Genomic DNA, 57671 nt, shown 5'->3' on the forward strand with positions numbered 1-57671 from the left:
CCACGTCCGTGACATTGACGGCCTTGCCGGCACCCGCATTCTTGTTGCCAAACGCCGCATTGCCTGCCACCGTCAGGGCATCGCCCTCGATGCGGTCGTCGCCAAGGCGCACTTGCGCGCCCGTCGTGCCGTCATACGTCTTGTTGACGCCACTAACACTCACGTTCAGGGTGCGCGCCGCGATGTCGGCCGTCGTACTGCCCGCGCTTCCATTGAGCACATAGTTGCCCGCATCGGCGCCCGTCAGCTGGCCCGTCGCCACCTGGTAATCGACCACTTTGCCAGTGCCCACATGCTTGTCGCGGAAACTGCCCAGCAAGCCCGCCATGCTCACCTGGTCGCCCGTCACCAGGCCTTCGAAGTAGCCGTTCAGAGCCGCTTGCAGGGTGCCGTCGTAGACGCGGCTTTGCGCGCCCGTGACGCCATAGTTCAGCACGCGCGCCGTGATGTCGGCCGTGCCGTCAGCCGTCGTCGCGGCCAGACTGTAGTTGCCCAGTTCGTTGCCGCCCAGGGCCAGGCCGCTGGCATGCACGGCCTTGCCGCTACCCACGTTCTTGTCGAGGAAAGCGGCGCTGCCACTGATGCTGATGTTGTCACCCGCCACCACATTGCCCAGCACAAAGCTGACGCCGTCGTAGCCCAGGGTGCCGTCATAGATCTTGCCATTGCCGCCGATGCTCACCGTCAGCGCGCGCGGCGTGATGGCAAAGGTCGTCGTGCCGCCCAAGGTGATGTCGTACTTGGTCGACCACAGGCCCGTCGCGGCATAACTGCCCACATTGCGCGCATTGCTGCCGTAACCGAGGCCGCCATTGACGCCAGTGTCGCCATCGATCAATCCCACATAGCCGATCACGCCGAGGAAGGCGGCCAGCTGGCCATCGTAGACCTTGCCCGCCGCATTTCCCGAGAGGTTCACTTGCAGCGGCTTCAGGAACGCCTTCAGCATCGGCGTCGTGTAGCCATCGTAGATGCGCCACACGCTGCTGAAATTGTAGTCGTTGAAACTGCCTTGCTGCTGCATCTGCGCCGTGCTGCGGCCGCTGGAGCCGCCGCCATCGGCTTGCACCAGCGACGTTTCAGAATTGAAAAAGCCATAGCTGAACGGGGAACCGGCGGACACGCGGCCGGCGACCGCGCCCACTGCCGCATAGCCGGCGCCAATCACGGCGCCGCTGCTGAAGACATGGCTGACGCTGCCCGTGCTTTCACCGACCAGTCCGCCCATGTTTTCCCAGGCCAGGATGGGATCGGCCGTGCCGGCCCGGCCCACGGCACCGCTGGCATACGCATCATCGATGCTGCCGCCGTTCAGGCCCACCAGGCCGCCGATGCTGCGCGCGCCACTCACATTGCCGGTGGCATAAGACTGGCGCAGCGCGCCCTGGTTATTGCCGACCAGGCCGCCGATCATCTCGCGCGCGCCCGTCACCACGCCGGTGGCGTACGAGGTCGCGATGCTGGCGCCGAACGCGTTCCATCCCGCCAGGCCGCCGATGGCGCCGCCGCCATCGGCATTGATGCCGGTGACGGCACCGCTGCTGGCCGACAGCGTGATGGCGCCGCCGTTGCTGCCCACCAGGCCGCCGACATTGCGCTGGCCGCTGACGGCCATGCTGCTGTTCACGCCATCGATGATGCCGCTGACGACCTCGCCCGCCAAGGCGCCCACGTTGGCCGTGCCGGTGACGCTGCCGCCGCTCAGAGTCAGGTTGCGCAAGGTGCCGCCCTGCACGCTGCCGAACAGGCCTGCCGCCGAGCCTGGCGCCAGGCTGCGGTCGATTTTCAAGTTGCTGAGCGTAAATCCGGCGCCATCAAACACGCCGGAAAAACCGCTGCCGCCGCCAATCGGCACAAAGCCCTGGCCATCGTTCCAGTTCACGGTGCCGCCGGCGTCGATATTGCCGGCCAGGCGGTAGTTGTTGCCGAGCCCCAGGCTGGCCATGCCTTGCACGCCATAGATATCGGCGAGCAGATAGGGTGAGGCGACACCGTCGCCGCCGGCTACGCGCAGGAAACTGGCGCCGCTGCCGATGGTGAAGTTCCTGGCGCTGAATCCTGGCAGGAGCGTCGCGTTCTGCACCCAGTTGCCGCCGTCCAGCACAAAGCTGCCATCGACCGTCACCGCACCGGTGGCCGTGATGCCGGAAGCTGCATTGAGGTGCAAGTCACCTGTCCTGGCGAGCGCATCCGAAATGTGGATGCCGCCCGTCTGCGTGCCGTCGCCGATGGTCAGCCTCGCGGCCGAGATGCCGTCCAGCTCAATCGCGTTCAGACTCAAGGCCGTGCCCGATTTGGTACCCAGGTCGATACTGCGCGAACTGCCCAAGGGCTTGATGATCACATTCGCGCCGCCCGCCGTGCCGCCGACATCGATGCCGCCGGCAAGGGTGATATTGTCGGCCTGCAGGGTCACCGTCTGGCCGACGATACCGCTGCCAGTGAGCTGGTTGGCGCCGCCCGACAGGCTGATGCCGCCCAGCGCGTCATTCGCGCGCAAGCTCAGATTGCCGTTGCCGACATTCACGGCAGCGGCCCCCGCCACGCCGGCACCGGATAGCGAAATGTTGCCGCCGTTGCTGGTGATAGGCGCGTTCAGGTTGACGTTCGATCCCGGGCCATAGTTGCCACCACTGCTGGCATCGTTCGCCGACAGGGTCACATTGCCGGCATTAGTGGTGATGGCAGCGTACACATTGATGGTTTCTCCCGCCGTCGCCGTCAAGCTGACGCCGGAATGGAGCATATTCACCGAACTGCTGAAATTGATGCGATGCAGGGCCTGCAAGGTGACATCGCTGGTGGCGCCCGAGATGGTGTCGGCGCCGATGCTGGTGCTGCCCGTCGTCGGCATGTCGCTGAACTGATCGACATTGGCCAGGTTGCCGCCCGCCCCCTGCACCACATCGATATCATACGGGTCGAGCAACCAGTTGCCGCGCTTGCCATGCGCAGCGCTGGTATTGACGCGGATGCCGTCGACGGCCAGGTAATGGCCGGACGTCTCCACGAAGCCGCCATCGCCACCTTGTACGCCGCCGCGCGCGGAAATGCTGCCGTGTACCTGGGCCGATTCGTTGCCCCAGGCGATGACCTTGCCGCCGTTGCCGCTGACTATGGCATCGGCAGTGACGCTGGCGTCCTTGCCGACGAGCACCTGCCGCGCATTCTGCACGGCCGCGTTCTTGCCCTGGTAGTCGCCGCCCAGCAAGACAGTGCCGCCGCCCGTGGCGCCGCTGGCGTCGACTCTCGCATTGCCCAGCAAGCCCACCTGCTCGCCCAGCACCTGAATCTGGCCACCCGTGCCGGCCGCGCCCGTGGCGCTGGTGACGCTGCCCGCTTCGAGCAGCGCCTTGCCGCCGGCCTTGAGGACGATCCTGCCGTTCTCGCCGACGACGGCGCTGTTCGCGTTGAGCACGCCGCGCTGGCTGACCAGCGCGCCGGCCATGCCGATACTGCCGCCCTGGGCGAGGATCTGGCCCAGGTTCAGGGCCTGGTCCGCTGGCGCCGAGACCAGCACGCGCAATTGCGGATTGCCGGGGTCGGCCAACTGCACGCTGCGTCCGGCCGCCAGGGTCACTTCGCCATTCGGCGCCGTGATGATGCCCGTGTTGTCCACGTTCGGCGCAATCAGCAGTACTTGCCCGCCCTTGCCCGCATTGATCAGGCCCGCATTGCTGACGCCGCCGGCCACGCTGCCGGCCGTAAACTGGCGCTTGCCGGCCAGGAAGTCCTCGTTCGTCATGCCCAGACTGGACGCCACCAGCCCGTTTACGTCCACCTTGGCGCCCTGGCCGAAGACGATGCCGTTCCGGTTGATCAGGAAGACCTTGCCGTTCGATTCGAGCGCGCCCAGGATCTTGCTGGGGTCTTGTCCCGTGATGCGGTTGAGCACGGCGCTACTGCCGTTTTGCTGGATGAAGCGCGTGATTTCACCCGCATGGATGGAAAAGCTCTGCCAGTTGATGATGGTGTTGGGCGTGTTCGTGATCGAGAAGATGTTGCCCTGCTGATTGAATGTCGCCTGTCCGTTGACCACCTGCGGCAAGGCGGGGTTGGCCTGCGCCGCGCCGAAACAGCCGGCCAGCAGCAGCGCCAGCGCCGTGCGGCGCAAGGGAGGCGCAAAGGGCGGCGCAAAGGGTGGCGTCAGGATGAAAACGGAGGCGTGCTGGACGTGGTTGTGCATGGTGTTCATCCTGATGCTAGTAGGCCAAGGCGAGGCGGAAATGCAGGCGGTTGGCGCCCCGCTGTCCCGTGTCGCCGCCATTGACGACATGGGCGTAATCGAGTTGCAGATTGGCGTAGCGGCTCAGCAGCAAACGCAGGCCGAGGCCGCCGCTGGCTATGCCTTGCGAGGCGCTTTCGCCAGGCAGCACATGGTTGCGGCGCAGCCAGGCCGTGTCATAGAAGACCAGCGCGCGGCACTGGTAGGCGAGCGCCTGGCCGCACCAGTTCGGCGTGTACAGTTCCAGGTTCAGGTTGGCGCCAGAATCATTGGCTACCTCGCGCTCGGCAAAGCCGCGCACGGACGCGGCGCCGCCGGCGCCGAACTGCTCGCCCGGCACCAGCGCATCCGGCGTGACTTGCGCGTTGAGCAGCGCGCGCCATTGCCAGTCGCCGGCCAGCACGCGGCCCGAACTGGCGCTCAGGCGCACCGTGTTGTAGGCCGCCTTGGCATGCGCGCGCACGCGGTCGAAATCGGCTTGCGCGCCGTGCTTGCCGCCAGGAATGTTATGCGCGAACGTGACCGCCACGCTGGTCTCGCCCGTGGGCAAGGTCCAGTTGCCGATGTAGCTGACGCTGAGCGGATGCACGGTAACGTCGGCGCCCAGTTCCATGCCGAACAATTGCACGCTGTTGCGGTAAGCCTTGTAATCGACGCCGTACACGAGCTTGGGTTCGAAATCGCCGCTGCGGGCAAAGTTCTGGTTGTAGCGGATGCCAGCCATGCTGCCCTGGCCGCTGACGGCCAGGTCGAAAATGCCGGCCGAGACGCTGCCCGAATCGACGTTCGAGTAGCTGGCAAAAAAATCCATCGAGTCGCCCAGCGCATACAGCGGCAAGTGGTAGCCGGCGCCATACACGCCCACCTTGTCCGGCTTTTCCAGGCTGCTCGTGTATTGCAGGCTGGCGACATGGTCGCGGCCAAACAAGTTGGCATGCTGCAACACCACGCCCACGTGCGTCTTGCCCGTTTGCCCGTTGCCCGTGTTGTCCACGTTGAGCATGGCTTTCCAGGGCTTTTCATCGGCCACCGTGACGATGGCATCGATGGCGCCGGCCGGCTCGTCGGCCTGCAGGCGCACTTCGATCTTGCGCGCCGGGTTTTCATTGGCCAGCTTCAGGCTTTGCGACAGGGCCGGCAAGTTCGGCGTCTCGCCTTCGCGCAGGGCCGGCAGGGCGCGCCGCACGTTGGCCTCGTCGACATGGGCGTTGCCGCTGATGGCAAGCTTGCCCAGCGGCGTTTGCAGCACGCTCAGGCGCACCACGCCCCGTTCCAGCTCCTGCTCGGGCAATTGCACCTGCACGGCGCTGTAACCGCGCTCGCGGTAGGCCGCTTCCAGCGCCTCGACGGCGCGGGCAATGTCGGAAAAATCGCGCTGCGCTCCCGTGTAGGGCGCAAGCAAGGCTTGCACCTGCGCGGACATGAGCAGGGTATTGCCCTGGACGTCGAAACGGCGGATCTCGAAGCGCGGCACGCCGTCCTCCTGCGCGGCAGGAACAGCTTCATCCATGGAAACGGCAGCGCCGGCGGCGCCGACGGCGAACAGCAGCGCGGAACCCGCAAGCAGGTGCACCAAACGATATGTCATGTGAAGGATTTCTTGTGTAACCGGACAAACGCGCGGCCCGCAGGCGCCAGCATGTCCGGCAATGGATTGAAGACAAATTTTAGACGGCTTTTAGTTTCCAGTCAGAAATTTCTAACATTTCGCCCTGATTTTCATCGCACTGCAGCAAACATTCTGCCAACAAGGCTGAAAAATGCCGCCATTGCCTGCATTTCCCCCTGCAAAGCAGTGGCTTACTTGCTATTCAAGACTGTCACGCCATCCCAGTCGGCAGGTGGCGGCGCATTGCGGTACCGCTCCAGGCGTGCCGCGTACAGCCGGTACAGGCCGTCGTCGGGAAAGTCCGCCTGCAAGCGCGCCAGTTGCGCGCCAGCCGCCGCCCAGTCGCGCGCGCGCAGCCGGGCCAGCACCGCATGCCAGCGCTCCAGTTGCGCCAGCTCGGCGGCAGCGGCAGCGGCCTGCAGGCCGCGCGGCTCGAAGATGGCCACCGCTTCCTGCCTGCCCAGCACCCTGACCAGATCGAGCTCGCGGTACAGGAAATCCGGGGCGGCGGCGCGCGTGGCCTCGCCCACCACGATGCCCGCGCCATATAGCTTGCTGGCGCCTTCCAGGCGCGCGGCCAGGTTGACGCTGTCGCCCATCACGGTATAGGCGCGGCGGATGCGCGAGCCCATGTCGCCCACATGCATGGGCCCCGTATTGAGGCCGATGCCGATGTGCAGCGGCGGCCAGCCGCGCGCGCAAAACTGCCGGTTCAGCCGCGCCGCGCTGTCCTGCATCAGCAGGGCGCTGGCCACGGCCCGGCTGGCGTGATCGCCAAAGGCGACGGGCGCGCCCCAGAACGCCATCACGGCGTCGCCGATGTATTTGTCCAGGGTGCCGCCATGGCTGTCGCGGATATCCTCCGACATGGCCGTCAGGTAGTCGTTGATGTATTCGCGCAGCGCGGCCGGCGCCAGCTGCTCGGAGATCGCCGTGAAACCGCGCACGTCGGCAAACAGCACCGTCAGTTCGCGGTTCTCGCCCTCCATGGTGTAGCGCTGCGGATCGTCGGCCATCTCGGCCACCAGCTCGGGTGCCACATATTCGCCGAAGCGGGCCACCAGCGCGCGTCCCTTGCGCACCTCGAAAAAGTAACCCCACGCCAGGTTGGCGATGAACAGCGCAAGGATCAGCAACAGCAGCACGGCGCCGCCCAGCACCATGTCGTGCACGGCGTACAGATACAGGTTGATGCCGATGGCGGCTGCCAGCGCGCCCAGCGTGGCCAGCATCACGCCGGCCGGCGGCAGCACGGCCAGGGCGCCCGCCAGCAGCAGGCCACACAGCACGATCTGCACCAGTTCGAGCGCCAGCGCATAGTCGGGCCGCACCTTGAAGCGGCCGTCGAGCATGGACTTGATTAGGTTGGCGTGCACTTCCACCCCCGGATACTCGGCATTCACGGGCGTGGCGCGGATATCGTTCAAGCCGGGCGCCGTGGTGCCCACCAGCACGATGGCCCCCTTCAGCAGCGCGGGCGGCACCGTGCCGGCCAGCACGTCGGACGCCGAGACATAGCGGAAGGCACCGCCATCGGGGCCGCCCGCGCCGCGGTACTGCACCGTGGTGCTCAAGGCTTCGCCCACGGGGATCGCCAGCGCGCCGCGCGGCGTGAACAGCATGACGTGTTCGAGGCCGCCGCTGGCCAGCTCGCGCGCCGACAGCGTATCGGCCGTGCCCGTGAAACGGGGGGCGATGGCGCGCGCCTGCAGGTAGACGGCAGCGGTGGCCAGCGACAGCGACGGGTAGTAGCCATCGCCGATGCGCTGCAACAGGGTCGAGGAACGCACGACGCCATCGGTATCGGTCAGCGCCGTGAAGATGCCGGCGCCTCGCGCGGCCGCCTGCAGGGGCGCGATATTGGCTTCGTAGCCGCGCGCCACGTAGGCCGTGACGGAACGCCCGTTCAAGTCGGCCACGGTGAAGGCGGGCTTGGGCAGCACGCCCTTTCTTTGCTGCTCCGAGACGCTGTAACCCAGCACCACGGGCTGGCCGCGCATGGCCTCGGCAAACAGGCCGTCGTAATCCATGGCCGGGCGCAGCTTTTCCAGCTGCGCCGGCAAGCCGGCCACGCCCGCCAGTTCGCCATGCGCCAGGTCTTGCAGCACGGCGTAGCCGGAACTGGTATCGGCTTCGGGAAACGAGATATCGAAGCCCAGCGCGGACACGGCGTAATGGCCCGTCAGCTGGCGCACCAGGCGCGCCTGGATGTCGCGGCTCCAGGGGAAGCGGCCCACCTTGGCCAGGCTTTGCTCGTCGATGTCGACGATGACGATGCGGCGGTCCAGCTGCGGCTTTTCCGCGCGCATGCGCCAGTCGCCCAGCATGGCGTCAAGCCGCGCGATGTTGTCGTTGCCGGCCAGGCACAGGACGGCCGCCGCCAAGGTCAGCAGCATGCCCAGCAGCGACCGCGCCCCATGCTTGCGCAAGGCCAGCGGCAGCTTCAAGGGGTATAGCCCGGAATGGCCGCCTCGTCGACGGCATCGATCTGGCTCGGATGCAAATGCTTTTCAGCGAAGGTCAGATAGACTTTGCTGCGGATGAAGACATCGAACAGCTCCGGGTCGATATGCCCGTTCAGGCTGAAGTTACCCAGGATGCGCAGGGATTCGGACAGCGACTTGCCCTTCTTGTAGGGCCGGTCGCGCGCCGTCAGCGCCTCGAAAATGTCGGCGATGGCCATCAGCCGCGCCGGCACCGACATCTGCTCCTTCGTCAGCCCGCGCGGATAGCCCTTGCCATCCATGCGCTCGTGGTGGCCGCCCGCATATTCCGGCACTTTTTGCAGGTGCTTGGGCCACGGCAGCGCTTCGAGCATGCGGATCGAGACGCTGATATGGTTGTTGACGATGGCCCGCTCGGCCGCCGTCAGGGTGCCGGCGCGGATGGTCAGGTTTTCCGTCTCGTCGGCGTCGAGAAATTCGCGCAGTTCGCCATCGGCCGCGCGCCAGCGGCGCCGGGCGATCTGCCGCACGCGCTCCTGGTCGGCCTGCGCCATGCTTTCGCCGCCGATGTTGACGCGCCGGATGAAGTCGCGCTCTTCGCGCAGCGCCGCCTGCTCCAGTTCCAGCGCGCGGGCGATGGCGTCTTGTTGCTGCGGCTGCGCCGCCTGCTGGCGCAGGGCCGCGATCTCGGCGTCGCGCAGCAGCACTTCGTAGCGCGTGTCGATCAGGGCGATGCGATCAAAAATGGTTTCCAGCTTGGTGGCCTTGTCAACCACGTGCACGGGCGTGGTGATCTTGCCGCAGTCGTGCAGCAAACCGGCCAGCCATAGCTGCTTGCGCTCGTTGTCGCTGAGCCGGAAATCGGCCAGCGGCCCGCTGTCCGTCGCATGCGCGGCGTCCGCCAGCAGCATCGTCAGCTCGGGCACGAACTGGCAGTGCCGCCCCGTGTACGGCGACTTTTCATCGATGCCGATATTGATCAGGGTAACCAGCGATTCGAGCAGTTCTTCCAGCTGCGCAATGAGCAATTGGTTCGTCAGCGCCACGCCCGCCTGCGCGGCCAGCGCCTCGATGAAGCGCTGGTCGGTGGAGGAAAAGGCGCGTACCTGGCCCGTCTCGCCATCCTTGGCATTGACCAGCTGCAGCACGCCGATCAGATCGCCCTCGTGGTCGCTCATGGGTACAGTCAGGATCGATTGCGTGTGGTAGCCGTGGTGGCGGTCGAACTCGCGCATGCCGGAAAAATTGAAGCCCTCGTCGCGGTAGACGTCGGCGATATTCACGCTGCGGCGCATATTCGCCGCATACGCGGCCACCGACGCCAGGTTCGGCTGGCCAGCAGCGTCGAACAGGGGCACGCCCGGCAAGCCCATGTCGACGCCCTGCGCGATGCCCAGGCTGTCGTTGACGCTGATGTCGAACGCCAGTTGGCGGCCCTCGGCCGTGGGCCGGTACAGGGTGGCGCCATCGGCGCCGCTCATGCTTTTTGCCAGCAGCACGATGCGTTGCAACAGCGCGCCGATATCGTGCCCCTCGCCGCCCAGGCCATGGCCGAGCGCGACACTGAGTTCGGTCAATTGCTCCAGTCTGTGGGCGATTTTCTCAGGGTGCAACTGAGGCATGTTGATGACAATCAGGTAATGGGCAAGCAAAAAAAGGGGAAGTCGGCAAGCGTCAGTGTAACGGCCACCCTGCGCACTGTACATTACTTAGTTACAACAAAATGAAATAACTTTCCGTATCGCAACACACATAAATGTTGCCGCCAATTTCATTAATTAGAATAGAATCAACAATAATTACACCGTAACAAGGTACTGAATGAAATTCACGTTCAGGGGCGTGCGCGGCTCCATCCCCTCTCCCGGCCCGCGCACGGCGCGCTATGGCGGCAACACCACATGCATCGAAGTGCGCACCGACAACGATAGCCTGATCATTCTCGACGCGGGCAGCGGCATCTTCTCGCTGGCGCAGCAACTGCCGCCAGGCGAGCCCGTCGACGCGCACGTCTTCATCACGCACAGCCACTGGGACCACATCCACGGCCTGCCCATGTTTTCGCCCCTGTTCGTGGCCGGCAACCGCATGCGCCTGCACGGCGCCCACGATGCCGCCGCCGGACGCGGCATTGAGCACGTGATGGCGGTGCAGCTGCAAAACAGCTATTTCCCCGTCAGCGAAGCGGCCATGGCGGCCTGTATCGAATACCGCACCCTGGCGCCCGGCGAAGCCGTCGAGGTGGGTGGCGCCCGCGTGCGCGGCGCGGAAATGAACCACCCCGTCGTCAACCTCGGCTACCGCATCGACTGCGGCGGCGCCGCGCTGTTTTTCAGCGGCGACCATGAGCCGTTCTACAACCTGCATCCGCCCGGCCATGCCGAGCACGCGGCCTGCGCGGCGCGCAATGCGCAGCGCCAGGCCGGCATCGACGCGCTGGTCGCCGGCGTCGATGCGCTGATCATGGATTGCTCGTACACGCGCGAGGAATACCCGGGCAAGCAGGGCTGGGGCCACGGCACCTTCGACGCCGCCTTCGACCTGGCCCTGCGCTGCGGCGCGCGGCGCCTGTACTGCACCCACCACGAACCGACCCGCAGCGACGAGCAGCTCGAAGCCGTGTTTGCCGACGTGATGGGCCGCTATGCGAGCCGCCTGGACGGCCTGCAGGTGTTCCTCGCCTGCGAGGGACTGACGGTGGAACTGGCCGGCGCATAAAAAAAGGAACCTCACGGTTCCTTTTTTATACAGGCGCCCAGTTGGCCCAAGGCCGCCTTACATGATGTGCTGGCCAATCCACCAGGCAACCGCGGCAACAAACGCGGAGGCGGGAATCGTGAAGATCCAGGCCCAGACGATATTGCCCGCCACGCCCCAGCGCACGGCCGACATTTTTTGCGACGAGCCGACGCCGACGATGGCGCCCGTGATGGTGTGCGTGGTCGACACGGGAATGCCCAGCGCCGTCGAGACAAACAGGGTGATCGCGCCGCCCGTTTCGGCGCAGAAGCCGCCCACCGGTTTGAGCTTGGTGATCTTCTGGCCCATGGTCTTGACGATGCGCCAGCCACCGAACAGGGTGCCGAAGCTGATCGCCGTATAGCACGAGATGATGACCCACATCGGCGGCATGGCATCGGCCGCGCTGGAGTAGCCGGCGGCGATCAAGAGCATCCAGATGATGCCGATGGTTTTTTGCGCATCGTTGCCGCCGTGGCCCAGGCTGTAGGCGGCCGCCGAGACCAGTTGCAAACGGCGGAACCACTTGTCGACCTTGCGCGGCGTCGAGCGCACGAAGATCCACGACACCATCAGCATCATGATCGAGCCGAACACAAAGCCCAGGACGGGTGCGATGACGATGAAGGCCACGGTTTTCCACAGGCCGGCCGCGACCAGCGCGCCGGTGCCGGACTTGGCGACGGCCGCGCCCACCAGGCCGCCGATCAGCGCGTGCGAGGACGACGAGGGAATCCCGTAGTACCAGGTAAACAAATTCCAGAAGATGGCGCCCATCAGCGCGCCGAAGATCACGTACTGGTCGATCACTGCCGGATCGATGGTGCCCTTGCCCACTGTGGCGGCCACAGTCAGCTGGTGGAACACGAAGATGGCGACGAAGTTGAACGTGGCGGCCATGGCAACCGCGGTCTGCGGTTTCAATACGCCCGTCGAGACCACCGTGGCGATCGCGTTGGCGGCATCGTGGAAGCCGTTCATGAAGTCAAACAGCAGCGCGAGGACGATCAACAGGCCTAGCACGTAGATGCTGATTTGTATGGTCATTATAGTTTCTTTTCTGATTCTGGTTCAGGACAGCCCAACGCTTACGCGTTTTCGACGATGATGCCTTCGATAATATTGGACACATCTTCGCAACGGTCGGTCACGGTTTCCAGAATTTCGTAGATCGCTTTCAGCTTGATCAGGTTGCGCACGTCCGGTTCGTCGCGGAACAGCTTGGACATGGCGGCGCGCATCACGTGGTCGGCGTCCGATTCCAGGCGGTCGATCTCTTCGCAGATGGCGACGATCTTGCGCGAGTTGTCCATGTTGTGCAGCATGGCGACGGCGTCGCGCACTTTTTCGGTACAGGCCAGCACCAGTTCGGCCAGGCGCTTGGCTTCCGGCGTGACGGCTTTCAGGTCGTACAGCGAGACGGTTTGCGCCGCATCTTCCAGCAGGTCGAGGATGTCGTCCTGGCGCGTGATCAGCTGATGGATGTCATCGCGGTCGATCGGCGTGATGAAGGTCTTGTGCAGCATTTCCACGGTGGCGTAGGTGACTTTGTCCGCCTGTTTCTCGATGCTTTCGATCGCATGTACGCGGTTTTCCAGGTCGTCGAAATTGGTCATCAGGCCGAGCATCTCTTTGGCGCCCTTGACGCACAATTCCGCGTGCTGGTTAAACAATTCAAAAAACTTGCCCTCAGTGGGCATCAAGCGTCCAAACATGTCATTCTCCGTTAAGCATTGAGTCGTGTTATTTACTACAGAAAGCCGCCCCGGTGGAGGGGGCGGCCAATGGAATAGCAGTGCTGCTGTGTTAGTCGCCTTGGTAAAGCGCCAGGCCACCACTGTAATTGCCAAATTTGGTGTACTGCCCCATGAAGGTGAGGCGGATGCTGCCGATTGGACCGTTACGTTGTTTACCGATGATGATTTCGGCCGTTCCCTTGTCTGGCGAGTCGGGGTTATACACCTCGTCGCGGTAAATGAACAGGATCACGTCGGCATCCTGCTCGATAGCGCCCGATTCGCGCAAGTCGGACATGACAGGACGTTTGTTCGGGCGTTGCTCCAGCGAGCGGTTCAGCTGGGACAGCGCGATCACGGGGCAACCGAGTTCTTTCGCCAGGCCTTTCAAGCCCCGTGAAATCTCGGAAATCTCCGTGGCGCGGTTGTCGCCCGGCGTATTGGCAGACATCAGCTGCAAGTAATCGACGATGATCAGGCCCAGCTTGCCGCATTGACGCGACAAGCGGCGCGAACGGGCACGCAATTCGATCGAGTTGAGCGCCGGCGTTTCATCGATGTACAACTGCGCGTCGTTCATCTTCTGGATCGCATTCGTCAGGCGCGGCCAGTCTTCGTCGTTCAGGCGGCCCGTGCGCAGGCGGTGCTGGTCGAGCTGTCCGACGGAGCCCAGCATACGCATGGCCAGCTGGGCGCCGCCCATCTCCATCGAGAACACGGCCACGGGCAAGCCGCTGTCGATGGCCACGTTTTCGCCGATGTTGACGGAAAACGCCGTCTTGCCCATCGAGGGGCGTCCTGCCACGATCACCAGGTCGCCCGGCTGCAGACCGGAGGTCATGCGGTCGAGGTCGATGAAACCGGTGGGCACGCCCGTGATTTCACTCTGGTTGTCGCGGCTGTACAGTTCGTCGATGCGCTCGACCACTTGCGTCAGCAGGGGCTGGATGGCAGTCCAGCCCTGGGCGCCGCGCGCGCCTTCTTCGGCGATGGCGAAAATCTTCGATTCGGCCTCGTCAAGCATCTGCTTGACTTCCTTGCCTTGCGGGCTGAAGGCCGTGCCGGAGATATCGTCAGCGACAGTGATGAGTTTGCGCAGCACGCCGCGGTCGCGCACGATCTCGGCGTAGCGCCGGATGTTCGCGGCCGATGGCGTGTTTTGCGCCATGGCGTTCAGGTAAGCGAGTCCGCCCACATCATCGGCCTTGCCGAGCTGGGTCAGGGTTTCAAAAACAGTAATGACATCGGCTGGCTTGGAAGCGTTAACCATCTTGACGATTTGCTCGAAGATGATGCGATGGTCATAGCGATAGAAATCCTCCGCATGCATGAAGTCGGCGATGCGGTCATACGCTGCATTGTCGCGCAGCAGACCACCAATGACGGATTGTTCTGCTTCGATCGAATGCGGCGGAATACGGAGGGAATCCAGTTGCGGATCAGAGGGGGCGTTCATGGCGCGAATTATACCCGCTTCGGCGTGCTGGCAAAAATAAAGGGCTGAAATTGAGCGAAAAAAAGGCCACAAAAAAGCCGGGCGAGCCCGGCTTTTCATAGTGCGGCAACGCTTGCGGGCCAGGCCCGCAGACGATTACGCGTTCGCGTCTGGAACGACAGCGATAACAACTTCCACAACCACGTCGGTGTGCAGAGCAACCGAAACGTTGTGCTCGCCAACGATCTTCAGCGGGCCGGTAGGCATGCGGATTTGTGCTTTTTCAACAGCAAAACCTTGCTTGCTCAGCGCTTCAGCGATGTCGAAGTTGGTGACGGAACCGAACAGACGGCCATCAACACCAGCTTTTTGAGCAACTTGAACGGTCAGGCCGCTCAGTTTTTCGCCCTGGGCTTGCGATGCGGCCAGTTTGGCGGCAGCAGCTTTTTCCAGTTCGGCGCGCTTGACTTCGAATTCAGCCACAGCGGTAGCCGTAGCACGACGTGCCAGGCGTTGCGGGATCAGGAAGTTACGTGCGTAACCGTCTTTGACTTTGACGACTTCGCCGAGGTTACCGACGTTAACAACTTTTTCTAACAGAATGATTTGCATAGTTCTTCTCCAGGAATATCTGACCGATTAAGCGTGGTGCAGATCGGTGTATGGCAGCAGCGCGAGGAAGCGAGCGCGCTTGATTGCGGTGTCGACTTGGCGCTGGTAGTGCGCTTTGGTACCGGTCAGGCGTGCTGGCATGATCTTGCCGTTTTCCTGGACGAAGTCTTTCAGCGTGTCGACGTCTTTGTAGTCGACTTGTTCAACGTGAGCTGCGGTGAAGCGGCAGAACTTCTTACGTTTGAACAATGGGTTTTGCTGTTTGCGTTTTTCTTTAAGCTTGAGCTTATTTTTGTCGAACTTTTTACCGAATGCCATGTCAGGCTCCTGTATCTAAAATGCGCTAGTCAGAATTGACTGCACTAAAATCAATGATGTGAAACACCAAACTCTTGCTGTTGCGGCTCTTCCTGGCCAGGAAACCCGTGAACTGATACACCCCGCCCAAGCTTGCCTGACTGAACCGGCCTGAGATCTCGCCAGCGGCTAGCGCGGCAACATCAAACTCGGTCAAACGGGCAATCCCTGCTTCCATCTGCTGCGAACTGTGTTGCAATACTGCATTCACAATCGGCAGCCCTGCCGGGGTATAGCGCAATATTTCGCGCTCGGCAATGATGGCGGTAACTTGTAGCTGGTTCAGCGCACGATCCTGGTCAAGAATTAAGCTGCTGCTGCGGCAGGAGCGGCTGCTGGTGCTTCGGTGCGGTGGCTTTTGGCCGCGTCTTCGCGTTGTACCGATTTCATCATCGGCGAAGGAGCTGTTTCAGCTTTCTTCATTTTAACGGTCAGGTGACGCAACACGGCATCATTGAATTTGAATGCTGTTTCCAACTCGACCAGGGTCTCGTTGTCGCATTCGATGTTCAGGCAGATGTAGTGTGCTTTAGGCAGCTTTTGGATCGAGTAAGCCATTTGACGGCGGCCCCAATCTTCCACGCGGTGAACCGAACCGCCGCGGGTGGTTACGCTGGCTTTGTAGCGTTCGATCATCGCGGGCACTTGCTCGCTTTGGTCCGGATGGACGATAAAGACTATTTCATAATGACGCATGCAAACTCCTTCAGGTCGGATTGATAATCGCCCACCCCGGCGTCAAGACGGGTGTGGGAAGGTCAGCCGAAGATTATAACCGCCTTTTGCAAACGTTTCAATCATTCCTTCCTCAAGCGTCCGAAAAGCGCGTACTCGCCCCTGCTTTCCGCCCGTGGACAAGTATTTCTTGCGAAATTCGCCGAAAACACGGAAATCCCCTTGCATAGTGGGCGATACTGTACAAAAATACAGACTGTTCATATAGACAGCATTTTAGTATGCACCCACCGCTCATGATCAAGCTGACAGCACGACAAGAACAAATCCTGAACCTGATCAAGGACGCGATTGAAAATACGGGCTTTCCTCCCACCCGTGCCGAAATCGCCAATGAACTGGGTTTCAAATCGGCCAATGCGGCCGAAGAGCATTTGCAAGCCCTGGCCCGCAAGGGCGCGATCGAGATTTCGCCCGGCACCTCGCGCGGCATCCGCCTGATCGGCGCGGCCGCCGAAGCGGCGCCGTCGAAAGTGCCGGCAGCGCTGCTGCTGTCGCTGCCGCTGATCGGCCGCGTGGCTGCCGGTTCGCCCATCCTGGCGCAGGAAAACCTGGAAGCGAGCTACAACGTGGACCCGGCCCTGTTCTCGGCCAAACCCGACTTCCTGCTGAAGGTGCGCGGCTGGTCCATGCGCGACGCCGGCATCATGGATGGCGATTTATTGGCCGTGAAAAAGGTCGACAGCGCCAAGAATGGCCAGATCGTCGTCGCCCGCATCGGCGACGAAGTCACCGTCAAGCGCTACAAGAAAACGGGCTCCGTCATCGAACTGCTGCCGGAAAACCCCGACTTCAAGGTCATTACCGTGTCGCCGGAAGACGAGTTTGCATTGGAAGGTCTGGCCGTCGGACTCATGCGCAGCTGGCATTAGACTGCCGCACGTAAAAAGGGCCGCAACAGCATGACTGTCGCGGCCCTTTTTCATTTGCGCGGCTTGTTATACGTCCAGCGCCTGGCGGAAATCCTCGAGCAAATCAACCTCGTCCTCGATGCCGACGGACACCCGGATCAGCGATTCGGCAATGCCCATGCTGGCGCGCCGCTCGGCACCCATCTCGTAGAAAATCGTGTGGGCGACGGGGATGACCAGGGTGCGCGTGTCACCCAGGTTACTGGCTGGAATCGCTAAATTCAGGCGGTTGAGGAAATCGAAGCAGTCGATGCCGTCCTTCAACTCAAAGCTGAACAGGGAACCATAGCTGCGGAACAAATCCGTCGCCAGCGCGTGCTGCGGGTGCGACGCCAAGCCCGGGTAATGCACGGCGGCCACGCGCGGGTCCGCGGCCAGCATGGTGGCCAGCGCCAGGGCGTTCGAGCAGGTGCGGTCCATGCGCAAGGCCATGGTTTCCGCGCCGACGGCGATATGGTGCGCCGCTTCCGGGCCCAGGGAGGCGCCGAAGTCGCGCAAGGCCTTGGCGCGGATTTGCGCGATGCCCCACTGCGCCGGCGCCGCCTTCTTGTAATTGTCGAAAATGTTCGGATACTGGGTCCAGTCGAACACGCCCGTGTCCGTCAAGCTGCCGCCCAGCGCATTGCCGTGACCGCCAATGGATTTCGTCAAGGCATTGACCACCAGGCCCGCGCCCACCGCTTTCGGGCGGAACAGGTATGGCGTCGTCATCGTGTTGTCGACGATGTACAAGATGCCCTTCTCGCGGCACAAGTCGCCGATTTTTTTCAGGTCGGCGATCTGCGTGCGCGGATTGGCGATGGTTTCGACAAACACGATGCGCGTTTGCGGCGTGATGGCGGCCGCCACGTTGGCGACAAGAGTGGCATCGACGAAGGACACGGCGATACCCTGCCCCGTCACCGTTTGCCACAGGCTGTTGGTGTTGCCAAACAAAAAGGCCGACGAGACGACATGATCGCCCGCGCGCAGCAAGGATTGCACTACGGCGCCGATGGCGCCCATGCCGGTGGCGAAGCACAGGGTGGCGACGCCGTCTTCCATCTTGTTGACCTTGTCTTCCAGCGCGGAGACCGTCGGGTTACCCTGGCGGCCATAGCGGAAGCCCGGCTCCTTGCCCTGGAACACGGAGGCGAGCTGGCGCGCATCGGCGTAACCGAAGGCAACAGAAGTATGTACGGGCTTGTGCAGGGAACCGTGTTCGATGCCCTTGCGGCGGTCGTTATGCAGGATGGTGGTGGTAAAGCCGTAGTTTTTATTGGTGGTCATGATCGCGGAGAAAAAAATGCCCGGCATCGGCCGGGCAGCTTACTTATGCTTCTGTCGTTGCCAGGTTCAGGTTCAACTGGGAACGCGGCGTATCTTCGGGCGCTGCCGCCTTCGGATGGTGGCGCGCATATTCCAGGCGGTCCAGGTACTCCTGCGACACGTCGCCCGTCACGTACACGCCATCGAAGCACGATGCCTCGAAGTTCGTCAGGGCCGGGTTGACGTCGGCGATCGCCTGCTTCAGCGCGCCGATATCCTGGTACACGAGGTAGTCGGCCGTGATTTCGCGGCACACTTCTTCCGTCGTGCGGCCGTAGGCGATCAGTTCGTCGCGCGTTGGCATGTCGATGCCATACACGTTCGGGTAGATGACCGGCGGCGCGGCCGAAGCGAAGATGACTTTCGTCGCGCCCGCTTCGCGCGCCATCTGCACGATTTCACGGCTGGTGGTGCCGCGCACGATGGAATCGTCGACCAGCAGCACGACCTTGTCCTTGAATTCGGACGGGATCGCGTTGAGCTTCTGGCGCACGGATTTCTTGCGCGCCGCCTGGCCCGGCATGATGAAGGTACGGCCGATATAGCGGTTCTTGATGAAGCCTTCGCGGTACTCGATGTTCAGCGCCATGGCCAGCTGGATGGCGGCCGGACGCGAGGAATCGGGAATCGGCATGACCACGTCGATATGCACGCCAGGCAACTCGGCGCGGATCTTCTCGGCCAGGTATTCGCCCATTTTCAGGCGCGTCGCGTACACGGAGGCGCCGTCGATAACGGAGTCGGGACGGGCCAAATAGACGAACTCGAACACGCATGGGTTCAGGCTGGCATTGTCGGCGCATTGGGCGCTGTGCAATTTCTTGTCGGCATCGATGAAGACGGCTTCGCCGGGACCGATGTCGCGCACGAAGCGGAAGCCCATACCTTCCAGGGCCACGGATTCGGAGGCGATCAGGTATTCGGGACCTTGCTCCGTTTCATTGATGCCCAGGCACAGCGGGCGGATGCCGTGCGGGTCGCGGAAGGCCAGCAAGCCCACGCCGGCGATTTGCGCGACGGCCGCGTAACCGCCCTTGACGCGGCGGTTCAGCACGGTAACGGCCTTGAAAATCGCTTCCGGATCCAGGTTCAGGCCCGTCGTCGCTTCCTGGATTTCATGCGCCAGCACGTTGAGCAGCACTTCCGAATCGGAATCGGTATTGATGTGGCGGCGGTCGTTCTTGAACATTTCCAGCTTCAACTGTTCCCAGTTGGTCAGGTTGCCATTGTGCGCCAGGGTGATGCCGAACGGCGCATTCACATAAAACGGCTGTGCTTCCTCTTCGCTCGACGAACCAGCCGTCGGGTAGCGGCAATGGCCGATGCCCGTCGTGCCTTGCAGCGAACGCATGTTGCGCGTACGGAAGACGTCACGCACGAGGCCATTGGCCTTGTGCATGGAAAACATACTGCTGTGATTGGTCGCAATCCCTGCCGCGTCCTGACCGCGATGTTGCAGGAGCAACAATGCATCATAGAGCAATTGATTGACAGGTTGATGGGAAACGACGCCGACGATGCCACACATGGTGTGCTCCTAAACTGTGCTACTGATTTTAAAAAAATTCAAAATTTCACATGCTGCGCGTAAGCGGCAGGCAGATAAGGCTTGATGGCGCGCGCGCCCTGCTCCGCGAGCGGGCTGAGCTGCGCGTTTTTCCAGAATGGCTGCTGCGGTATGGACGTCATGCCGCACAAGATGACGGCGGTCAGCACGATCACAAGGCCCCGCGCCACGCCGAACAGGCTGCCCAGGGTGCGGTCGGCCAGGCTCAGGCCCGTCACCTTGACCAGCGCGTCGACCGTCATGGACAGCAATCCCATCAGAATGCGCACGCCGATGAACAGCACCACGAAGGCCAGCAACAAACGGATGGCTTCGCCCGGCACGGCTTCCGGCAGGAATTTCGCCAGGGTGGCGCCATAGGCGTTGGCAATGACGAAAGCCACGATCCAGCTGACCAATGACAGTATTTCCTTGACCAGGCCACGCATCATGCTGATCAGCACGGACGTCACCAAGACGAACAGCACCAGGTAATCGAAGATCGTCACGCGCGTTCAGCCTTGCAACATCACGCCGGCACCAGCGAACCGCCCAGGCCCAGCTTTTGCAGCTTGGCGCGGGTCTTTTCGGCGTCTTCGCGGCTGCCGAACGGTCCCACGCGCACGCGGATGCGCTCGCCCGCCGGGCTGGAGACTTTCTGCGTGTACGACTTGATGCCCGCTTCGCGCAGCTTGTCCTGCAACTCATCGACCTTGTCCTGCGTCGCCAGCGCCGCCACCTGCACCACGAACTTGCCGCTGCCGCCGTCGTGCGCCTTGTCCTGCACCTTCTCTTGCGGCTTGTCCAGTGGCTTGCCTTCCAGGATAGCCAGCGCGCGCGCCGCATCGTCGGCCGATTGCGCCGGCTTGGCAGGCTTGGCCTCAGGCTTGGCTTCCGCTTTTACTTCATGCTTGGGCTCTGGCTTGGATTCGGGCTTGGACTCGTGTTTCGGCTCCGGCTTGGTGTCGTGCTTCGGCTCCACCTTGACAGGTTTCGGTTCAGGCTTGGGCTCGGGTTTCGGTTCCACATAGGTCGGCTTGAGCGGCGCAGGCTGCGCGGCGGCCAGCACGGGTGCCGGCGCAGGCGCAGGCGTGGGCTTGGCTGCAGGCGGCAGCGGCGCGTCGACGATTTCCTCGGACTGGTCCAGGCCATTTGCTGCGGCCTGGGCCGGAACGGCCGGCACGGGCGCCGGTGCTGGCGCGACGGCCTTTTCCTTCGACGGAATGTCGATGGCGATATCGTTGAACGGTGCCTTCGGCTCGGAATCGAGCAGCATCGGCAAGCCGACAGCGACGCCCAGGGCCAGGGCAATGGCCCCGACCAGGCGGCGGCGTGCGCGCTTTTTTTCAGGCAAGACCGGATCCGGCGCTTCCTTGCCGCCACGGCGCGATCCGCCGCCACCGGAGGTGTTGGCTGCGCGCTTGCGGGTCGGCGACTGTGCTTCGCCAGGGACATAAAAGCCGCTGTCTTCGCCAGACGATTCTTGCTTGTTTTTAAACAGTTTCGAGAACAAGCCCATGCGTGATTTTCAGTCGAGTGCGTTTCAGTGAAGTGAGGATTTTCGGGCCTTCATCACGCCGGCAACGGTGAGGAAAGAACCAAAGACCACAATTCTATCATTCTCACCGGCCCGGCTCATTGCATTTGCAAAAGCTTGTGCCGGATCATCGAAAATAGACACAGTATGCTCGCTGCTGTCGGGCTTATCTTCCAGCATGATCTGCACCTTGGCGGCCAGCTCGGACTTTGTCGCCGCGCGCGGCGACGGCAGGCCAGTCAGGCACCAGTGGTCGACGTGCTCGCTCATCGCGGCCAATACGCCATCGATATCCTTGTCCAGCATGGAGCCGAACACGGCATACGTGTACGGGTGGAAACCCATATTGCCCAGGTTCTGGTTCAGCGCCGAGGCCGCGTGCGGATTGTGCGCCACGTCGAGGATCACGCTGGGGCGGCCGGGCAAGACCTGGAAGCGGCCCGGCAATTCCACCGTCACGAGGCCCGTGCGCACTTCCTGCGCGCCCACGGGCAGCTTCAATTTCAGCACTTCCAGCGCGGCCAGCACGGCCGTCGCATTCAGGATCTGGTTGGCGCCGCGCAAGCTTGGATACGCGAGCGAATTGCGGCGCTGCTCGCGTCCGCCGTAGTTCCACTGCTGCTTGTCGCCCGAATAGTTGAAATCGCGGCCCATCAGCCACAGGTCGGCGCCGATGGCGGTCGCATGGTCGATCAGCGACTGCGGCGGCACGGGGTCGCTGCAGATGGCCGCCTTGCCTGGACGGAAGATACCGGCCTTCTCGAAGCCGATCGCTTCGCGCGTGTCGCCCAGGTAATCCGTGTGATCGATGTCGACGCTGGTGACGATGGCCACGTCGGCGTCGATCACGTTGACGGCGTCCAGGCGCCCGCCCAGGCCCACCTCCAGGATGGCCACGTCCAGCTTGGCCTGCGACAGCAAATGCACAATTGCCAGGGTGGTGAATTCGAAATACGTCAGCGGCGTATCGCCGCGCACGGCTTCGACAGCCTGGAAGCTGGCGACGAGCTGCTCGTCGCTGGCCATCTCGCCCAGCACGCGGGCGCGCTCATTGAAATCGAGAAAGTGCGGCTTGATGTACAGCCCCACTTTGTAGCCGGCACGCAACAGCACGGATTCCAGCATGGCGCAGGTGGACCCTTTGCCATTCGTGCCCGCCACCATGATCACGGGGCAAGTAAACGCCAGCTGCATGCGCGCCTTGACGGCTTGCACGCGGTCCAGGCCCATGTTGATCTGGGTTTCCGAATGGCGGGTTTCCAGCAGGGCGAGCCAGTCTGGCAATGACGTAGGGAGGTTTTGCATGGGAGACTTCTTGAAGGATGCGATGCGCAAGGCGCAGAAGAGATATAACGCGGCAGGACGATGTAGGTCGGGTTAGGCCAAAGGCCGTAACCCGACGCCAGCGGCAAATTAAGCCAGCACTTCCACAGCCTGATTCTGCAACAAAGCCAGCAGGCGCGCGATTTCTTCGCGCATCTTGCGACGGTCGACGATCATGTCGACGGCGCCCTTGGTGACGAGGAACTCGGCGCGCTGGAAACCTTCCGGCAGTTTTTCGCGCACGGTGTTTTCAATCACGCGCGGGCCGGCAAAGCCGATCAGCGCTTTCGGCTCGGCGATGACGACGTCGCCCATGAAGGCGAACGAGGCGGACACGCCGCCCATGGTCGGGTCGGTCAGCACGCTGATGAAGGGCAATTTCTTTTCCGACAGCTTGGTCAGCATGGCCGTGGTTTTCGCCATTTGCATCAGGGACAGCAAGCCTTCCTGCATGCGCGCGCCACCGGTGGCGGTGATGCAAATGAACGGCACTTTCTGTTCCAGCGCGATCTGCGCGCCGCGCACGAAGCGCTCGCCCACGACGGAACCCATGGAACCGCCCATGAATTCGAATTCGAAGCACGCCACGACCACCGGCAGGCTCATGATGGCGCCGCCCATGACGACCATCGCATCCGTCTCGCCCGTCGCTTCCATGGCGGACTTCAGGCGGTCAGGGTATTTCTTGCTATCCTTGAATTTCAAGGTGTCGACGGGCAGGATTTCCTGGCCGATTTCATAGCGCCCCCCCGCGTCGAGCAGGCTGTCGAGGCGTTCACGCGCGCGGATGCGCATGTGGTGATCGCATTTCGGGCACACGTGCAGATTCGATTCCAGGTCCGTACGGTACAGCACGGCTTCGCACGACGGGCACTTGACCCACAGGCCTTCCGGCATGGTCTTGCGCGCGGCGGCATCAGAACGCTGGATGCGCGGTGGCAGCAGTTTTTCCAACCAACTCATATTTTCTCCTTGGGCCCTTGTAGGGGTAGCGTCGGTGGACGCCCCCGGCAGACGGTAAACGGCGACGCCCCGCAGGGCGCCACCAAAAATTTTATCTATTGCACAATAACAGGCAAATCAGTGGCCGAAGTGTAGCCGTTTATCGCCGGGCTGTCGAACTTTGCCGCCACCTGAGCTTGCGTAAACAACAAGCTTGCTCAGGCGTCCAGTGCGGCGCGGATGCCTGCCGTAAAGCTGCGTACGGCGTCGACGGCACCGCCTTCCGGGGCATTTTCGATCTCCTGGATGATGCGGCTGCCGATCACGACGGCATCAGCCACCTTGGCAACAGCCTTGGCCGTGGCGCCATCGCGGATGCCGAAGCCCACGCCGATAGGTAATTTTACATGCTGGCGGATGGCCGCGAGACGTTCCGCCACCTGTTGCGTATCAATGTTGCCCGCACCCGTGACGCCTTTCAGCGACACATAATAGCTGAAGCCGCCGCCAACCTTGGCCACTTGCGCGATGCGCTCTTCGGTCGAGGTGGGCGCCAGCAGGAAGATCAGGTCGAGTCCCGCTTCGCGCATGGCGGCACCGAACTCCTCGCACTCTTCCGGCGGGTAATCGACGACGATGGCGCCATCGGCGCCAGCCGCTTGCGCCGCTGCAATGAAGGCGGCGTTGCCGATGCGCTCGATAGGATTCGCATAACCCATCAGCACCACGGGCGTCGTCTGGTTCGTCTCGCGGAACTGGCGCACATAGCCGAACACATCGTGGATGCCGACATTGAATTTCAAGGCCCGTTCGCAGGCGCGCTGGATGACGGGGCCTTCGGCCATGGGGTCGGAAAACGGCACGCCCAGTTCCAGTATGTCGGCGCCGCCCTCGACGAGCGCATGCATCAGGGGCACGGTGGCGTCAGGGCCGGGATCGCCGGCGGTGATGAAAGTGACCAGGCCGGTCTTGTTGTTCGATTTGAGATTGGCAAAGGTGGTGGCGATACGGGACATGGGGAGCTTTCTTTATATCTGTGAGGAATGTCGGGTTACGCGCTCGCGCTAACCCGACCTACTTGGGCTTGTCAGTTGCTTAACTGAAATTCAATCCCATGCGCTCCGCCACGGTATGCATGTCCTTGTCGCCACGGCCCGACAGGTTGGCCAGCACGATCTGGTCTTTCGGCAAGGTGGCCGCCAGCTTGGCCGCGTAGGCCAATGCGTGCGACGATTCCAGGGCCGGGATGATGCCTTCGATATGGCAGCAGTCGTGGAAAGCCTGCAATGCCTCGTCATCCGTGATCGACACGTATTGCGCGCGGCCCGAATCTTTCAGCCACGCGTGTTCCGGGCCCACGCCCGGATAGTCGAGGCCGGCCGAGACGGAGTGCGTCTCGATGATCTGGCCATTTTCATCCTGCAGCAGATAGGTGCGGTTGCCGTGCAGCACGCCAGGAAAACCGGCCGTCAGCGAGGCCGAGTGCTTGCCCGTGTCCAATCCTTCGCCGGCCGCTTCCACGCCGATCAGTTTCACGTCCTTCTGGTCGATGTATGGGTAAAAGATACCCATGGCGTTCGAGCCACCGCCGATGCAGGCCAGCACGTAGTCGGGCTGGCGACCCGTCATTTCCGGCATCTGCACCAGGCATTCCTCGCCGATCACGGACTGGAAGTCGCGCACCATCATCGGATACGGATGGGGGCCGGCCACGGTGCCGATAATGTAAAAGGTGTTTTCGATATTCGTGACCCAGTCGCGCATGGCTTCGTTCAGCGCATCCTTGAGGGTCTTGGAGCCGGATTCGACGGGCACGACGGTGGCGCCCAGCAATTTCATGCGGTACACGTTCTGCGCCTGGCGCTTGACATCTTCGCTGCCCATGTAGACCACGCATTCGAGGCCGAAGCGAGCGCAGATGGTGGCCGTGGCCACGCCATGCTGGCCAGCGCCCGTCTCGGCGATGATACGCGGCTTGCCCATGCGCTTGGCCAGCAAGGCCTGGCCAATCACGTTATTGATCTTGTGCGCGCCCGTGTGGTTCAAGTCTTCGCGCTTGAAATAGATTTGCGCGCCGCCCGCCATCTCGGACCAGCGCTTGGCGTGGTAAATGGGCGACGGACGGCCAACGAAGTGCTTGAGCTCGTAGCGGAATTCTTCGAGGAATTCCGGGTCGACGCTGTAGCGGGCGTAAGCATCTTTCAGTTCGGCCAGCGCATGCGTGAGCGTTTCGGCAACAAATGCGCCGCCGTACGGGCCGAAGTGGCCGCGCGGGTCAGGAAATGGGTAATCGGTGGCGTGGAACAATGCGGCGGCGGCGCCGGGCATGGTGGTGTGGTCATTCATGGTTGTTTCCTCTGGCAATGATGGCATCGGCATCCTGCACCGCGGCAATAAACGCGCGGACTCGGGATGCGTCCTTGATGCCCTTGGACGCTTCGACACCACTGCTGATGTCGACGGCGTAAGGGCGCACGCGCACCACTGCGTCAGTCGCGTTTTGTACGCTCAAGCCACCACTTAAAACGACCCGAGGCGCGAGTTCTTTTGGAATGAGGGACCAATCAAATACCTTTCCTGCACCGCCGTAGGCATCCACATAGGTGTCCAGCAAGAGGCTGGAGAACAAGGGACAGGCGGCGCGATAGCGCTGTTCGTATTCTAGCAAATCTTCAAAGGAGGTGTCGGGTTTGACGCGGAACACTTGCGTAAACGGCGTCTGCACGGCTGCGGCGAGCGCCGCGCTGTGCTCGGGCGTCTCGTCGCCATGAAATTGCAGCAGGGACAAAGGCGCCACGGCCTTCGTCGCCCGCACTTCTTCCACCGTGGCGTTGACGAACAGGCCCACCGTCGTCACGTAGGGCGGCATGGCCGCGATCAGGCTGGCCGCCTGCTCGGGCGTCACATAGCGGGGGCTTTTCGGATAAAACACGAAACCGATGGCGTCGGCGCCGGCCGCCACGACGGCGGCAACGTCTTCGGCGCGGGTCAGGCCGCAGATCTTGATGCGTGTGCGAGGCATGGCTATCCTTTATTGATGCAGATCAAAACCAGGGCAAGGCGCTGCTGCTGTCTTGCGGCAAGGCCCATTTCGGATCGTAATCGATCTGCGCCAGGTACAGGCCATCCGGCATGAACGTGGGCGCAGCCGCGTGGCGGTCTTTACTTTCAAGCAAGTGCCCGAGCCAGTCCGGTTTTTCCCGCCCCGTGCCGATGTAGACGAGCGAACCGACCAGGTTGCGCACCATGTGGTGCAGAAAGGCATTGGCCGTAATCGTAAAAATCACACAATCGCCGCGCCGCTCGATGCGGATGTCGTGCATCAGCTTGACCGGCGACTTGGCCTGGCATTGCGCGGCGCGGAAGGCCGTGAAATCGTGCCAGCCCAAGAGCGGCTGCACGGCTTGCCGCATCAGTTCCACGTCCAGCGGACGGAAAAAGAAGCCGGCGCGGCCTTCCACCAGCGGCGAACGGGTAGCGTTGTTGTACAACACATAATGATAGGTACGCGCGCGGGCGCTGAAACGGGCGTGGAAAAAGTCATTGACCGTCGGATCGCCTTCGAGTTCCCTGGCCCAGCGCACGGCGATGGATTTCGGCAGGAAGGCGTTGACGCCGCGGACCCACGAGTGCACGTCGCGGTTCAGCTCCGTATCGAAGTGCACGACTTGCTCGAGCGCATGCACGCCCGTATCCGTGCGGCCGGCGCAGGTGGTGGCCAGGCGCACGCGGGCAAACTGCTCCAGCGCGTTTTCCAGCTGGTCCTGCACCGTTTGCCCATCTTCCTGCTTCTGGTATCCGTGCCAGGCCGTGCCGTCGTACTGCAGGCCGAGGACGATACGCTTGAATGGCGTTGCTGTCGTAATATTTTGCATCGAAGCATTATACCGGCGCGCAAGCGGCCCTGCCCTCCGACCACACAAGCGCCTGAGACGGCGTTCAGGGCAAGGCGCGCGGTCGAAGACAGTACGAATAGTACGGCGAGACTGTGCAACGCAGCCATGGACGTCGTATCAGGTGCTTGAAAGCGAGCGAGACGGCGTTCAGGGCCAGGCGCGCGGTCGAAGACAGTACGAATAGTACAAGGTGAACGCCATGACCGTGCAACGCAGCCATGGACGTCGTATCAGGTGCTTAGCTCAGCAAAGCTCTCATGGTATTAGCCTTGGCAACCTGCTCTTCGCTACCGCCCTTGATGACCTCATCGATCAACTCGCGCGCGCCTTCCTTGTCACCGATTTCCTGGTAAGCGATCGCCAGGTCCAGCTTGGTATCCATTTCCATGTGGATGGCCGACAGCGGGTCGTCGACGCCCACGCTGGCCGTCTTGCCATCGTTGAGGTCCAAGTCGATGCCGGACAGGTCGAATTCCTGTGCGGGCGGTATGGCTTCCGGCAAGGTGGCCGGGGTTTGCGCGTCGTCGAACAGGCTGTCGATGGAAGGCTCGGCCGCCGCGACGGGCGCGGCAGCGGGCGCCACGGGTTCGTCGAGGTCGAAATGGGCCAGGTCGACATCCTTCAACGGATCAGGCAACGGCGTCAAGCCGGCGCCCACGCCATTCACGGGACCGGCTGGCGGCTCCAGGTCGAGGCCGAAATCCATGCTGGCGTCATACTGCGCCTCCTGCGCGGCGGAGACGGGCTTGCTGTCCGGTCCCGGCATGACGATCGGGTCGCTGGTGGAGACGGGCTCGAAATCGAGGCTGTCGAGGTCAAAATCGAGGGGGGTGCGCGCATCGCGGGCCGGCAAGGAGGACACCGGCTCGGCCGGCGCCAGGTCGGCCAGCGGCGCGGGCGCAGGAGCAGACAGATCGTCAGGCAAGTCCATGCTCTGGCCATGCAAGTCGTCGCCGGCAGCCTTGCTCAGGCTGACAACGGCATCGTCTTCCGTATCGCCATACAGCGGATTGGTGGGATCGAGCGCCAGGCCCAGCGCGGCCGCCTGCGGCCACTCTTCGCCCTGGCCGCGCGTCAGGCTGTAGAGCTCGCTGGCCTGGTCTTCAAACGCGCGCGCGTCGTTGCGGGCCGAATAGATTTCCAGCAACTTCAGGCGGGCCGCGTGGCGCTCCGGGTGGATGCGCAAGGCTTCCTTGAGGATATCTTCCGCCTGGCCATCGCGGCCGTAGGCGATATACACGTCCGCTTCGGCGACCGGGTCCGTTTCATTCGCATCGAGCATGCTGGCGCCCGCCGCCGCGGCCACGCCGGCAGCGGCGGCGCCCGTACCGAACAAGTGGTTGCTCGCTTCGGATTGCTGGTCTTCAGGCGCCAGGCCGGCCGGCGGCGCCACGGGCGGCTCCGGTTCGAATACGGGAGCCACGCTCTCAGGCGCGGGCGGCGCGTCCTTGCGGCGGCGCGCGATCACCAGCGCTGCCACGGCAGCCAGCAATGCGGCCAGGCCGATGCCGATGGCGCCCAGGTGGTCATTGATCTTGTCCGTGATGGTCGGTTCCAGCGGCGATGGCTTTTTCACCAGCGGCACCGGTTTCGCCTTCGGTACAGGCGGCAGGGCTTCGGCCGGCGCGCTGGCGATGGCCGGTGCACTTGCTGATACACTGGCTGCGGTCTCGGCTGGCTTTGCCGGGGCAGGCGCGCTCTTGTCGGCCATGGCCTTGCTCTTGACCGCCATCAACTTTTCCAGGTCGCTGACGTTCTTTTCCAGCTCTTTGACGCGCGCGGCCGCTTCATCGACCTGTTTCGCCTTGGCGATCTTGTCTTCCTCGCTGGCGACGGCGCTCTTGCCGGCCGCCTTGGCCGCCGGCTCCGCTTTCGACAGTTTCAGCTTGTCTTGCGATTCGCCTACCGCCGTCGGCTTTTCCTGCACCTTCGTGGCGCCGATCTTGCCGGCCGTGCTTTGCGCCGCTTGCGCCGCCTTGGCCGGCTTGCTTTGCGACACCTGGCCCGCCAGCCTGTTACGGTAGGCCTCGAAATCGATGGCGTGCGCCGTCACCACGCCCTTCGCTTCAGCCGCATCGGTGGCGCGCATGGTGTCCGCGCCCGGCACGGCCAGGATGCGCCCGGCCTGCATGCGGTTCATGTTCTCGCCCATGAAGGCGTCGGGATTGGCGCGGTACAGCGCGACGAGCATCATGTCGAGCGAGACGCCCGACGGTTTCAGTTCGCTGGCGATGCGGCTCAGAGTGTCCCCCGCCTTGACCTTGTATTCGCCTGCCGCCTTTTTCGGCGCCAGCGTCGCAGTACCGGCAGCGGCAGCCGGCTTGGCCTTGCCTGGCTCCACTGGCGCCGTCACTTGCGCGCCGCGCGTCTGGCGCGCTTCGGGCGTGTCGAGCACGAACGCATATTCGCGCACCTGGCGACCGCTCTTGCTGCTCAGCTCCAGCAGCAAATCGACCATCGGTTCGGCCACCGGCTGCGCCGAGCTGATGCGGATAAAGGGCTTGCCGTCGCGGTTTTCCACGGCAAACGTCAGCGCGTTCAAGGCGGGATTGAATTCCACGTTGGCCTGGCGATACGCGTCCGGTGGCGCCAGCTTGGCCAGCAGGCTGGTTGCCTCGCCCGGCTTGACGGCCGATAATTCGACCTCGGCGCGCAGCGGCTGGCCGGCGGCGGACAGCACCGTGATCTTGCCCAGTTCGGCTGCGGATGCCGCCGGTGACAATAACACCGCACAGGCGACAGCACTGCTGAGTGTTCGAATGGCAAGGGAGGCGACCCGGGGACGAGTGTGTACAGGCATAGTTGGCGGCATCTTAGTTGACATGGGAAAACTGTTACTTTTCCAGAGGTATCAACATATCATCATGCCCAGAGCTATGCAAGCTCCGCATGGTTGAGCCTTGAGGGGCTCAGGACGAAAAAAAAGCCGGGAAAACCGCCCCGGCTTGATCTGGATCAGCAATTTATTACTGATTTATTGCCATTACGCGTCCAGCAGGATGCGCAACATGCGGCGCAGCGGCTCGGCCGCGCCCCACAGCAACTGGTCGCCCACCGTGAAGGCGGACAGGTATTCGCCGCCCATGCTCATCTTGCGCACGCGGCCCACAGGAATCGTCAGGCTGCCCGTGACGGCCGCCGGCGACAGGTCGCGCACGGACGCTTCGCGCGTGTTCGGGACCAGCTTGACCCATTGATTGTTGCTGGCGATGATGTCGTTGATTTCATCGAGCGGCACGTCTTTTTTCAGCTTGATGGTCAAGGCTTGCGAATGGCAGCGCATGGCGCCGATGCGCACGCACAGACCGTCGACAGGAATTTCCTTGGTGCCGAAATCGAGGCCGCGGCCGAGGATCTTGTTCGTTTCCGCGCCCGCTTTCCACTCTTCCTTCGACTGGCCGTTGCCCAGGTCCTTGTCGATCCACGGAATCAGGTTGCCGGCCAGCGGCGCGCCGAATTGCTTGATCTCATCCGGCGAATAGCCGTGCTGGGTCGCCAGCACCTGGCGGTCGATTTCCAGGATGGCGGAAGCGGGGTTCTCCAGCAGCGCCTTGACGGAGCTGTTGATGGTGCCAAATTGCGTCAGCAATTCGCGCATGTGCTGCGCGCCGCCGCCCGATGCCGCCTGGTAGGTCATCGACGTCATCCAGTCGATCAGGTCGTGCTGGAACAGGCCGCCCAGGCCCATCATCATGCACGATACGGTGCAATTGCCGCCGATGTAGTTCTTGACGCCCTTGCCCAGCGCATCCTTGATGACGTGCAGGTTGACGGGGTCAAGCACGATGACGGCGTCTTTTTCCATGCGCAAGGTCGAGGCCGCATCGATCCAGTAGCCATTCCAGCCCGCTGCGCGCAGCTGCGGGAACACAGCACTCGTGTAGTCGCCGCCCTGACAGGAAATGATGATGTCGCACTTGGACAGTTCGGCGATGTTGTTGGCATCCTTGAGGATGGTTTCATTCTTCGCCATGGCCGGCGCCGCGCCGCCCGTGTTCGACGTCGTGAAAAACACCGGTTCGATATGGGCGAAATCGCCCTCTTCCTGCATGCGCTGCATCAGGACCGAACCGACCATACCGCGCCAACCTACCAAGCCAACTAATTTCATTACCATTCCTCAAGATGAGACGGCGACTGCCGTCATTAGACTATTTTATCCCAGCGCTTTTACAACTGCATCACCCATCGCCTCGGTACCCACCAAAGTCGTGCCCGCTTCGTGGATGTCGGCCGTGCGCAGGCCCTGCGCCAGCACTTGCTTGACGGCTGCCTCGATGCGGTTTGCCTGCTCTTCGCGGTTCAACGAATAGCGCAGCATCATGGCCGCCGACAAAATCGTCGCCAGCGGATTGGCGATGCCCTTGCCGGCGATATCGGGCGCCGAACCGTGCGATGGCTCGTACAAGCCCTTGTTGTTGGCGTCGAGCGAAGCGGACGGCAGCATGCCGATCGAGCCCGTCAGCATGGCGGCCGCATCCGACAGAATGTCGCCGAACATGTTGCCGGTCACCATGACGTCGAATTTCTTCGGCCCCCGCACCAGCTGCATGGCCGCGTTGTCGACATACATATGATCGAGCGCCACATCCGGGTATTCCTTGTGCACGTCGATGACGATGTCTTTCCAGAACTGGAAGGTCTCCAGCACATTCGCCTTGTCCACGCTGGTGAGGCGCTTGTCGCGCTTTTGCGCGGCCTGGAAAGCCACGTGGGCGATGCGGCGGATTTCGCCTTCCGCATAGCGCATGGTGTCAAAACCTTCGCGCTGGCCCTTGAACGGACCGTCCGGGCACTCGCGCACGCCGCGCGGCTGGCCGAAATAGATGTCACCCGTCAATTCGCGGATGATCAGGATATCCAGGCCGGACACCACTTCCGGCTTCAGGGTCGAGGCGCCCGCCAGTTCCGGGTACAAGATGGCCGGACGCAGGTTGGCGAACAGGCCCAGGTTCTTGCGCAAGCCCAAAATCGCCTGTTCTGGACGGAACTGGCGCTCCAGGTTGTCGTACTGGTAGTCGCCGACGGCGCCGAACAGCACGGCATCGGCCGCTTTCGCCAGTGCCAGCGTGCCTTCCGGCAAGGGGTGGCCATGCGCCGCATAGCCGGCGCCGCCCACGGGTGCCGTTTCCAGCTCGAACGATTCGCCCAGCACATTCAACACCTTGACGGCTTGCGCGACGATTTCAGGACCGATGCCGTCGCCGGGTAAGATTGCAATTTTCATGGAATGATCTTTAGATAACGTTGGCCAGCCAAGGCTGATTGGTCAAATGCCGTTCTTCGAAGGCGCGGATATCGTCGGCATGGCGCAGGGTCAGGCCGATATCGTCGAGGCCATTCATCAAACAATATTTGCGAAAGGCGTCGATCTCGAACGGGTACGAAACGGAGCCGTTGCTGGTGCGCACGCACTGCTGTTCCAGGTCCACCACCAGCTTGAAGCCGGGAAAGGCCTTGACTTCATGGAACAGGTGCTCGACCTGGCTTTCCGACAGCACGATGGGCAGCAAGCCGTTCTTGTAGCAGTTATTGAAGAAGATGTCGGCAAACGATGGCGCGATGATGGCGCGGAAGCCATATTGATCGAGTGCCCACGGCGCGTGTTCGCGCGAGGAGCCGCAGCCGAAGTTCTTGCGCGTGAGCAAAATCGAGGCGCCCTGGTAACGCGGCTCGTTGAGCACGAACTCCGGGTTCAGCGGACGGCGGCTGTTGTCCTGGCCCGGTTCGCCATGGTCGAGGTAGCGCCATTCGTCGAACAGGTTGGGGCCGAAACCGCTGCGGTGGATCGATTTCAGGAATTGCTTCGGAATAATCGCGTCGGTGTCGACGTTGGCGCGGTCCAGCGGGGCCACCAGGCCTTCGTAAATCGTAAATTTATCCATGCTGTTTCTACTCGGTAAGACGCGCGGCGCAGGGCGCCGGCACGTCACGGTTTATTTTCCGCCGGCGCCAGTGACGACCTGGCCGACTTTCTGCACATCGCGGCCGATGCCGGACACGGTGTTGCAGCCAGACAGGATGACGGTGGCGATGAGGAGGGCGAAGAGTTTTTTCATGATGAGTTCTTGATAGTAAATAAGGGACCGGGAACGCTAGTGTAAACCAGTCGCACCGGTCCCTGCCGTCATCGCAATCCCCGCACGTCGACAAAGTGGCCGGCGATGCCCGCCGCCGCCGCCATCGCGGGCGACACCAGGTGGGTACGCCCGCCCTGCCCTTGCCGGCCCTCGAAGTTGCGATTCGAGGTCGAGGCGCAGCGTTCGCCCGGTTCCAGACGGTCCGCATTCATGGCCAGGCACATCGAGCAGCCCGGCTCGCGCCATTCGAAACCCGCATCCTTGAAAATGCGGTCGAGTCCCTCGCGCTCGGCCTGATCCTTGACCAGGCCGGAACCGGGCACCACCAGCGCCAGGGTGACGTTCGAGGCGCGGTACTTGCCGCGCACCACGGCCGCCGCCGCGCGCAAATCCTCGATGCGCGAATTGGTGCAGGAACCGATGAAGACCTTGTCGATGCGGATGTCTTCGATGGCGGTGTTGGGCTTGAGGTTCATGTAGACGAGCGCCTTTTCCATCGCATCGCGCTTGACGCTGTCCTTTTCCATGTCAGGATCGGGCACGCGGCCATCGACGCCGATCACCATCTCGGGCGACGTGCCCCAGGTCACTTGCGGCACGATGTCTTGCGCGTTGAGGGTGACGACGAGGTCGAAACGGGCGCCTGGGTCCGAATGCAGGGTGCGCCAATAGGCGACGGCGCGCTCCCAGTGTGGACCGGCCGGCGAAAACGGACGGCCCTTGACGTAATTGATGGTGGTGTCGTCCACGCCGATGATGCCGGCGCGCGCGCCCGCCTCGATGGCCATGTTGCACACCGTCATGCGGCCTTCCATCGACAGGGCGCGAATGGCCGCGCCGCCGAACTCGATACAGTAGCCCGTGCCGCCGGCCGTGCCGATCTTGCCGATGATGGCCAGCACGATATCTTTCGCCGTCACGCCGGCCGGCAAGGCGCCGTCGACCTGCACCAGCATGGACTTCGATTTCTTTTGCAGCAAGGTTTGCGTGGCCAGCACGTGCTCCACTTCGGACGTGCCGATGCCGTGCGCCAGCGCGCCGAAGGCGCCGTGCGTGGACGTGTGCGAATCGCCGCAGACGACCGTCATGCCCGGCAAGGTCGCCCCCTGCTCGGGGCCGATCACATGCACGATACCCTGGCGCTTGTCGTTCATGTTGAAGTAGGTCAAGCCGTAGTGCCTGGCGTTCTTGTCCAAGGTTTCCACCTGCAGGCGCGAAACCGGGTCGGCAATGCCGTCGACGCGGCTGGTGGTCGGCACGTTATGGTCGGCCACGGCCAGGTTGGCGGAAATGCGCCACGGCTGGCGGCCCGCCACGCTGAGGCCATCGAAGGCTTGCGGGCTGGTGACTTCGTGCAGCAAGTGCCGGTCGATGTACAAAATTGTCGTGCCATCATCTTCGGCCCGAACAACGTGGGATTCCCAGAGTTTGTCGTAAAGCGTCTTCATCATGATTTATGCAGCGTTGCCACAGCCTGTAGTAAGTGATCTGTCGTACTGATCAAAGGGATCGGCAATGATTATGCCATATATTGCGCAACGCAGAAGCAAAAGCCGCCCCAGCGTGGGATAGGCGATACAAAATTTGGCGCGCTTTGCGGATATGGCGAAAAAATTGCTGATACGAAAATCCGCCAAAGTGCCGGCGGGGCGAATAAAAATCGAAAAAAGCCGAAAAAAAAGCCCGCTGCAGAGGTCTGCAGCGGGCTGGGTGTGAACTGGCCTGTGTTGTCAGGCAGCCATGCGCACACTTCCCCTGCAACCATCCATCAGGAAAGATAGGCCCACGACTAGCACCAGCTCGCCTTCGGCCGAGCGGGCGGTGCCGGTAATGCCTTCCACGGTGATGGCCGTCATCGGCTTGATCACCAGGTCGGCCGTGCCATCGACGGCTTCCACGGCGAGAATGTACGGCTGTGGCGCAGCGACAACAATACCCACGCGCTCGCTGCACGATTCATAGCCCAGGGCGCCGGCCAGCGAGCGCACGGGCAATGGACGGCCCTGGTCTTTCAGCACGGGCGCGCCACCCACTTCCATGAAGGTTTCCGGCAACTCGACGACACGCTGCACGACGGCCATCGGCAGCGCCAGCGCGGCGCCCGAGGTCGACACGAGCATGGTCGGCACGATCGACAGTTCGATCGGCAGGCGGATGGCGAACTTGGTGCCCTTGCCCAGCATGGATTCGATGTGGATGGCGCCGCGGTTTTTCTCCACGGCCGTCTTGACCACGTCCATGCCCACGCCGCGCCCGGAGACGCTGGAGGCCACTTCCTTGGTCGAGAAGCCCGGCAGGAACACCAGCTGGAAGCATTCGTCGTTGCTCAACTGCGCGTTTTCGCTGATCAAGCCTTTTTGCTGGGCCTTGCTGCGCAGGAAGGCCGGGTCCATGCCCTTGCCATCGTCCTGCAGCACGATCATGACGCTATTGGCTTCCTGCCAGGCTTTCAGCGAAATATACGATTTGGCGGGCTTGCCGGCAGCCAGGCGCGCTTCCGGCGATTCGACGCCATGGTCAAGCGAGTTGCGCAGCATGTGCACGAGCGGATCGTACAGGCTGTCGACCACCACGCGGTCGACTTCCGTCTCCGCGCCTTCGATGGTCAGTTCGACATCCTTGCCCAGGTCTTTCGCCAGCTCGCGCACCAGGCGCGGGAATTTCTGGAACAGGCGGCCCACGGGCTGCATGCGCGTGGCCAGGGTGGCCCGCTGCAGTTCCGTCGAGTAGCGCGAGGCGCGTTCCAGGGTTTCCGCCAGGGTCGCCATCAAGGTGGCGGCCTGGCCTTCGAATTTGAATTGCAGCAAGCGCTCAAGCAGCACGGCAGCCTGGTTGGCGGCCTGCACGGATTCGCCCGCCACTTCCAGCAGCGCGTCGAGCTTGACGGCGTCGACGCGGATGCTGTCTTCCTTGACGGGCGCGGCATGGCGCACTTCCGGACGCTCTTCGCGGCGTTCGGCGCCATCCCAGGCCTTGCCGGCCGGCTTGGCGGCAGCAGCAGCAGCAGCAGCAGCAGGAACAGCAGCGGCGGTCACGACGGCAGGGGCAGCGGCAACGGCGGACACGGGTGCGGCAGCGACCCGGCTAGCCTCGGGCACGACGGCGTTATACATGCCTTCCCAGTCCAGGCCATCGGCGCTGGCGGTGGCTACGGCGGCGGCAGGCGCGGCCACCACAACTTCGGCGACCTCGGCAACGACCACGGCGGCTTCCGCCACCACGGCGGCGGCCGGCGCGTCCATGCCCTTGCCTTCGATGGCGTTCGTCAGGATGTGTTCCAGCTCTTCCGGCATGGCCGGCAAGCTTTCCGGCGCGGCGCCATTCGCCAGTTCCGTCAGCTGGTCGGCCACGAAACCGGACGCTTGCAGCGCCGCCTCGATGGCGATCGGCGTCACGGGCGCGGCGCCCGTGCGCAAGGCGTCGAACAGGTTTTCCGTCAGATGGCAGGCGGCCACCAGCGCGGGCAAGCCCATGAAGCCGGCGCCACCCTTGATGGTGTGAAAGGAACGAAACACGGCATTCAGTGTTTCCTTGTTGTCAGGATCACGCTCGAGGCGCAATAAGTGCTCTTCAACATTAACCGCAAGATCCATCGCCTCAACGACGAAATCCTTGAGCATATCGTCCATTAGAATCCCAAATCCGCAAGAAGGTCGTCTACATTATCCTGATCCAGCGCCACCGACGGCACGGACGGGCCCTGCATCAGCGGCACCGGCTTTTGCGCCAGCTTTTCGCGCACCTCGGCCGGCGCGTTGTCGCGCAGCAGCTGAGCCAGCTCGTGCTCCACCGTCTTGGTGATGTTGACCACTTTTTTGATCAGCTGGCCCGTGATGTCCTGGAAGTCCTGCGCCATCATGATTTCCAGCAAGCGCGCTTTTTCCGCTTCCGTCGCTTCGGCCACGGCTTGCGCGAACTGGCGCGAATCGCCGGCCAGGGCCTTGAATTCTTCCAGGCTCAGCTTGCCATCGAACAGCGCCGTCCAGCGGCTGTCCATGTCCTTGGCTTTCTTCGACAGCACATCCTGTGCCGGCATGCCTTCGTCCAGGGTGTTCAAGACCTTGTTGGCGGCTTGCTCGGTGAGCGTGGCCACATACTCCAGCCGGTCCTGGGCATCGACGATCTGCGACGACGCTTCCGTCAACGCCTTGTCGTAGCCCAGTTCGCGCAGCGAATCGTGCAGCAGGCGCACGATGCCGCCCAGACGCTCGAACATCGGCTTGTCGGACTGATCGACCGGATCGGCCGCTTCGCCAGGCGCGCCGGCGCCGGCCACGGGAACCGCTTCCGGCGCGGCAGGCGCGGCAGCAAGCGGCGCCGCTGCGGCTGCAGGCACGGCGGCGCTGGCCGACACGGAGTCGAACAGCGCGTCAAAATCGTCATCCGCGATCACGGCGGGAGCGGGCGCGGCGGCAGGCGCCGGCGTGGCTGCGGCCGCGCTTTGCGCGGATACTTCATCGAATAATGCATCGAAATCATCAGCGGCGTTGGTCATATCCCTGCTTCTCCATAATTTGTCAAAATTCCGCCTGAACTGTGCGTTTTACAGACTGATACCCACAATTTCTCGATTAAGATGATTTGAGGCAATACCGCTGCGATGGTGCGAGTGTAGCAGGGCGCCGCCCTGTTGGTAAATCTCAAAACGCGCTTCCTGGTGCAAAGCGGGTCCACAAGAGCTTTTCCGCCAGGAAATAAGTGTTCCTGCTGTTGTATTTTGAAATACTACCATTGGCGTGCGTGCAAGACCACGCGCCATACAAGAAATCCTGCATCCGGGCGGCTGCGCAACAGCCCCGCACGGACATCGTTGCAGCTAAAACACGATCTTTCTGCCAATGTTGTCTATACTGAAGGTGCAATAGTATTGATAATTATCAAGTCTTTACATGAATACAATGCTGCCGCCACGTCTACAATAAGAGGCGCTGTGCGCGCTGAGTCACTGCCAAAGGACCTGCCATGTATAAGAAAATTCTGATCGCCACGGACGGCTCCACCGTCTCCAACTTGACGGCCTGTGCCGGCGTTGCCTTTGCCGAACAGATGCACGCCGACATCCTTGCCGTGTACGTGGCACCCGAGTACCAGTACCCGGTGTACATCGAAATCATTCCACCAAGTTATCCCAGCGAAGAGGAATACCGCATCGCCATGCGCAAGGCGGGCGCCGACCATTGGCAGCCCATCCTCGACGCGGCCGCCAAGCGTGGCCTGCAAGCGACGGGATTGACGGCCTTTTCCGACAGCCCGGCCCTGAAAATCGTGGAAGTGGCGCAATTGCAGCAATGCGACCTGATTTTCATGGGCTCGCATGGCCGCAGCGGCTGGGGCCAGTTGCTGCTGGGCAGCGTGACCAATAAAGTGCTGTCGCACTCGAAGTTGCCCGTGCTCGTGCATAGGCTGATCAAGGAACCCCCGGCAAAATAAGGGGTCATATGGACACGGGGGCCGCCGCTGCCGGCACATCAGGAAAAAGGCAAATGTGCGGCCACTTCGGTTAAAATGACAACATTTCTCGTTTCTTAACATGTCCGGTGACGGACACAGCAGATTACACGCCACCAGATTGCCCGCCTATGATACGTATTGTGATTGCCGACGACCACACCATCATGCGTGAAGGATTAAAGCGCATCCTCGACGGCGCGCCGGATATCGACATCGTGGGTGAAGCCATCGACGGCTTTGAAGTCCTCAACCATGTGCGCCAGGGCGGCTTCGACCTGCTGCTGCTCGACCTGTCGATGCCGGGCCGCAGCGGCGTCGACCTGATCCGGCAAATCCGCAGCGAGGCGCCCAAGCTGTCCATCCTGATCCTCACCATGCACGAGGAAGAGCAATATGCGGTGCGCGCCATCCGCGCCGGCGCGCAAGGCTATCTGACCAAGGAAAGCGCGGGCACCCAGCTCGTGGGCGCCATCCACAAGGTGGCGTCGGGACGTCCGTACATCAGCGCCGAAGTGGCGGAGCAACTCGTGCTCAACATCATGATGCCGAATGAAAGCTTGCTGCATAAACAATTGTCGGACCGCGAATTCGAAGTCTTTTCCCTGCTGGTATCAGGCAAGTCGATCACGGAAATTGCCAACAATCTGCACCTGAGCGTGAAGACGGTGAGTACGCACAAGACGCGCATCATGCAAAAGATGGGCATGAGTTCGCTGTCGGAGATGGTTCAGTATGCCGTCGCGCACCGCCTGCTGTCCCCCTTCAAGACGTGAATCCTGCGACGCGCGCCCGCGCGTCGACTGTAGGAACAATCCTACTTCATCTACCACAGCTCCTACTGCCATATTCAGCCACTGCTGATATTAATTGCATACGGTTGTTGGCATACTGAAACCAGTAATCAAGTTGCTGGGAAGTTATTTCATCACGCAGCAAGTCTTCAGCGAATTGAGCATTACCTGCCTGGACGCGCGCCGCCGACCCTTGCCCGCCCGCCGTCCCGCGCACCCCGTCATTCAACTCTGAACTACCTGTCACCAGGAGATGAACATGCTGTCCACGCAAACGCCCGACACCCGCTCTGCTTCACCATCGCTGGCCCCCTCTTCTCCGATGGAAGCAGGGCGCCAGCGCCAGGGCCGGCTCTGGTCGAACCTGAAGGAGGTGTGCGACCTGCTGCATATCTCCAGCGCCTGCACCATCGCCGCCGACGAACTGCTGTTCCAGCACGTGCAATTCAAGACGGGCCAGCGCGTGCACACCATCGGCCAGCCGTTCGACACCCTGTACATCGTCAATTCGGGCTTCCTGAAAACCGTGCTCATTGATGAATTCGGCAATGAACAGGTGCTCAGTTTTCCCATGAAGGGCGACATGCTGGGCGTCGACGGCATCCACTCGCGCCATTATTCCTCGGAAGCGGTGGCCCTGTCCGACTGCGACCTGATCCTGCTGCCGTTCAAGAAACTCACGGCGCTGGGCAGAGTCCATTTGGAACTGGAAAATGTCATGTACGGCGTGATGAGCCGCGAACTGGTGCGCGAGCAAGCCATGATCGGCATGCTGGGTGCCCTCAGCGCCGAAGCCCGCGTGGCGCGCTTCCTCGTCTCGCTGGCCGACCGCTTCGCGCAGATGGGCTACTCGAGCAAGCTGTTCAACCTGCGCATGACGCGCCATGAAATCGGCAGCTACCTGGGCCTGACCCTGGAAACGGTCAGCCGCACCCTGTCCGCCTTCAATGAAATCGGCCTGATCACGGTCGACCAGCGCACCATCGGCATCAAGGATCCGGATGCCCTGAAAACCCTGCGCCGCCTACCGCCGTCGCGCTCGCGCGCCAAGCAGCTGGCCGCCGCCAAGCTCAAGGCCGACACCACCGCGGCCGCCACCGCCTCGGCGCAATTGCTGGCCACTATCTAGCGCCATCCCGATTTCTTCAAGCTTGGCACAGGCTTGACCCGGCCAAGGCGCGCAACGCCTTGCCGGGTCTTTTTTGCTGCCGCTCCCCGCCTACGCCGCGCCCGCGGCCACCTTTGCGCAGCCGCATCCTCAACGCTGCCATGCCAGCATAAAAAAGCGCGGATTGGGCACAAATAAGCCTTGCTTTTCGGGCCACATTCAACAATAATGCAAATACGAATCATTCTCAACTGAGATAAAGAAAGCCCAACATGCAAAGCTCAAAACCAGCCTTGATCCAGGATGCCGCTACCGCCCACGTCCGTCCTCCCGTCAGCATGGCCCAGCCGGCGCGCCGCATCACCAGCGAAGCGCTGCTGCAGCAGGGCCGCGAAGTGGAGATTGAGCATAGCGGCAAGATCTATCGCCTGCGCGTCACCCAATTGAACAAGCTGATCCTGACTGCCTGAAGCAGCACGGCAGCCAGTCACCACACTCGCCAGCCAGTCGCGCTCCGTGCGCGCAGCCAGCCAAACCACCGCACAGGAGTGTTTGATGGCGAACGACCGACCTTCCCCGATGTTTCCTGCCCCGCAGGGCCAACAGCCTGAATTGCTGCTGTCGGCCGTGCTGCACCTGATGTCGCATTACCATGCGGGCAGTCCCTGCGAGAAACTGGCCGGTGTCATCGAACGCCATCTGCAAGTGCTATCGCAGTCACCCGGCCTGGGCCCCGTGCTGCAAGCGACCTGCCAGCAACTGTCGCAGCAATGGGCCGCCCTGGTGCTGCTGCACAAGCCCGCGCCGCCAAAGACCACCTTGTTTGAGCGCCTGGCACGCATGCTGAGCGCCAGGCGTCCTGCCTCGCCCCTGCCGCAATAATTTCTTTTCAATACCCCACCGCCCAACAGGATATCGCCATGTGTGACAAAGACCAGTCCCTGCCCGTCATCAGCAATTGTTCCAGCGACGGGGCCGAAACGGCCGCGCTCGCTTCGCGCCGCCGGCGGCTGTGGGAACTGTCGCACACCTGCCATTGCCCGCTGGTCGGCGTGGGCTTGCCATTGGGCTACCTGCGCAAGCTGGTGGGCAAGATGACGGGCGGGCGCGTGCTGGCCGACGACTACGAAGTGCACGTGGGCGCCGTGACGGAATGCGGCGCGCGCAACCGCCTGTCCGAAGCGCTGCAAAAGGAACTCGAACGCCGCTACGCCCCCGTGATCCTGCGCTTTCGCGGCGCCAAGACCACCGGGCAGGTAGCGCAACTGTGGCGCACGGCCGTCGCCAACGGCGACGTGTCGGGCGCCTTCTGGGCCGGCCTGACGCACCCGCGCTGCGACGCCGAACTGGAAGAGCAAATGTGCCGCGACTTGCACATGATCCAGCACCAGGCCGGCGCCTGCGTGCGCGCCGACATGGGTAAATTTACGGCCTTGCAGGAAGACAATGCGCGCCTGGCGCACGAACTGGCCAAGCTGCAACAACGGAGCCAGGCAGTACTGATGGAAAAAACGGGCGAGCTGGAACGCCAGGAAGCCGTGCTGCTGCGCACGCGGGCCGAGGCCATCGGCAAGGATAGCGTGATCGACGGCTTGCGCGCGGAACTGGCGCAATTGCAGGCCGCCATCCCGGCACTGGAATCGCGCACGCGCCTGGTCGAGCGCCTGGCGCAAATGGATGAGCGCGAAAAGGAATTGCGCCAGCAAATCGCGGAATTGAAACAGGCCCAGCCACGCCCAAGCGCCGTCGCGCCGCCACCGGCGCCGCAGCTGGAAGTACCGACCGGTGGCAAGCTGAAAATGCCGATCCGCCTGGTCGATCAAAGCGTCCTGTGCGTGGGCGGACGCAGCGGCAATGTCGCCACCTACCGGGCCCTGATCGAACGCGTCGGCGCGCAATTCGCCCACCACGACGGCGGCCTGGAAGACAATGCCAACCTGCTCGATTCGAGCCTGGCGGCGGCCGACCTGGTGATTTGCCAGACGGGTTGCATCAGCCACAGCGCCTACTGGCGCGTCAAAGATTACTGCAAGCGCACGGGCAAGCGCTGCGTCTTCATCGACAACCCGAGCATTTCCAGCCTGGCGCGCGGCTTGCAGGAAGTGAGCGGCGAGATGGACGCAGTGCCGCTGGCCGCAATCCAGGCGTAAGCAGCCCCTTCTGTACTAATACACGTCGCGCCGGTAGCGTCCTTCGGCCGCCAGCGCGTCGAGCGCGGGCCGTCCCAGCATCTCTTGCAGGGCCTGGTCGACGCCGCCCGCCATGCCGGCCAGGCTGCCGCAGATGTAGATGGCCGCGCCCTGCTGCAGCCACAGTTTGACTTCGTCGGCGTTGCCGCGCAGGCGGTCCTGCACGTACAGCCGCTCGGCCTGGTCGCGCGAAAACGCCAGGTCCAGGCGCGGCAAGTCGCCGCTGGCGTGCCAGCCTTCAATTTCGTCGCGATAATGGAAATCGTGGTCAAGGTTGCGCTCGCCAAAGATCAGCCAGTTGCGCCGCTGCCCCGCCAGCACGCGGCTCTTCAGGTGGCCGCGCAAGCCGGCGATGCCGCTGCCGTTGCCGATCAAGATCAAAGGCCGTTGGGCATTGTCTTCCAGGCGGAAACGCCGGTGCTGGCGCAAGCGCAGCTGCACCACGTCGCCGACAGACGCCTGCGCCGTGAGCCAGCCCGAGGCCAGTCCCAGGCTGCCATCGGGATGCGCATGCTGGCGCACCAGCAAGTGCACGCCGCCATCGCGCGGAATCGAGGCGATTGAATATTCGCGCGGCTGCGCAGGGTCAAGCGGCGCGGCCACCTGCACCAGGTCGCCCGACTGCCAGTCAGGCAAGCTGCCGTCCACGGGCGCCAGCTCCACGTGATAGATGGCGCCGCCCGCGCTGCCGGGGTTGAGCAAATGCCGGCCCGTCAGGCGCCAGTCGCCAAACGCGGGCGCGCTCCAGTCGGGCGCGTCGCTGGTGCCGGCCAGGTGGCTCAGGTGCTGGAACCATTGCTCGATGGCGGCGCCGGCGCTGCGGTCGACTTCGATGCGCCCGAACAGGCGCGAGGCGCCCTGCGCCGCCAGCCAGGCGTCCAGCGCGCGGCCGAAGCCACAATAATGGCCATAGCTGCGGTCGCCCAGGGCCAGCACGGCGTAGTGCAATTGCGGCAGCGCCAGCTCGCCCGTCATGAGGCGCCCCATGAAGGCGGCCGCATTGTCGGGCGCGTCGCCTTCGCCATACGTGCTGACCAGGAACAAGGCCCGTTCCGCTTGCTGCAGATCCTTGGCCGTGAGGTCGGCCAGCGCGCACAGGCGCACGGGGATGCCTGCCAGTTGCAGGCTCTGCGCCGTTTGCGCGGCCAGTTCCTCGGCATTGCCCGTCTGGCTCGCATACGCCACCAGCCAAGGCCGGCTGTCGGCCAGCGCCGCCTTGGCGGCGTCGGCCGCGCGGCGCCTGGTGCGGGCGCGCAGCCAGGGCGCCAGGCACACGCCCGCGTAACTGAGGGACAGGGCGGCCAGCAAGGCCAGCCGTGTCGTATCGTGCGTAAAAATCATGGAATTAATCGTTCATTCGTCGAGCATGGCCAGCATGTGGCTGCTCAGCGTTTCATGGTAGCCATCGCCATCGCGCTGCAGGAAGCGCGCGGCCAGGCCCTGCTCTTCGGCCAGCGCCATGCCGGCTTCTGGCCCCAGCACAGTCAGGGCCGTCGACCAGGCGTCGGCCGCCATGCATTGCGCGTGCACGACGGTGACGGAAGCGAGTTGATTGGCGATCGGCATGCCGCTGCGCGGATCGATCGTATGGGAAAAACGCACCGTGCCGTCCTGGAAGAAACGCCGGTAGTCGCCCGAAGTCGCCACGGACAGGCCGTGCAGCGCCAGCAGCATTTCCGCCGGATGCTGCGCATTATCGGCACTATCGGCGGCGCCCTCGACCTGTTCCAGCACCACCCACCACGGCTGTCCGTCGGGCTTGCTGCCGGCGCCGCGCAGTTCGCCCCCCACTTCCACCAGGTAATGATGGATGCCCTGGCTGTCCAGGTAGCGTGCCAGGCGGTCCACGCCATACCCCTTGGCGATGGCGGACAGATCGAGTTGCAAGCCACCGGGCTGGCGCGCGCGTCGGGCCGGCAAGTCCAGTTCCAGGCGGCGGCGCTGGCGCTGCGCCAGCAGCAGCGCCACGCTATCGTCTTTGGGAGGAAGGAAGCCGGGCTCATCGTAGCGGTGGCGTGGGCCGAAGCCCCACAGGTTGACGAGGGCGCCCGCGCACGGGTCGTACGCGCCGCCGGACGCCTGCGACACGTGCATGGCAAAGTCCAGCACTTCGCAAAACGCGGCGGGCAAGCTGTGCCAGCTGCCAGGCTCGGCCCGGTTGAAGCGGCCCAGGTCGGACTCTTCGCTCCAGTGGCTCATTTGCGCCACCACCAGGTCCAGCTGCTGCTGCAAGCCCTGCTGCAAGTCGGCGCTGCCCGCGCGTCCCGGCATGGCGGACTCCAGCAGCCGCACCGACCAGCTGGTGCCCATCGTCATGCCGCGCAAGTCCCGGATCGCGGCGCCGGGCGGCGCGACCTGATCGGAAATATGCTGCGGCAGCAGGACCCGGCGCATCGGCGAACTCGTGAAGAGGCCGCCGCTTACTGCGGCAGCACTTCCACGGTGGCCGCGTACGTCATGCGGCGCTCGGGCATGGCTGGCGGCTGGCCGGCCACGGCAGGTGCGGCCGCTGGCCAGGTGCTGCTCAGGTAATACATGCCGGCCGCTGGTACCGTAAACGTGATTTCGCCCTTGGCATCCGTGCTCTGGCGGATTTCACCAAGCACGCCACGGTAGCGCACGCCACCTGGCACCAGGCTGAAGGCCTGGTTCGCCGCCGGCTTGCCATCGACGAGGAAACGCCACGTGGCTTTCTCGCCGGCGCGCAAGTCGTTCGGGTGCGTCACCGGCACGAATTCCAGGCCCACGCCTGTCGGCTTGAACACTTCCGTGCTGGTTTCCCCATTGCTGAAGAAGGTTTCCAGGCGCGCAGCCGTGCGCGTGATTTTCAGCTCTTGCACATTGGCCGGGACTTCCTTCTTGAACGTCTCTTCGTTGCCGCGGAAACGCTTCTGCTCGCCGTTGAGCTTGTAGCTGCCCATGACGTTTTGCGACACGATGGCCGCTTTATAGGTGCCCGGTTTTTCCATTTTCACGTCGAAGACGCTGCGCAAACGGCCCGTGACGGTGTTCGCCGGCGCCACTTTCGCGCCATCGGGACCGATGACTTGCAGCGCGTCCAGGCGCAGCGGCTGGTGGTCGATCTCGAACAGGCCGTCGGAGACGGCGGCGTCCACCGTCACCCAGGCGTCCTTGCTCTCCACCATCGTGCTCGACGGCACCATCCAGCCGCGGTGGGCGTGGGCGTTCATGGCCAGGCCGGCCAGGGCCAGGGCGATCAGCGGTTTATTGAGTTGCTTGAACATGATGTGCGCCTTATGGTTTGAGTTGAACGACGACATTACCGAGTTCTTCCTTGCCTTTGGCAGGCACGGACTGGGCCGATTTCAACGGCCACTGGAACGGCACGCGCACCAGTTCGCGTCCGCCCGCTTCGCGCGCCGCTTCCACCACCACCTGGTATTCGCCGGCCGGCAGCTTGTCGAGCAAGGCCTTGGCACCGGGGAAAGTCAGCGTATGTTCGCCGGGCGCACGCGTGGCGCCGCTGACGCCGTCAACGGGCATGGCCAGGTCGCGGCCGCTCTTGCGCCACCATTGGCGCATGTCCTTCAGCCACTTCTCGCCTGCCTTGTCCTTCTTTTTCACGTCATACAGCACCGTCAGGTTGCCGACCACCTTCTGATCGGCCGTTTCCAGCCACGCCGCCAGGTAGGGACGGTGGTATTCCGCCACGTTCAGTTGCGGGATTTCAATCTTGAGGGCCAGGTCGGCTGCCATCGCCGACGTACCGATCAGGGGAAGGCCAAGCGCCAGGGAGTAGCGTAATTTCATGGTGTGCCTGTCAAAAGAAAAAGAGAAAAACGATCAGTGAATAAACAGCAAGGCGATCGCGCAAGGTATCAAGATACCGAGACCAACCATCGGCCAGGTAAATGGCCGGTTGGCCGCGTGGAACTTCAAAATCAATAGCCCCGTCAGGCAAAACACGATGCAGGCGCCGGCAAAAATGTCGATGAACCAGCTCCAGGCCACGCCCGTGTTACGGCCCTTGTGGACATCGTTGAGCCAGGATACCCAGCCCCGGTCCGTCAATTCATATTCGGCGGCTCCGTCTTCCAGACCGATGCGCACCCAGGCGTCACCGCCCGCCCTGGGCAGCGGCAGATACACTTCGTCGATCGACCATTCGGCGGGACGGCCGCCCGCATTGAGCGACCACTGCTGCTTGAGCCAGGCTTCGGCGAATGCCGGCATGGGCGCATTCGCGCCATCGTGCTTGGCGGCATACGCGGCCAGTTGCGTGACGAGGGGTGCTGGCAATTCCGCCTTCTGGCGCGTGATCGACGGCTTGGCTTCGATCTGGCCGGCGTGGTTCAGGGTGATGCCGGTAATAGCGAACAGAAACATGCCCAGCAGGCAAAGCGCCGAGCTGATCCAGTGCCATTGATGCAAGTTCTTCAGCCAGACGGCGCGGCTGGCATTGTTCTTGGCCTTGTCTGCGGCGCCCGCATTACCCATAGCCCGCTCCCGGCAAGGAGCGGGCCAGGTGGCGCGACAAGTCAGTGTGCTTCATTCCCATCCTTCAATCAAAGTTCATGCTGATATTTTCAAACAAATGATAATGATTATCATTTATTAAGTCAATACATGGGGCACTCCGCCAGGCCAGCGTTTTGTAACAGCTTTGAAACAAAGCTGGCCTGCTACGTAAGCTGCCGTACAGAGCCGTTTGCCGCACCCGCCTATGCTGTTGTTCAGGACAACCAACAAGGGAGCACCCCATGCAAGCTTATTCCAGCGAACAACTGGCCAGCATCGCTGCCAGGATCAAGGACGTCAAATTCGGCATGCTGACCACCAGCGACGACATGCGCACCCTCACCAGCCGGCCACTGACGCAGCAGCAGGTCGACAGCGAAGGACATATCTGGTTCTTTGTCTCGGACGAGGCCGCCTACACGCGCGATTTGCTGAACAATCCGCAAGTTAATGTCAGTTTTGTCGACACGGGCGACAGCCTGTATGTCTCCGTCTGCGGCCACGCGCAGCTGCTGAAGGACCGTGCCAAGGCGGAGGAGTTGTGGAACCCGCTGGTAAAAGCCTGGTTCCCGGGCGGACTCGACGATCCGAAGCTGTCGCTGATCAAGGTGACGATCCAGTCGGCCGAATATTGGGATAGCAGCGCCAGCAAGATGATGCAATTCTATGAAATGGCCAAGGCCGCGATCCTCGGCGAGACACCGAAGGGTCTGGGCGAACACGGCCGGGTCGACCTGTAGCCGCGTCGATGCACTTCACCTACCAGCGAGCAGGCGGCATCGTTCGCGCTGGCCAGCCGGCATGCGCGTAGGCGCCTGGCGGCTGGCCCTGTGGGAAATATCAGACAATGAGGAAGAGAAGCTCAGACGCCGGTACTGCCCGTGGTGTCTGGCGCATCGTCGGCACTCTGCCGGCTCTGCCCGGCGGAACCGGACTGATGATGCGGCAAGCGGTCGGCCCGCCGCACTTCACCGATGGAAAACAGATCGTCGCCGATATCGAGGCCTTGCTCGCTATCGACCAGCACAAAGTTTTCGGCCGACTCGGCCGTGCTTTGCTTGCTGCCCGCCGTGGCTGGCGTGCCGCCCTGGCGATTGCCCGGTTGCGGCGTATTCGAGTTGCCCATTATCTTCTCCCTGATCATCAATGCGAGTTGACTGCGAGGTGACTGCCAGGTAATTGCACATTGCCGACGCAGCTCATTCATCATAGTCCATGCCTGCTGCATTGCATCAAAATTTTGCGGCAGCCGGACAGATGCGACCATGGCCAGCGGCGTACCTACCTGCCGCTGGCCATGATCACTTGCCACTGCTCACTACTAGGTGCTACGGCTTGTTGCGCGAACCGGAGCTCGATCCCGAACCGCCGCTTTGCTTGCTGTCACTGTCGCGGTTGCCCTCCTGGTTCATGCTGGCATTGTCGCGCGAGCCGCTGGACCTGGCGGCGCTTTGCCGGCTGGCATCGTTCTTGTGGCTTTGGCTGCCTGCGCGGCGTGCCTCTTCCGACGTGAACTCATGCGCCGTGCCCTTTTCATGCGCGGCACGTCCGCCTTCGCTGGCGATTTCGCGCTGCTGGGCGGGATCCATGGAAGCGAAGCCCCGCTTGCTGGTATCGCTTTGCTTGCTGCCACCGCCGCTTCCGCTGGCGCTACTGGTTTTACTACCTTGCTGTTTATTGTCGCTCGATGTGGCCATGATGATCTCCTTGATCGATGGAATCGGAAAACAGTGCAAACCATGCAATTCTTCCCCCTCGCATGGCAAGGGAACCATCATCTTAGTGCGCACATGGAGCACAAGAAATAGGAGGATGGCAAGAGCGCATGTAGGATGAGTCCCGCCAACGGTAGCGCAGTTACTTTCAGTTTTACACCAAAAGTACCAAACACTCAGCAGTTAGCTGGTAGCGGGAAAACCGCCGCGCCGGCCGTCACGTACACGCGCTCGCCAACGGCTGGCCGCACCGCATGGCCACCCGGAAAGGCGCCAGACGAGGGCAAGACAGCACGCTGCTGACCCAGCAGGAAACATGGCGCACGCGTCATGATGGTGCGCTCGACGGGGCGCCACGGCTCGATGCAGAACTGACCCGGCACACAAGACCAGCCTTCCTTGCGCACCACCACCATGTCTGCCATGCCTTGCTCCCTAAGTGAAAAAAGCGCGTTGGAATGGGTTGAACCTCGCGCTCCTGCGTTCGATCACCGTTCGACAGCGCACCATGGATACAAGCCGGTGCGACAAACTCGGCCATGAAGGTGCGCGTGGCGTTTTCCGGAAACGCAATCGTGACCTGCTCGCCCGCTACCGACAGCACGGTGCCGATCTGGTGGCGGGGCACGCGCACGCAGCAGCCCACGACGAGCAGGGGCGACGACGGCCCGGCGGGGCTTGCGGCAGAGCCGATGCTTGCGGCACATCGTCCAGGGCAATCGGCGCGGCTGGCTTGCCGTCACTTTACGGCCGGGCCCGGCGCACCGCCATAGGACGGCTGCGACAGCCCGCGCAGGACTTCAGGAAGCCAGCAGGATGGCCCAGAAGACCATCAGCAAGCCGGCAATCGACACGCACCACACGAGCGTGCGCACGACGGGCACGCCAAACGCGTACAGGGGCACATACAGCACGCGCGCGGCCAGGTACAGGGCGGCGCCATACAGGGTCAGCGCGCTTTCCTGCGCCGTCACATGGGCGATCAGCACGGCGGCGGCGAACAGGGGCAGGGTTTCGAACAGGTTCGCCTGGGCCCGCCGCAAGCGGCCCGTGATCTTGCCCACGGGCGGCCCGTCGCCGTCGCGCGCGCTCACGTTATAGGCCGTGCCCGTTTCGCGCGTACGAAACAGCGCGGGCAGGAGGATTTGCACCAGTGCCAGCACCAGGGTACAAGCCAGCATCGTCAGTTCAGGGGTCATGCCTTACCTCTGCAGGGTGGGACAGGCAAGCCGTTCCAGGGCGTGCCCGTCAGGGTTGGTCGAGTGCCGCTTGCAACTCCAGCAAATCATAGGGCTTGCGCAAGACGCTGGCGGAAAAACCCAGCTCATCCATCGATTCCTTGCCATAGCCCGTGGAAAAGATGATGCGCATATCCGGCTTATCGCGCAACACCATGCGTGCCAGCGCGATGCCGGACATGCCGGGCAGGCTGACATCCGTAAACAGGATATCGAAGTCTTGCTCATTGAGCAATTCCCACGCCGCCTCGCCATCGGACACGCCGCTGACCGTGTGACCCAGCATGCCCACCAGCTCGCACACCATCAGCTGCGAATCGAGATTGTCTTCCACCACGAGTATTTTCATGGATGTCGGCATGTCCCCCTGCGGTACCAAAGCATGGCCCGTCAGATCCAGCCCCGGCGTGCCACCTCCCAGCACGCTGGCCGCCGTGCTGCCGGTGGCCTGCATGCCGGCCACCGGCGCCCCGGACCGTTCAAACTGGCGCGCGCGCATTTGCTGCTGGCGATTGGCCAGCACATGGCGCAGCTTGCGCGCCAACTCTTCGCGCCGGTACGGTTTGCTGAGCAATTCCACCCCAGCGTCGAGCCTGCCCTCGTGCACGATGACATCCTGCGCGTAGCCCGAAGTAAACAGCACGGCGATATCGGGCTGCAATTCGCGCGCCTGAAGCGCCATCTCCGTGCTGCTGACGGGACCGGGCATGATCACGTCCGTAAACAGCAAATCGATCTGCGCGCCGCTATGCAGCACGGCCAGCGCGCTTTCGCCATCCTCGGCCTTGAGCACCTTGTAACCGAGCGCGCCGAGCATGTCGACCACGGTGGTGCGCACGCCCACGTCGTCTTCCACCACCAGCACCGTCTCCGTGCCGCCCGTGACGACGCCGCTCAATTCCAGTTCTTCGTCCGCTTCGGCCATCAGGGAACGGGGCAAATAGATTTTGACTCCCGTACCCACACCAGGTTCACTGTAAATGCGGATATGGCCGCGGCTTTGCGTGACAAAGCCATACGCCATCGACAAGCCCAGGCCCGTGCCCGCACCTTCCGGCTTGGTGGTAAAGAACGGTTCGAATGCGCGTTGCAGCACGGGGCCACTCATGCCGCGCCCCGTATCGGTCACCGACAGCATCACGTACTGGCCGGCCGGCACGTCGACCAGGTTGTGCACATACTGTTCATCGAGCACGACATTACCCAGCTCGATGGTCAGCTTGCCCACGCCATCCATGGCGTCGCGCGCATTGATGGCCAGGTTGAGGATGACGTTCTCGATCTGGCTGCGGTCGATCAGGGTATTCCACAGGCCGCCGCCGCCGACCAGCACGATGTCGATCGCTTCGCCCAAGGCGCGCCGCAGCAGCGCATCCATGTTGCGCACCACGCGCGCCAGGTCGGCCACCACCGGTTGCAAGGGCTGGCGCCGCGCAAACGCCAACAGGTGCGACGACAGCTTGGCGCCCCGCTCGACGGCGGCAATCGCCGTGTCCAGGCGCTGGCGCATCAAGCCATCCGTGCCCGCCAGGTGATGCAACAGATACAAATTACCGGAAATAATTTGCAGCACATTGTTGAAATCGTGCGCGATGCCCCCCGTCAGCTGGCCCACGGCTTCCATCTTTTGCGCCTGGCGCAAGGCGTCCTCGGCTTTGGTGCGCTCAACCACTTCCTGTTCGACACGGTGCTCGAGCGTTTCGTTCAATTCATGCAGCGCTTTTTCCACGCGGCGCCGGTCTGTGATGTCCGTCTTGACGGCGATCAGGGAACGCGTATGACCCTGCTCGTCGACCAGGCGGCTGACATTGCTCGACACCCACACTTGCGAGCCATCGGGCTTCAGGTAGCGCTTCTCCAGCGAGAACGACTCGCCCGTTTCCACCAGGCGCTGGAACAGCACGTTGTTGCTGGGCACGTCCGCCGGATGCATGATGTCGTTCATGTTAAGGCTCAGCAGCTCTTCGGCGGAACGGCCCAGCATGCGGCACAGGGCGCCGTTAACGCGCTGGAAACTGCCGTCGAGGCCCAGTTCGGACAAGCCCACCGAGGCCTGGCCGAAAATGGCGGCCATGCGCTCCTGGCTGGCGTTGAGTTCATCTTCGATCTGGCGCCGGTCCGTCACGTCGAACGACACGCCCACGTAGCGGCGCTGGCCCGGCACGCGGCCGGCCACCACCTCGCCCTGGCGCGCGATCCAGCGCAGCGCGCCATCGGCGGGACGGCGGATCCGGTATTCCACATATTCGAGGGGATTGGGCGCCAGCTCAAGCTTGCTGGGTCCGACTTTTTGCTGGTCGCGCGCATCGACCAGGCTCACCAGCAGGCGCTCCGTCACTTCTTCTTCGTCGGCAATACCCCACAGGCGGCGGAAGGTCGGCGACACCAGCATCGCGCCCGTGTCGGGGAACCATTCGAAGGTGCCGATGCCGCCCGCCTGCTGGGCCAGGCGCAAGCGCTCCTCGCCTTCCATGCGCTCGGTGACGTCGATGCCTTCGACGAGGATACCCGTGACCACGCCCCCGTCATCCTTGATGGGCTGGTAGACGAAGTCGATCTGGCGCTGCCCCGTCTGCCCGTCCGCCGCCTGCAAATCGACTTTCACCCGGCGGCCCTCGAAAGGTTCGCCCGTGCGGTAGACCTGGTCGAGCAACTCGATGAAACCTTGCGACTTGACTTCTGGCAAGGCCATTTCGACCGTCTTGCCGAGTAAGTCGCGGTGCCCCACCAGGCGCAGATAATGTTCATTCGCCAGCTCGAACACGTGCTGCGGCCCGCGCAGCAGAGCCATGAAGCTCGGCGCCTGCTGGAACAGGGCGCGCAGCAGCGCGCGCTCCTCCCCCAGGCGGCGGTTGGCCGCGCGCACGGCCTCGCTCTCCGCCTGCAAGGTGGTATTGAGTTCCCCCAGCTCCACCGTGGCCAGCTTCAGCTGGCGCCCCTCTTCCATGCGCGCCGTTAATTCCAGCGCCGTGCACAGCACGCCGTCCACCTGGCCGCCAGCACCATGCACGGGCGTGTAAAACAAGTCAAAACAGGCGTCCGCGCGCTGTCCGTCACGCAGCAGCGGCAGACTGCACTCGCGGTGAACCTGCGTCTCGCCGCGCAGGCCCGCTTCGAGGATGCGCGCATTCCAGTCCCAGATTTCGGGCCAGACGGCAGGCACCGTGCCGCCCAGCGCCGCCGGATGGCGCGCCCCGGCGATGTGGATGTAGTCGTCGTTGTAAATCATCACGTGCTGCGGCCCCCACATCAGCACCATCGCCATCGGCGAATGGAGCACGATATCGACGCTGGTGCGCAAATTGGCGGGCCAGCCAGCGATGGCGCCCAGGCTGGTGGCAGACCAGTCGCGCTGGCGCACCAGCTCGCCCATGCTGCCGCCGCCACGCGGCCAGGCTGGCGCGCTCATGTGGACAATCCCGCTTGCACGCGCACCTGGCAATGGCGCGGGATGCGCACTGTTGCCAGCGTACCCTGCGCGGCCGTCGAACTGATCTCGACCATGCCGCCATGGGCCTTGACGAACATGCTCACCGTGTACAGGCCCAGTCCCAGGCCCTGCCCCGTCCTGCGCTTTTCGCCCGCATGCCGGAACGGCTCGAACAGGGTCGGCAGCAAGGCGGCGGGGATGACGCCACGATTGGCGATGCGCAATTCAATGCTATCAGCGTCGCGTCCGTCCAGGGCCAGTTGCACCGGCGTGCCTGCCTCGCCATGCGTGATGGCATTGTTCAACAGATTCGAGATGACTTGCGACAGCAAGCCCGCATCGCATTGCCCGTGCAGCTCGCCAACGCTGCTGAGCTCGACAAGCGGGGCCTGGCCGGCCGTCTCGAACTCCTCGACGATGGCGCGCGCCAGCGCCAGGTAGTCGTGCGTGCTGCTGCGCAACTCCATCGTGCCCGAGCGGATGCGCGCCAGGTCCAGCAACTGGTCAACCATGCGCCCCATGCGCTTGGCACTGCTTTCGATGCGCTGCGCCGTAACGATCACCTTCGGGTGGTCGCTCATCATTGGTAACAGCATGGCGCCGTTCATCACCACCGACAAGGGCGTGCGCAAGTCGTGGCCCAGCACGGCCGTGAACAGTTCGTTGAGGTGCAGCGCATGCTTGAGCTCGTCGAGCTGGGCTGACAATTCGCGTTTCTGCTGGTACAGCTGAACCAACACGGCTACTTTGCTTTGCAAGGCTTTCACATCGATCGGCTTGTACAGGAAATCGACGGCGCCCGCCTCGTAGCCACGGAAGCTGTAGCTCGGTTCGCGCGATGCGGCCGTGAGGAAAATCAAGGGAATGTCGCGCGTGCGCTCGCTGCCGCGTATCAGCTCGGCCAGCTCGAAACCATCCATCTGCGGCATTTGCACGTCGATCAGGGCCAGCGCCACTTCATGCGTCAACAGCAATTCCAGCGCCTCTGCACCCGAGCTTGCCTTCAGGATGAGAATACCGGGCCGGGCCAGCACGGCTTCGGCGGCCACCAGGTTTTGCGCGATGTCGTCAACGACGAGGATATGGATAGGTGCGGTCACGGAATCATCTTCAGGCATCGCAACGGCAAGATGCCATCGTGTTTCGATATGGACATAAACATTGTTTCAATTCTCACATATATTACACGCACTGCTCCACTCTCACTCACTTGTGTTCGCCATCGCCGAGCAATGCGAGGCTGGCAGCCATCTGCGGCAAATCGAGCACGCGGTCGGCGCCGGCCCGCTTGAGCGCGGCGGCCGGCATGATGCCACAACTGGCCCGCTGCGGGTCTTGCACCCAGGCACTGCCGCCCAGCTGCCGCACGCGCGCCAGGCCCGCCGCGCCATCGGCCGAGGCACCCGTCAGGACAATGGCCAGCATGGCGCGCCGGTAGGCGTACGCGGCCGTTTCCAGCAAGACATCGATGGACGGGCGCGAAAAATACACGGGCGCTTCCTGCGACAGGGAAAAACAGCCGTCGGGTTCGATTTGCAAGTGGTAATCGGGTGGGGCGAAATACACGGTGCCGCCCTGCAAGGGCTCCTTGTCCTGCGCCTCGCGCATCGGTAGCTGGCAGCGTTCCGCATACAGATGCGGCAACTGGCTTGAGCGGCCCGGCGCCAGGTGCAGCACCACCACCACGCTTGCGCGGCAGGTGGCGGGCAGGGCGCGCAGCACGATGCCCAGCGCTTCCACGCCGCCGGCCGAGGCGCCGATGGCGATCAGGCGCAGGCCGGCGGGCGGTGGCGCGACGTCGCAGGTCGGCAACATGTCAGGCACGCTGGAAGATGCGTTCAGCCGGGCTCAGCTCGTTGAAGCTGGCCGCATGGCGGCTGAAGTGCAGGCTTTCCTTCATGCCCAGGCCCAGGAAGCCCCGGTTCACCAGCGCTTCGTGGAACAGGCCCAGGCTGCGGTCCTGCAAGTCTTTATTGAAGTAAATCATGACGTTACGGCAGGAAACCATGTGCACCTCCGAAAACACGCTGTCCGTCGCCAGGCTGTGGTCGGCAAAGACAAACTGGCGCCGCAAGCGCCGCTCAAAGATGGCGCCCTTGTAGGCGGCCGTGTAATAGTCGGACAGCGAGCGCTTGCCGCCCGCCAGCTGGTAATTTGCGCTGAACTGGGCGATGCGCTCGATCGGATAGATGCCCGCTTCGGCGGCGGCCAGCGCTTCGACATTGATGTCGGTCGCGTAAATCATGCTGCGTTCGAGCAAGCCCTCTTCTTCCAGCAAGATGGCCAGCGACCACACCTCTTCGCCGCTGCTGCAGCCCGCCACCCAGATCTTGATGGAAGGATAGGTATGCAGGATGGGCACGACTTTTTCGCGCAAGGCGCGGAAATACGCGGGATCGCGGAACATCTCGCTCACTTGCACCGTGAAGAACTGCAGCATCTGCGCGAACATGGCTGGCTCGTGCAAGATGCGGTCCTGCAATTGCGACAGGCTGGCGCAGCCGAAGCGCTCCATGGCCTGGCGCATGCGCCGGCGCAGCGACGCGACGGAATAATCGCGGAAATCGTGTTGATACCGCAGCAATATTCCCTCAAGCAATAACTTCAGTTCTATATCGAAAATATCGTCATCTAACAACATCCACCTCATCGGATACCAGACCGTTGAACGCGGTGCAATACGCACCGCGCAGTCACTGCCAGATGCTAGCAGATCGTCGCCGATTATCCCGCAGGGAAAGTATCAGTTAGGTACGCTGGCGTACACTGCGCCATCTTTTTCAGGCATCCACGCCCTTCATGCCTTCCGCCGTGTAGCGCGCGCCCGCCGCCATGCCCAAGGGAAAGGCGGCATGCATCGCCGCCAGTTCGGCCCCATCCAGCCGCACGGCCAGCGCGCCGAGGTTGTCGTGCAAATACGCGATGCGCTTGGTGCCGGGAATGGGAATGATGTCGTCGCCTTGCGCCAGCAGCCAGGCCAGCGCCAGCTGGGCCGGCGTGCAGCCTTTTGCGCGCGCGCGCTCCTTGACTTGCGCGACGATGGCCTGGTTGCGCGCCAGGTTCCCGGCGGCGAAACGGGGATTGAACTGGCGAAAGTCGCCCGCGTCGAGGCTGGCCGCATCGGCAATGGCGCCCGTCAGGAAACCGCGCCCCAGCGGGCTGTAGGCAAAGAAACTGGCGCCCACGTCGCGGCAGGCGGCCAGCACGCCCTGTTCCGGTTCGCGCGTCCACAGCGAATACTCGCTCTGCACGGCCGCCACGGGGCAGAGCGCCGCCGCGCGCCGCAAGGTGGCGGCGCTCACTTCGCACAGGCCCACGGCGCGAATTTTTCCTTCTTGCAGCAGTCGCGCCAGCGCCCCCATCGATTCTTCCAGTGGCGTATCGAGGTTCAGCCGGTGCAGGTAAAACAGGTCGATCGCCTCCACGCCCAGGCGCGCCAGCGACGCCTCGCACGCCTGGCGGATATAGGCGGGGGAGTTGTCGACGCGGCGCGCATAGCTGCCCGCCTCGCGCGCCAGGCCGCACTTGGTGGCGACTAGGGCCTGGCCGCGATGGCTGGCCAAGAAGCGTCCCAGCAATTGTTCGTTGTGGCCGAAGCCGTAGGCGTCGGCCGTGTCGAACAGGGTCACGCCCGCCGCCAGTGCCGCTTCCAGCGTGGCCAGCGATTGCGCCTCGTCCGTGGCACCATAAAATTCCGACATGCCCATGCAGCCCAGGCCCAGTGCCGAGCTGTTCAAGCCGCTATGGCCGATGCGTCGTTGTTGCATGTTGCTCTCCCTCAAGTGTCAATGCAGCCAGTCTAGGCCGCGCCGGCTGGCGGGGGAATGTGCGATTT

General features: G+C 63.0%; 51 protein-coding genes and 1 pseudogene. 9 read left to right on the forward strand and 43 right to left on the reverse strand.

Annotated elements, in window-relative coordinates; all coding sequences use genetic code 11:
* From AC54AF_RS20155 to AC54AF_RS20170, 4 genes are all read right to left on the reverse strand, one after another.
* The coding region (locus tag AC54AF_RS20155) for a beta strand repeat-containing protein (protein WP_496637954.1) at positions 1 to 4186 on the reverse strand (4186 nt) is incomplete at its 3' end.
* 16 nt (positions 4187 to 4202) lie between these two features.
* Entirely contained in the window at positions 4203 to 5813 is a 1611-nt protein-coding gene (locus AC54AF_RS20160) for a ShlB/FhaC/HecB family hemolysin secretion/activation protein (RefSeq protein ID WP_496637955.1), read from the reverse strand.
* 212 nt (positions 5814 to 6025) lie between these two features.
* Positions 6026 to 8230: a CHASE2 domain-containing protein gene (locus AC54AF_RS20165; protein ID WP_496637992.1), complete on the reverse strand. Its 2205-nt coding sequence runs from the start codon at positions 8228 to 8230 to the stop codon at positions 6026 to 6028.
* Positions 8231 to 8277: 47 nt separating this feature from the next.
* Positions 8278 to 9900: a GAF and HD-GYP domain-containing protein gene (locus AC54AF_RS20170; protein WP_496637956.1), complete on the reverse strand. Its 1623-nt coding sequence runs from the start codon at positions 9898 to 9900 to the stop codon at positions 8278 to 8280.
* Between the two features lie 199 nt (positions 9901 to 10099).
* Between AC54AF_RS20170 and AC54AF_RS20175 the strand changes: the two genes are divergently transcribed.
* Entirely contained in the window at positions 10100 to 10996 is an 897-nt protein-coding gene (locus AC54AF_RS20175) for an MBL fold metallo-hydrolase (RefSeq protein ID WP_496637957.1), read from the forward strand.
* A 57-nt stretch (positions 10997 to 11053) separates the two neighbouring features.
* Here AC54AF_RS20175 and AC54AF_RS20180 read toward each other — a convergent pair whose 3' ends face one another.
* The 7 genes from AC54AF_RS20180 to rpsF all read right to left on the reverse strand — a co-directional run bounded on the left by AC54AF_RS20180 (position 11054) and on the right by rpsF (position 15853).
* Positions 11054 to 12067, reverse strand: coding sequence for an inorganic phosphate transporter (locus tag AC54AF_RS20180; RefSeq protein WP_131689403.1), 1014 nt, complete (start codon positions 12065 to 12067; stop codon positions 11054 to 11056).
* Positions 12068 to 12105: 38 nt separating this feature from the next.
* On the reverse strand, positions 12106 to 12732 hold the full coding sequence (locus AC54AF_RS20185) for a DUF47 domain-containing protein (RefSeq protein WP_010400015.1): 627 nt from the start codon (positions 12730 to 12732) through the stop codon (positions 12106 to 12108).
* Between the two features lie 91 nt (positions 12733 to 12823).
* A complete protein-coding gene (locus tag AC54AF_RS20190; protein WP_034750488.1) occupies positions 12824 to 14209 on the reverse strand; it encodes a replicative DNA helicase in 1386 nt (461 codons plus the stop codon).
* A 135-nt stretch (positions 14210 to 14344) separates the two neighbouring features.
* On the reverse strand, positions 14345 to 14800 hold the full coding sequence (gene rplI / locus AC54AF_RS20195; RefSeq protein WP_496637958.1) for a 50S ribosomal protein L9: 456 nt from the start codon (positions 14798 to 14800) through the stop codon (positions 14345 to 14347).
* A 27-nt stretch (positions 14801 to 14827) separates the two neighbouring features.
* Positions 14828 to 15118: a 30S ribosomal protein S18 gene (rpsR, locus tag AC54AF_RS20200; protein ID WP_010400024.1), complete on the reverse strand. Its 291-nt coding sequence runs from the start codon at positions 15116 to 15118 to the stop codon at positions 14828 to 14830.
* Positions 15119 to 15143: 25 nt separating this feature from the next.
* On the reverse strand, positions 15144 to 15443 hold the full coding sequence (priB, locus tag AC54AF_RS20205; RefSeq protein ID WP_034783455.1) for a primosomal replication protein N: 300 nt from the start codon (positions 15441 to 15443) through the stop codon (positions 15144 to 15146).
* Between the two features lie 20 nt (positions 15444 to 15463).
* Positions 15464 to 15853 (reverse strand): 30S ribosomal protein S6, encoded by a 390-nt coding sequence (rpsF, locus tag AC54AF_RS20210; RefSeq protein WP_034750499.1) that lies wholly within the window; start codon positions 15851 to 15853, stop codon positions 15464 to 15466.
* A 275-nt stretch (positions 15854 to 16128) separates the two neighbouring features.
* Between rpsF and lexA the strand changes: the two genes are divergently transcribed.
* Positions 16129 to 16764 (forward strand): transcriptional repressor LexA, encoded by a 636-nt coding sequence (lexA, locus tag AC54AF_RS20215; protein WP_496637993.1) that lies wholly within the window; start codon positions 16129 to 16131, stop codon positions 16762 to 16764.
* 66 nt (positions 16765 to 16830) lie between these two features.
* Here the strand turns inward: lexA and AC54AF_RS20220 are convergent, their stop codons facing one another.
* From AC54AF_RS20220 to AC54AF_RS20305, 18 genes are all read right to left on the reverse strand, one after another.
* Positions 16831 to 18072: a cystathionine gamma-synthase family protein gene (locus AC54AF_RS20220; protein WP_496637959.1), complete on the reverse strand. Its 1242-nt coding sequence runs from the start codon at positions 18070 to 18072 to the stop codon at positions 16831 to 16833.
* A 43-nt stretch (positions 18073 to 18115) separates the two neighbouring features.
* Positions 18116 to 19639: an amidophosphoribosyltransferase gene (purF, locus tag AC54AF_RS20225; RefSeq protein ID WP_034750508.1), complete on the reverse strand. Its 1524-nt coding sequence runs from the start codon at positions 19637 to 19639 to the stop codon at positions 18116 to 18118.
* Between the two features lie 38 nt (positions 19640 to 19677).
* On the reverse strand, positions 19678 to 20166 hold the full coding sequence (locus AC54AF_RS20230) for a CvpA family protein (protein WP_077407525.1): 489 nt from the start codon (positions 20164 to 20166) through the stop codon (positions 19678 to 19680).
* A gap of 20 nt (positions 20167 to 20186) precedes the next feature.
* On the reverse strand, positions 20187 to 21176 hold the full coding sequence (locus AC54AF_RS20235; protein WP_496637960.1) for an SPOR domain-containing protein: 990 nt from the start codon (positions 21174 to 21176) through the stop codon (positions 20187 to 20189).
* A 24-nt stretch (positions 21177 to 21200) separates the two neighbouring features.
* Positions 21201 to 22499, reverse strand: a complete 1299-nt coding sequence (folC, locus tag AC54AF_RS20240) for a bifunctional tetrahydrofolate synthase/dihydrofolate synthase (RefSeq protein WP_496637961.1) — start codon at positions 22497 to 22499, stop codon at positions 21201 to 21203.
* 108 nt (positions 22500 to 22607) lie between these two features.
* Complete coding sequence (gene accD, locus AC54AF_RS20245) at positions 22608 to 23480, reverse strand: acetyl-CoA carboxylase, carboxyltransferase subunit beta (protein WP_010400390.1); 873 nt, start codon at positions 23478 to 23480, stop codon at positions 22608 to 22610.
* 197 nt (positions 23481 to 23677) lie between these two features.
* The gene (trpA, locus tag AC54AF_RS20250; protein WP_496637962.1) at positions 23678 to 24475 is read right to left on the reverse strand and encodes a tryptophan synthase subunit alpha; all 798 of its coding nucleotides are present in this window, start codon (positions 24473 to 24475) and stop codon (positions 23678 to 23680) included.
* Positions 24476 to 24554: 79 nt separating this feature from the next.
* Positions 24555 to 25805, reverse strand: coding sequence for a tryptophan synthase subunit beta (gene trpB / locus AC54AF_RS20255; RefSeq protein ID WP_131689397.1), 1251 nt, complete (start codon positions 25803 to 25805; stop codon positions 24555 to 24557).
* Positions 25798 to 26481: a phosphoribosylanthranilate isomerase gene (locus AC54AF_RS20260; protein WP_496637963.1), complete on the reverse strand. Its 684-nt coding sequence runs from the start codon at positions 26479 to 26481 to the stop codon at positions 25798 to 25800. Before AC54AF_RS20260 ends, trpB begins: the two co-directional genes overlap by 8 nt.
* Before the next feature lie 22 nt (positions 26482 to 26503).
* Entirely contained in the window at positions 26504 to 27334 is an 831-nt protein-coding gene (gene truA, locus AC54AF_RS20265; protein WP_496637964.1) for a tRNA pseudouridine(38-40) synthase TruA, read from the reverse strand.
* Between the two features lie 259 nt (positions 27335 to 27593).
* The gene (locus AC54AF_RS20270; RefSeq protein WP_496637965.1) at positions 27594 to 30083 is read right to left on the reverse strand and encodes a motility hub landmark protein FimV; all 2490 of its coding nucleotides are present in this window, start codon (positions 30081 to 30083) and stop codon (positions 27594 to 27596) included.
* A gap of 255 nt (positions 30084 to 30338) precedes the next feature.
* Entirely contained in the window at positions 30339 to 31466 is a 1128-nt protein-coding gene (gene asd, locus AC54AF_RS20275; protein ID WP_496637966.1) for an aspartate-semialdehyde dehydrogenase, read from the reverse strand.
* 45 nt (positions 31467 to 31511) lie between these two features.
* Complete coding sequence (gene leuB, locus AC54AF_RS20280; RefSeq protein ID WP_496637967.1) at positions 31512 to 32582, reverse strand: 3-isopropylmalate dehydrogenase; 1071 nt, start codon at positions 32580 to 32582, stop codon at positions 31512 to 31514.
* Between the two features lie 10 nt (positions 32583 to 32592).
* On the reverse strand, positions 32593 to 33240 hold the full coding sequence (leuD, locus tag AC54AF_RS20285; protein ID WP_131689392.1) for a 3-isopropylmalate dehydratase small subunit: 648 nt from the start codon (positions 33238 to 33240) through the stop codon (positions 32593 to 32595).
* Between the two features lie 51 nt (positions 33241 to 33291).
* Positions 33292 to 33414 carry an entericidin A/B family lipoprotein gene (locus AC54AF_RS20290; RefSeq protein ID WP_010400408.1) on the reverse strand — a complete coding sequence of 41 codons (123 nt, stop codon included), beginning with the start codon at positions 33412 to 33414 and terminating at the stop codon, positions 33292 to 33294.
* A 68-nt stretch (positions 33415 to 33482) separates the two neighbouring features.
* On the reverse strand, positions 33483 to 34886 hold the full coding sequence (gene leuC, locus AC54AF_RS20295; RefSeq protein ID WP_496637968.1) for a 3-isopropylmalate dehydratase large subunit: 1404 nt from the start codon (positions 34884 to 34886) through the stop codon (positions 33483 to 33485).
* A 279-nt stretch (positions 34887 to 35165) separates the two neighbouring features.
* Positions 35166 to 37064 carry a chemotaxis protein CheA gene (locus AC54AF_RS20300; RefSeq protein WP_496637969.1) on the reverse strand — a complete coding sequence of 633 codons (1899 nt, stop codon included), beginning with the start codon at positions 37062 to 37064 and terminating at the stop codon, positions 35166 to 35168.
* Positions 37064 to 37930 carry a protein phosphatase CheZ gene (locus AC54AF_RS20305; RefSeq protein WP_496637970.1) on the reverse strand — a complete coding sequence of 289 codons (867 nt, stop codon included), beginning with the start codon at positions 37928 to 37930 and terminating at the stop codon, positions 37064 to 37066. Before AC54AF_RS20305 ends, AC54AF_RS20300 begins: the two co-directional genes overlap by 1 nt.
* A 467-nt stretch (positions 37931 to 38397) precedes the next feature.
* On the opposite strand from AC54AF_RS20305, the gene AC54AF_RS20310 reads away from it, so the two are divergent.
* The 6 genes from AC54AF_RS20310 to AC54AF_RS20335 all read left to right on the forward strand — a co-directional run bounded on the left by AC54AF_RS20310 (position 38398) and on the right by AC54AF_RS20335 (position 42935).
* Positions 38398 to 38865, forward strand: coding sequence for a universal stress protein (locus tag AC54AF_RS20310; protein WP_070260284.1), 468 nt, complete (start codon positions 38398 to 38400; stop codon positions 38863 to 38865).
* 149 nt (positions 38866 to 39014) lie between these two features.
* Positions 39015 to 39659: a response regulator gene (locus AC54AF_RS20315; RefSeq protein ID WP_496637971.1), complete on the forward strand. Its 645-nt coding sequence runs from the start codon at positions 39015 to 39017 to the stop codon at positions 39657 to 39659.
* A gap of 340 nt (positions 39660 to 39999) precedes the next feature.
* Entirely contained in the window at positions 40000 to 40806 is an 807-nt protein-coding gene (locus AC54AF_RS20320) for a Crp/Fnr family transcriptional regulator (protein ID WP_034783488.1), read from the forward strand.
* Between the two features lie 251 nt (positions 40807 to 41057).
* On the forward strand, positions 41058 to 41255 hold the full coding sequence (hemP, locus tag AC54AF_RS20325; protein ID WP_034750559.1) for a hemin uptake protein HemP: 198 nt from the start codon (positions 41058 to 41060) through the stop codon (positions 41253 to 41255).
* Between the two features lie 85 nt (positions 41256 to 41340).
* A complete protein-coding gene (locus AC54AF_RS20330) occupies positions 41341 to 41667 on the forward strand; it encodes a hypothetical protein (RefSeq protein WP_496637972.1) in 327 nt (108 codons plus the stop codon).
* A gap of 38 nt (positions 41668 to 41705) precedes the next feature.
* Complete coding sequence (locus AC54AF_RS20335) at positions 41706 to 42935, forward strand: DUF2325 domain-containing protein (RefSeq protein ID WP_496637973.1); 1230 nt, start codon at positions 41706 to 41708, stop codon at positions 42933 to 42935.
* A gap of 15 nt (positions 42936 to 42950) precedes the next feature.
* Here AC54AF_RS20335 and AC54AF_RS20340 read toward each other — a convergent pair whose 3' ends face one another.
* Genes AC54AF_RS20340 through AC54AF_RS20360 form a run of 5 tightly spaced genes read right to left on the reverse strand, consistent with a single transcriptional unit; the run spans position 42951 to position 47432 of the window.
* Entirely contained in the window at positions 42951 to 44315 is a 1365-nt protein-coding gene (locus AC54AF_RS20340; RefSeq protein ID WP_496637974.1) for a sulfite reductase subunit alpha, read from the reverse strand.
* A gap of 12 nt (positions 44316 to 44327) precedes the next feature.
* On the reverse strand, positions 44328 to 45368 hold the full coding sequence (locus AC54AF_RS20345) for an FAD:protein FMN transferase (protein ID WP_496637975.1): 1041 nt from the start codon (positions 45366 to 45368) through the stop codon (positions 44328 to 44330).
* Between the two features lie 26 nt (positions 45369 to 45394).
* Positions 45395 to 46219 (reverse strand): DUF4198 domain-containing protein, encoded by an 825-nt coding sequence (locus tag AC54AF_RS20350; RefSeq protein WP_496637976.1) that lies wholly within the window; start codon positions 46217 to 46219, stop codon positions 45395 to 45397.
* Between the two features lie 10 nt (positions 46220 to 46229).
* Positions 46230 to 46745 carry a DUF2271 domain-containing protein gene (locus tag AC54AF_RS20355; protein ID WP_131687442.1) on the reverse strand — a complete coding sequence of 172 codons (516 nt, stop codon included), beginning with the start codon at positions 46743 to 46745 and terminating at the stop codon, positions 46230 to 46232.
* A gap of 33 nt (positions 46746 to 46778) precedes the next feature.
* Positions 46779 to 47432, reverse strand: a complete 654-nt coding sequence (locus tag AC54AF_RS20360) for a PepSY-associated TM helix domain-containing protein (RefSeq protein ID WP_496637977.1) — start codon at positions 47430 to 47432, stop codon at positions 46779 to 46781.
* 263 nt (positions 47433 to 47695) lie between these two features.
* Between AC54AF_RS20360 and AC54AF_RS20365 the strand changes: the two genes are divergently transcribed.
* The gene (locus AC54AF_RS20365; protein WP_131687444.1) at positions 47696 to 48193 is read left to right on the forward strand and encodes a pyridoxamine 5'-phosphate oxidase family protein; all 498 of its coding nucleotides are present in this window, start codon (positions 47696 to 47698) and stop codon (positions 48191 to 48193) included.
* A gap of 122 nt (positions 48194 to 48315) precedes the next feature.
* On the opposite strand, the gene AC54AF_RS20370 is transcribed toward AC54AF_RS20365, so the two are convergent.
* The 9 genes and pseudogenes from AC54AF_RS20370 to AC54AF_RS20410 form a co-directional block, all read right to left on the reverse strand.
* Positions 48316 to 48579 carry a hypothetical protein gene (locus AC54AF_RS20370; RefSeq protein ID WP_496637978.1) on the reverse strand — a complete coding sequence of 88 codons (264 nt, stop codon included), beginning with the start codon at positions 48577 to 48579 and terminating at the stop codon, positions 48316 to 48318.
* A 202-nt stretch (positions 48580 to 48781) separates the two neighbouring features.
* Positions 48782 to 49150: a KGG domain-containing protein gene (locus AC54AF_RS20375; protein ID WP_131687446.1), complete on the reverse strand. Its 369-nt coding sequence runs from the start codon at positions 49148 to 49150 to the stop codon at positions 48782 to 48784.
* A gap of 338 nt (positions 49151 to 49488) precedes the next feature.
* A pseudogene (locus tag AC54AF_RS20380) lies at positions 49489 to 49593 on the reverse strand (DNA ligase-associated DEXH box helicase); the annotation flags it as partial.
* Between the two features lie 375 nt (positions 49594 to 49968).
* Positions 49969 to 50367, reverse strand: coding sequence for an MAPEG family protein (locus tag AC54AF_RS20385; protein ID WP_496637979.1), 399 nt, complete (start codon positions 50365 to 50367; stop codon positions 49969 to 49971).
* A 49-nt stretch (positions 50368 to 50416) separates the two neighbouring features.
* Positions 50417 to 53815: a hybrid sensor histidine kinase/response regulator gene (locus AC54AF_RS20390; protein WP_496637980.1), complete on the reverse strand. Its 3399-nt coding sequence runs from the start codon at positions 53813 to 53815 to the stop codon at positions 50417 to 50419.
* Entirely contained in the window at positions 53812 to 54936 is a 1125-nt protein-coding gene (locus AC54AF_RS20395) for a hybrid sensor histidine kinase/response regulator (protein ID WP_496637981.1), read from the reverse strand. The genes AC54AF_RS20390 and AC54AF_RS20395 overlap by 4 nt, the downstream gene beginning before the upstream one ends.
* 106 nt (positions 54937 to 55042) lie before the next feature.
* On the reverse strand, positions 55043 to 55651 hold the full coding sequence (locus AC54AF_RS20400; protein ID WP_496637994.1) for a chemotaxis protein CheB: 609 nt from the start codon (positions 55649 to 55651) through the stop codon (positions 55043 to 55045).
* A gap of 1 nt (position 55652) precedes the next feature.
* Positions 55653 to 56477: a CheR family methyltransferase gene (locus AC54AF_RS20405; RefSeq protein WP_496637982.1), complete on the reverse strand. Its 825-nt coding sequence runs from the start codon at positions 56475 to 56477 to the stop codon at positions 55653 to 55655.
* 139 nt (positions 56478 to 56616) lie between these two features.
* Positions 56617 to 57603 (reverse strand): aldo/keto reductase, encoded by a 987-nt coding sequence (locus AC54AF_RS20410; protein ID WP_496637983.1) that lies wholly within the window; start codon positions 57601 to 57603, stop codon positions 56617 to 56619.
* Positions 57604 to 57671 lie beyond the last annotated feature (68 nt).

Source organism: Janthinobacterium sp. JF4 (genome assembly GCF_059617925.1).

Coding starts and splice junctions, on each gene's coding strand:
- AC54AF_RS20235 (WP_496637960.1), bottom strand. CDS start 21,176: ATGGGCTTGTTCTCGAAACTGTTTAAAAACAAGCAAGAATCGTCTGGC.
- AC54AF_RS20220 (WP_496637959.1), bottom strand. CDS start 18,072: ATGACCACCAATAAAAACTACGGCTTTACCACCACCATCCTGCATAAC.
- AC54AF_RS20315 (WP_496637971.1), top strand. CDS start 39,015: ATGATACGTATTGTGATTGCCGACGACCACACCATCATGCGTGAAGGA.
- trpB (WP_131689397.1), bottom strand. CDS start 25,805: ATGAATGACCACACCACCATGCCCGGCGCCGCCGCCGCATTGTTCCAC.
- truA (WP_496637964.1), bottom strand. CDS start 27,334: ATGCAAAATATTACGACAGCAACGCCATTCAAGCGTATCGTCCTCGGC.
- AC54AF_RS20390 (WP_496637980.1), bottom strand. CDS start 53,815: ATGAGCGCGCCAGCCTGGCCGCGTGGCGGCGGCAGCATGGGCGAGCTG.
- leuD (WP_131689392.1), bottom strand. CDS start 33,240: ATGGATAAATTTACGATTTACGAAGGCCTGGTGGCCCCGCTGGACCGC.
- lexA (WP_496637993.1), top strand. CDS start 16,129: ATGATCAAGCTGACAGCACGACAAGAACAAATCCTGAACCTGATCAAG.
- AC54AF_RS20175 (WP_496637957.1), top strand. CDS start 10,100: ATGAAATTCACGTTCAGGGGCGTGCGCGGCTCCATCCCCTCTCCCGGC.
- rplI (WP_496637958.1), bottom strand. CDS start 14,800: ATGCAAATCATTCTGTTAGAAAAAGTTGTTAACGTCGGTAACCTCGGC.
- AC54AF_RS20290 (WP_010400408.1), bottom strand. CDS start 33,414: ATGAAAAAACTCTTCGCCCTCCTCATCGCCACCGTCATCCTGTCTGGC.
- AC54AF_RS20330 (WP_496637972.1), top strand. CDS start 41,341: ATGGCGAACGACCGACCTTCCCCGATGTTTCCTGCCCCGCAGGGCCAA.
- AC54AF_RS20310 (WP_070260284.1), top strand. CDS start 38,398: ATGTATAAGAAAATTCTGATCGCCACGGACGGCTCCACCGTCTCCAAC.
- AC54AF_RS20165 (WP_496637992.1), bottom strand. CDS start 8,230: ATGCTGCTGACCTTGGCGGCGGCCGTCCTGTGCCTGGCCGGCAACGAC.
- AC54AF_RS20410 (WP_496637983.1), bottom strand. CDS start 57,603: ATGCAACAACGACGCATCGGCCATAGCGGCTTGAACAGCTCGGCACTG.
- AC54AF_RS20365 (WP_131687444.1), top strand. CDS start 47,696: ATGCAAGCTTATTCCAGCGAACAACTGGCCAGCATCGCTGCCAGGATC.
- AC54AF_RS20360 (WP_496637977.1), bottom strand. CDS start 47,432: ATGGGTAATGCGGGCGCCGCAGACAAGGCCAAGAACAATGCCAGCCGC.
- AC54AF_RS20185 (WP_010400015.1), bottom strand. CDS start 12,732: ATGTTTGGACGCTTGATGCCCACTGAGGGCAAGTTTTTTGAATTGTTT.
- AC54AF_RS20345 (WP_496637975.1), bottom strand. CDS start 45,368: ATGCGCCGGGTCCTGCTGCCGCAGCATATTTCCGATCAGGTCGCGCCG.
- AC54AF_RS20300 (WP_496637969.1), bottom strand. CDS start 37,064: ATGGACGATATGCTCAAGGATTTCGTCGTTGAGGCGATGGATCTTGCG.
- AC54AF_RS20320 (WP_034783488.1), top strand. CDS start 40,000: ATGGAAGCAGGGCGCCAGCGCCAGGGCCGGCTCTGGTCGAACCTGAAG.
- AC54AF_RS20160 (WP_496637955.1), bottom strand. CDS start 5,813: ATGACATATCGTTTGGTGCACCTGCTTGCGGGTTCCGCGCTGCTGTTC.
- leuC (WP_496637968.1), bottom strand. CDS start 34,886: ATGATGAAGACGCTTTACGACAAACTCTGGGAATCCCACGTTGTTCGG.
- asd (WP_496637966.1), bottom strand. CDS start 31,466: ATGAAATTAGTTGGCTTGGTAGGTTGGCGCGGTATGGTCGGTTCGGTC.
- AC54AF_RS20370 (WP_496637978.1), bottom strand. CDS start 48,579: ATGGGCAACTCGAATACGCCGCAACCGGGCAATCGCCAGGGCGGCACG.
- AC54AF_RS20305 (WP_496637970.1), bottom strand. CDS start 37,930: ATGACCAACGCCGCTGATGATTTCGATGCATTATTCGATGAAGTATCC.
- AC54AF_RS20375 (WP_131687446.1), bottom strand. CDS start 49,150: ATGGCCACATCGAGCGACAATAAACAGCAAGGTAGTAAAACCAGTAGC.
- purF (WP_034750508.1), bottom strand. CDS start 19,639: ATGTGTGGCATCGTCGGCGTCGTTTCCCATCAACCTGTCAATCAATTG.
- folC (WP_496637961.1), bottom strand. CDS start 22,499: ATGCAAAACCTCCCTACGTCATTGCCAGACTGGCTCGCCCTGCTGGAA.
- AC54AF_RS20190 (WP_034750488.1), bottom strand. CDS start 14,209: ATGAACGCCCCCTCTGATCCGCAACTGGATTCCCTCCGTATTCCGCCG.
- leuB (WP_496637967.1), bottom strand. CDS start 32,582: ATGAAAATTGCAATCTTACCCGGCGACGGCATCGGTCCTGAAATCGTC.
- AC54AF_RS20350 (WP_496637976.1), bottom strand. CDS start 46,219: ATGTTCAAGCAACTCAATAAACCGCTGATCGCCCTGGCCCTGGCCGGC.
- accD (WP_010400390.1), bottom strand. CDS start 23,480: ATGAGTTGGTTGGAAAAACTGCTGCCACCGCGCATCCAGCGTTCTGAT.
- hemP (WP_034750559.1), top strand. CDS start 41,058: ATGCAAAGCTCAAAACCAGCCTTGATCCAGGATGCCGCTACCGCCCAC.
- trpA (WP_496637962.1), bottom strand. CDS start 24,475: ATGTCCCGTATCGCCACCACCTTTGCCAATCTCAAATCGAACAACAAG.
- AC54AF_RS20405 (WP_496637982.1), bottom strand. CDS start 56,477: ATGTTGTTAGATGACGATATTTTCGATATAGAACTGAAGTTATTGCTT.
- AC54AF_RS20170 (WP_496637956.1), bottom strand. CDS start 9,900: ATGCCTCAGTTGCACCCTGAGAAAATCGCCCACAGACTGGAGCAATTG.
- AC54AF_RS20400 (WP_496637994.1), bottom strand. CDS start 55,651: ATGTTGCCGACCTGCGACGTCGCGCCACCGCCCGCCGGCCTGCGCCTG.
- AC54AF_RS20385 (WP_496637979.1), bottom strand. CDS start 50,367: ATGACCCCTGAACTGACGATGCTGGCTTGTACCCTGGTGCTGGCACTG.
- AC54AF_RS20335 (WP_496637973.1), top strand. CDS start 41,706: ATGTGTGACAAAGACCAGTCCCTGCCCGTCATCAGCAATTGTTCCAGC.
- AC54AF_RS20355 (WP_131687442.1), bottom strand. CDS start 46,745: ATGAAATTACGCTACTCCCTGGCGCTTGGCCTTCCCCTGATCGGTACG.
- rpsR (WP_010400024.1), bottom strand. CDS start 15,118: ATGGCATTCGGTAAAAAGTTCGACAAAAATAAGCTCAAGCTTAAAGAA.
- AC54AF_RS20260 (WP_496637963.1), bottom strand. CDS start 26,481: ATGCCTCGCACACGCATCAAGATCTGCGGCCTGACCCGCGCCGAAGAC.
- rpsF (WP_034750499.1), bottom strand. CDS start 15,853: ATGCGTCATTATGAAATAGTCTTTATCGTCCATCCGGACCAAAGCGAG.
- AC54AF_RS20340 (WP_496637974.1), bottom strand. CDS start 44,315: ATGATTTTTACGCACGATACGACACGGCTGGCCTTGCTGGCCGCCCTG.